Origin of the sequence: Desulfosporosinus sp. SYSU MS00001 (assembly GCF_049943955.1) — a bacterium.
Taxonomy (GTDB): domain Bacteria; phylum Bacillota; class Desulfitobacteriia; order Desulfitobacteriales; family Desulfitobacteriaceae; genus Desulfosporosinus.
This window is the reverse complement of sequence record NZ_JBNFTW010000010.1, coordinates 57,672-115,342: the sequence shown is the minus strand read 5'-3', so window position 1 is coordinate 115,342 and position 57,671 is coordinate 57,672. Positions and strand designations below refer to the sequence as shown.

Annotated in this window: 56 protein-coding genes, 8 tRNA genes and 3 riboswitches (2 of these 67 cut by a window edge); of the genes, 14 read left to right on the top strand and 50 right to left on the bottom strand. The window is 40.0% G+C overall.

Annotation, left to right across the window (positions count from 1 at the left end; all coding sequences use genetic code 11):
* The 5 genes from ACPUYX_RS16865 to ACPUYX_RS16845 all read right to left on the bottom strand — a co-directional run.
* Window positions 1-193, bottom strand: the 5' portion of a protein-coding gene (locus ACPUYX_RS16865) for a formate--tetrahydrofolate ligase (protein ID WP_426380791.1). It extends 1,478 nt beyond the left edge of the window; only the first 193 of its 1,671 coding nucleotides appear in the window; the start codon lies at window positions 191-193; its stop codon lies beyond the left edge, outside the window.
* Between the two features lie 35 nt (window positions 194-228).
* Window positions 229-783 (bottom strand): DUF2284 domain-containing protein, encoded by a 555-nt coding sequence (locus tag ACPUYX_RS16860; protein WP_426380790.1) that lies wholly within the window; start codon window positions 781-783, stop codon window positions 229-231.
* An 88-nt stretch (window positions 784-871) separates the two neighbouring features.
* Entirely contained in the window at window positions 872-1,849 is a 978-nt protein-coding gene (locus ACPUYX_RS16855) for a uroporphyrinogen decarboxylase family protein (protein ID WP_426380789.1), read from the bottom strand.
* Window positions 1,850-1,878: 29 nt separating this feature from the next.
* Entirely contained in the window at window positions 1,879-2,511 is a 633-nt protein-coding gene (locus tag ACPUYX_RS16850; protein ID WP_426380788.1) for a corrinoid protein, read from the bottom strand.
* A 77-nt stretch (window positions 2,512-2,588) separates the two neighbouring features.
* Window positions 2,589-3,392, bottom strand: coding sequence for a methyltetrahydrofolate cobalamin methyltransferase (locus tag ACPUYX_RS16845; protein ID WP_426380787.1), 804 nt, complete (start codon window positions 3,390-3,392; stop codon window positions 2,589-2,591).
* Window positions 3,393-3,688: 296 nt separating this feature from the next.
* On the opposite strand from ACPUYX_RS16845, the gene ACPUYX_RS16840 reads away from it, so the two are divergent.
* Window positions 3,689-4,849 (top strand): PucR family transcriptional regulator, encoded by a 1,161-nt coding sequence (locus tag ACPUYX_RS16840; protein WP_426380786.1) that lies wholly within the window; start codon window positions 3,689-3,691, stop codon window positions 4,847-4,849.
* 487 nt (window positions 4,850-5,336) lie between these two features.
* Here ACPUYX_RS16840 and ACPUYX_RS16835 read toward each other — a convergent pair whose 3' ends face one another.
* Window positions 5,337-6,617, bottom strand: a complete 1,281-nt coding sequence (locus ACPUYX_RS16835; RefSeq protein ID WP_426380785.1) for a sodium:proton antiporter — start codon at window positions 6,615-6,617, stop codon at window positions 5,337-5,339.
* A 214-nt stretch (window positions 6,618-6,831) separates the two neighbouring features.
* On the bottom strand, window positions 6,832-7,455 hold the full coding sequence (locus tag ACPUYX_RS16830) for a fumarylacetoacetate hydrolase family protein (RefSeq protein ID WP_426380831.1): 624 nt from the start codon (window positions 7,453-7,455) through the stop codon (window positions 6,832-6,834).
* Window positions 7,456-7,599: 144 nt separating this feature from the next.
* Here ACPUYX_RS16830 and ACPUYX_RS16825 point away from each other — a divergent pair, with 144 nt between their 5' ends.
* Entirely contained in the window at window positions 7,600-7,770 is a 171-nt protein-coding gene (locus tag ACPUYX_RS16825; RefSeq protein WP_426380784.1) for a hypothetical protein, read from the top strand.
* Window positions 7,771-7,892: 122 nt separating this feature from the next.
* On the opposite strand, the gene ACPUYX_RS16820 is transcribed toward ACPUYX_RS16825, so the two are convergent.
* The 8 genes from ACPUYX_RS16820 to ACPUYX_RS16785 all read right to left on the bottom strand — a co-directional run bounded on the left by ACPUYX_RS16820 (window position 7,893) and on the right by ACPUYX_RS16785 (window position 17,686).
* Window positions 7,893-9,293 carry an amino acid permease gene (locus tag ACPUYX_RS16820; RefSeq protein WP_426380783.1) on the bottom strand — a complete coding sequence of 467 codons (1,401 nt, stop codon included), beginning with the start codon at window positions 9,291-9,293 and terminating at the stop codon, window positions 7,893-7,895.
* Window positions 9,294-9,734: 441 nt separating this feature from the next.
* Window positions 9,735-10,304, bottom strand: coding sequence for a hypothetical protein (locus tag ACPUYX_RS16815; RefSeq protein WP_426380782.1), 570 nt, complete (start codon window positions 10,302-10,304; stop codon window positions 9,735-9,737).
* A gap of 466 nt (window positions 10,305-10,770) precedes the next feature.
* Window positions 10,771-11,322, bottom strand: coding sequence for a hypothetical protein (locus ACPUYX_RS16810; protein WP_426380781.1), 552 nt, complete (start codon window positions 11,320-11,322; stop codon window positions 10,771-10,773).
* Window positions 11,323-11,617: 295 nt separating this feature from the next.
* Entirely contained in the window at window positions 11,618-13,141 is a 1,524-nt protein-coding gene (locus ACPUYX_RS16805; protein WP_426380780.1) for an FGGY-family carbohydrate kinase, read from the bottom strand.
* A 201-nt stretch (window positions 13,142-13,342) separates the two neighbouring features.
* Window positions 13,343-13,456, bottom strand: a riboswitch (FMN riboswitch).
* A 45-nt stretch (window positions 13,457-13,501) separates the two neighbouring features.
* Window positions 13,502-14,230, bottom strand: a complete 729-nt coding sequence (locus tag ACPUYX_RS16800; protein WP_426380779.1) for a YkgJ family cysteine cluster protein — start codon at window positions 14,228-14,230, stop codon at window positions 13,502-13,504.
* A 67-nt stretch (window positions 14,231-14,297) separates the two neighbouring features.
* Entirely contained in the window at window positions 14,298-14,945 is a 648-nt protein-coding gene (locus tag ACPUYX_RS16795; RefSeq protein ID WP_426380778.1) for a hypothetical protein, read from the bottom strand.
* A gap of 84 nt (window positions 14,946-15,029) precedes the next feature.
* Window positions 15,030-16,307 (bottom strand): NlpC/P60 family protein, encoded by a 1,278-nt coding sequence (locus ACPUYX_RS16790; RefSeq protein WP_426380777.1) that lies wholly within the window; start codon window positions 16,305-16,307, stop codon window positions 15,030-15,032.
* 341 nt (window positions 16,308-16,648) lie between these two features.
* Entirely contained in the window at window positions 16,649-17,686 is a 1,038-nt protein-coding gene (locus ACPUYX_RS16785) for a diguanylate cyclase (protein WP_426380776.1), read from the bottom strand.
* Between the two features lie 183 nt (window positions 17,687-17,869).
* Here ACPUYX_RS16785 and ACPUYX_RS16780 point away from each other — a divergent pair, with 183 nt between their 5' ends.
* The 3 genes from ACPUYX_RS16780 (at window position 17,870) to ACPUYX_RS16770 (ending at window position 20,505) form a co-directional block, all read left to right on the top strand.
* On the top strand, window positions 17,870-18,325 hold the full coding sequence (locus ACPUYX_RS16780) for a GtrA family protein (protein WP_426380775.1): 456 nt from the start codon (window positions 17,870-17,872) through the stop codon (window positions 18,323-18,325).
* Between the two features lie 74 nt (window positions 18,326-18,399).
* Window positions 18,400-19,359, top strand: coding sequence for an NAD-dependent epimerase/dehydratase family protein (locus tag ACPUYX_RS16775; RefSeq protein WP_426380774.1), 960 nt, complete (start codon window positions 18,400-18,402; stop codon window positions 19,357-19,359).
* Between the two features lie 12 nt (window positions 19,360-19,371).
* Window positions 19,372-20,505: a glycosyltransferase family 4 protein gene (locus ACPUYX_RS16770; protein ID WP_426380773.1), complete on the top strand. Its 1,134-nt coding sequence runs from the start codon at window positions 19,372-19,374 to the stop codon at window positions 20,503-20,505.
* On the opposite strand, the gene ACPUYX_RS16765 is transcribed toward ACPUYX_RS16770, so the two are convergent.
* Window positions 20,502-21,182 carry a DUF998 domain-containing protein gene (locus ACPUYX_RS16765; RefSeq protein ID WP_426380772.1) on the bottom strand — a complete coding sequence of 227 codons (681 nt, stop codon included), beginning with the start codon at window positions 21,180-21,182 and terminating at the stop codon, window positions 20,502-20,504. The two genes, ACPUYX_RS16770 and ACPUYX_RS16765, sit on opposite strands and share 4 nt — an antisense overlap.
* Window positions 21,183-21,325: 143 nt before the next feature.
* Window positions 21,326-21,448, bottom strand: coding sequence for a hypothetical protein (locus ACPUYX_RS16760; protein ID WP_426380771.1), 123 nt, complete (start codon window positions 21,446-21,448; stop codon window positions 21,326-21,328).
* Between the two features lie 338 nt (window positions 21,449-21,786).
* Here ACPUYX_RS16760 and ACPUYX_RS16755 point away from each other — a divergent pair, with 338 nt between their 5' ends.
* Window positions 21,787-21,957, top strand: coding sequence for a hypothetical protein (locus ACPUYX_RS16755; RefSeq protein ID WP_426380770.1), 171 nt, complete (start codon window positions 21,787-21,789; stop codon window positions 21,955-21,957).
* 165 nt (window positions 21,958-22,122) lie between these two features.
* Here ACPUYX_RS16755 and ACPUYX_RS16750 read toward each other — a convergent pair whose 3' ends face one another.
* From ACPUYX_RS16750 to ACPUYX_RS16720, 7 genes are all read right to left on the bottom strand, one after another.
* The gene (locus ACPUYX_RS16750; protein WP_088227623.1) at window positions 22,123-22,332 is read right to left on the bottom strand and encodes a DUF1657 domain-containing protein; all 210 of its coding nucleotides are present in this window, start codon (window positions 22,330-22,332) and stop codon (window positions 22,123-22,125) included.
* Window positions 22,333-22,440: 108 nt separating this feature from the next.
* A complete protein-coding gene (locus tag ACPUYX_RS16745; protein WP_426380769.1) occupies window positions 22,441-22,695 on the bottom strand; it encodes an adenylate cyclase in 255 nt (84 codons plus the stop codon).
* A gap of 113 nt (window positions 22,696-22,808) precedes the next feature.
* The gene (locus ACPUYX_RS16740) at window positions 22,809-23,969 is read right to left on the bottom strand and encodes an FprA family A-type flavoprotein (protein ID WP_426380768.1); all 1,161 of its coding nucleotides are present in this window, start codon (window positions 23,967-23,969) and stop codon (window positions 22,809-22,811) included.
* A gap of 426 nt (window positions 23,970-24,395) precedes the next feature.
* Window positions 24,396-25,541 (bottom strand): methyl-accepting chemotaxis protein, encoded by a 1,146-nt coding sequence (locus tag ACPUYX_RS16735; RefSeq protein ID WP_426380767.1) that lies wholly within the window; start codon window positions 25,539-25,541, stop codon window positions 24,396-24,398.
* Between the two features lie 5 nt (window positions 25,542-25,546).
* A complete protein-coding gene (locus ACPUYX_RS16730; protein WP_426380766.1) occupies window positions 25,547-25,999 on the bottom strand; it encodes a chemotaxis protein CheW in 453 nt (150 codons plus the stop codon).
* Between the two features lie 228 nt (window positions 26,000-26,227).
* Entirely contained in the window at window positions 26,228-28,576 is a 2,349-nt protein-coding gene (locus ACPUYX_RS16725; RefSeq protein ID WP_426380765.1) for a PAS domain S-box protein, read from the bottom strand.
* 38 nt (window positions 28,577-28,614) lie between these two features.
* Window positions 28,615-29,307 (bottom strand): MBL fold metallo-hydrolase, encoded by a 693-nt coding sequence (locus ACPUYX_RS16720; protein WP_426380764.1) that lies wholly within the window; start codon window positions 29,305-29,307, stop codon window positions 28,615-28,617.
* A gap of 95 nt (window positions 29,308-29,402) precedes the next feature.
* On the opposite strand from ACPUYX_RS16720, the gene ACPUYX_RS16715 reads away from it, so the two are divergent.
* On the top strand, window positions 29,403-29,771 hold the full coding sequence (locus ACPUYX_RS16715; protein WP_426380763.1) for a VOC family protein: 369 nt from the start codon (window positions 29,403-29,405) through the stop codon (window positions 29,769-29,771).
* A 334-nt stretch (window positions 29,772-30,105) separates the two neighbouring features.
* Here the strand turns inward: ACPUYX_RS16715 and ACPUYX_RS16710 are convergent.
* From ACPUYX_RS16710 to sigI, 10 genes are all read right to left on the bottom strand, one after another.
* Window positions 30,106-30,193, bottom strand: a tRNA-Leu gene (locus ACPUYX_RS16710).
* Between the two features lie 3 nt (window positions 30,194-30,196).
* A tRNA-Cys gene (locus tag ACPUYX_RS16705) sits at window positions 30,197-30,271 on the bottom strand.
* A gap of 11 nt (window positions 30,272-30,282) precedes the next feature.
* Window positions 30,283-30,356, bottom strand: a tRNA-Gly gene (locus ACPUYX_RS16700).
* Between the two features lie 6 nt (window positions 30,357-30,362).
* Window positions 30,363-30,437 (bottom strand) — tRNA-Asn (locus ACPUYX_RS16695).
* Between the two features lie 7 nt (window positions 30,438-30,444).
* Window positions 30,445-30,535, bottom strand: a tRNA-Ser gene (locus ACPUYX_RS16690).
* A gap of 9 nt (window positions 30,536-30,544) precedes the next feature.
* Window positions 30,545-30,629: transfer RNA gene (locus ACPUYX_RS16685), tRNA-Leu, on the bottom strand.
* Window positions 30,630-30,635: 6 nt separating this feature from the next.
* Window positions 30,636-30,711: transfer RNA gene (locus ACPUYX_RS16680), tRNA-Thr, on the bottom strand.
* An 8-nt stretch (window positions 30,712-30,719) separates the two neighbouring features.
* Window positions 30,720-30,808, bottom strand: a tRNA-Ser gene (locus tag ACPUYX_RS16675).
* 401 nt (window positions 30,809-31,209) lie between these two features.
* Complete coding sequence (locus tag ACPUYX_RS16670) at window positions 31,210-32,268, bottom strand: anti-sigma-I factor RsgI family protein (protein ID WP_426380762.1); 1,059 nt, start codon at window positions 32,266-32,268, stop codon at window positions 31,210-31,212.
* Window positions 32,261-32,977, bottom strand: a complete 717-nt coding sequence (gene sigI, locus ACPUYX_RS16665; protein WP_426380761.1) for an RNA polymerase sigma-I factor — start codon at window positions 32,975-32,977, stop codon at window positions 32,261-32,263. Before sigI ends, ACPUYX_RS16670 begins: the two co-directional genes overlap by 8 nt.
* A gap of 424 nt (window positions 32,978-33,401) precedes the next feature.
* On the opposite strand from sigI, the gene ACPUYX_RS16660 reads away from it, so the two are divergent.
* Complete coding sequence (locus tag ACPUYX_RS16660; RefSeq protein ID WP_426380760.1) at window positions 33,402-33,716, top strand: FlxA-like family protein; 315 nt, start codon at window positions 33,402-33,404, stop codon at window positions 33,714-33,716.
* A gap of 260 nt (window positions 33,717-33,976) precedes the next feature.
* A riboswitch (cyclic di-AMP (ydaO/yuaA leader) is annotated at window positions 33,977-34,117 on the top strand.
* Between the two features lie 3 nt (window positions 34,118-34,120).
* Window positions 34,121-34,882: a C40 family peptidase gene (locus tag ACPUYX_RS16655; RefSeq protein ID WP_426380759.1), complete on the top strand. Its 762-nt coding sequence runs from the start codon at window positions 34,121-34,123 to the stop codon at window positions 34,880-34,882.
* 314 nt (window positions 34,883-35,196) lie between these two features.
* Here the strand turns inward: ACPUYX_RS16655 and ACPUYX_RS16650 are convergent, their stop codons facing one another.
* Entirely contained in the window at window positions 35,197-36,828 is a 1,632-nt protein-coding gene (locus tag ACPUYX_RS16650; protein WP_426380758.1) for a cell wall-binding repeat-containing protein, read from the bottom strand.
* 322 nt (window positions 36,829-37,150) lie between these two features.
* Between ACPUYX_RS16650 and ACPUYX_RS16645 the strand changes: the two genes are divergently transcribed.
* A complete protein-coding gene (locus tag ACPUYX_RS16645) occupies window positions 37,151-37,867 on the top strand; it encodes a Bax inhibitor-1/YccA family protein (protein WP_426380757.1) in 717 nt (238 codons plus the stop codon).
* 88 nt (window positions 37,868-37,955) lie between these two features.
* Here the strand turns inward: ACPUYX_RS16645 and galU are convergent, their stop codons facing one another.
* The 5 genes from galU to ACPUYX_RS16620 all read right to left on the bottom strand — a co-directional run bounded on the left by galU (window position 37,956) and on the right by ACPUYX_RS16620 (window position 42,908).
* Complete coding sequence (gene galU / locus ACPUYX_RS16640; protein ID WP_426380756.1) at window positions 37,956-38,873, bottom strand: UTP--glucose-1-phosphate uridylyltransferase GalU; 918 nt, start codon at window positions 38,871-38,873, stop codon at window positions 37,956-37,958.
* A complete protein-coding gene (locus ACPUYX_RS16635) occupies window positions 38,870-39,313 on the bottom strand; it encodes a GtrA family protein (RefSeq protein WP_426380755.1) in 444 nt (147 codons plus the stop codon). Before ACPUYX_RS16635 ends, galU begins: the two co-directional genes overlap by 4 nt.
* Complete coding sequence (locus tag ACPUYX_RS16630; RefSeq protein WP_426380830.1) at window positions 39,306-40,274, bottom strand: glycosyltransferase family 2 protein; 969 nt, start codon at window positions 40,272-40,274, stop codon at window positions 39,306-39,308. The genes ACPUYX_RS16635 and ACPUYX_RS16630 overlap by 8 nt, the downstream gene beginning before the upstream one ends.
* A 20-nt stretch (window positions 40,275-40,294) precedes the next feature.
* Window positions 40,295-42,385, bottom strand: coding sequence for a glycosyltransferase family 39 protein (locus tag ACPUYX_RS16625; RefSeq protein WP_426380754.1), 2,091 nt, complete (start codon window positions 42,383-42,385; stop codon window positions 40,295-40,297).
* 115 nt (window positions 42,386-42,500) lie between these two features.
* Window positions 42,501-42,908 carry a response regulator gene (locus tag ACPUYX_RS16620; RefSeq protein ID WP_426380753.1) on the bottom strand — a complete coding sequence of 136 codons (408 nt, stop codon included), beginning with the start codon at window positions 42,906-42,908 and terminating at the stop codon, window positions 42,501-42,503.
* Window positions 42,909-43,218: 310 nt separating this feature from the next.
* Here ACPUYX_RS16620 and ACPUYX_RS16615 point away from each other — a divergent pair, with 310 nt between their 5' ends.
* A complete protein-coding gene (locus tag ACPUYX_RS16615) occupies window positions 43,219-44,037 on the top strand; it encodes a divergent polysaccharide deacetylase family protein (RefSeq protein WP_426380752.1) in 819 nt (272 codons plus the stop codon).
* Window positions 44,038-44,179: 142 nt separating this feature from the next.
* Entirely contained in the window at window positions 44,180-45,289 is a 1,110-nt protein-coding gene (locus ACPUYX_RS16610) for a GerAB/ArcD/ProY family transporter (protein WP_426380751.1), read from the top strand.
* On the opposite strand, the gene ACPUYX_RS16605 is transcribed toward ACPUYX_RS16610, so the two are convergent.
* Window positions 45,245-46,342, bottom strand: a complete 1,098-nt coding sequence (locus ACPUYX_RS16605) for an HD-GYP domain-containing protein (RefSeq protein ID WP_426380750.1) — start codon at window positions 46,340-46,342, stop codon at window positions 45,245-45,247. The genes ACPUYX_RS16610 and ACPUYX_RS16605 overlap by 45 nt on opposite strands.
* Window positions 46,343-46,430: 88 nt before the next feature.
* Window positions 46,431-46,514: riboswitch (cyclic di-GMP riboswitch) on the bottom strand.
* Window positions 46,515-46,847: 333 nt separating this feature from the next.
* On the opposite strand from ACPUYX_RS16605, the gene ACPUYX_RS16600 reads away from it, so the two are divergent.
* A complete protein-coding gene (locus ACPUYX_RS16600; RefSeq protein WP_426380749.1) occupies window positions 46,848-48,083 on the top strand; it encodes a D-alanyl-D-alanine carboxypeptidase family protein in 1,236 nt (411 codons plus the stop codon).
* A gap of 189 nt (window positions 48,084-48,272) precedes the next feature.
* Here ACPUYX_RS16600 and ACPUYX_RS16595 read toward each other — a convergent pair whose 3' ends face one another.
* The 9 genes from ACPUYX_RS16595 to ACPUYX_RS16555 all read right to left on the bottom strand — a co-directional run bounded on the left by ACPUYX_RS16595 (window position 48,273) and on the right by ACPUYX_RS16555 (window position 56,744).
* Window positions 48,273-48,734, bottom strand: a complete 462-nt coding sequence (locus ACPUYX_RS16595; protein WP_426380748.1) for a CBS domain-containing protein — start codon at window positions 48,732-48,734, stop codon at window positions 48,273-48,275.
* A 65-nt stretch (window positions 48,735-48,799) separates the two neighbouring features.
* Window positions 48,800-50,461, bottom strand: a complete 1,662-nt coding sequence (locus tag ACPUYX_RS16590; protein ID WP_426380747.1) for an MFS transporter — start codon at window positions 50,459-50,461, stop codon at window positions 48,800-48,802.
* A 78-nt stretch (window positions 50,462-50,539) separates the two neighbouring features.
* The gene (locus ACPUYX_RS16585) at window positions 50,540-50,701 is read right to left on the bottom strand and encodes a hypothetical protein (protein WP_426380746.1); all 162 of its coding nucleotides are present in this window, start codon (window positions 50,699-50,701) and stop codon (window positions 50,540-50,542) included.
* Window positions 50,702-50,920: 219 nt separating this feature from the next.
* Window positions 50,921-51,058, bottom strand: a complete 138-nt coding sequence (locus ACPUYX_RS16580) for a hypothetical protein (RefSeq protein WP_426380745.1) — start codon at window positions 51,056-51,058, stop codon at window positions 50,921-50,923.
* Between the two features lie 245 nt (window positions 51,059-51,303).
* Window positions 51,304-52,398, bottom strand: coding sequence for an NAD(P)-binding protein (locus tag ACPUYX_RS16575; RefSeq protein ID WP_426380744.1), 1,095 nt, complete (start codon window positions 52,396-52,398; stop codon window positions 51,304-51,306).
* A 181-nt stretch (window positions 52,399-52,579) separates the two neighbouring features.
* Window positions 52,580-53,080 carry a HyaD/HybD family hydrogenase maturation endopeptidase gene (locus ACPUYX_RS16570; RefSeq protein ID WP_426380743.1) on the bottom strand — a complete coding sequence of 167 codons (501 nt, stop codon included), beginning with the start codon at window positions 53,078-53,080 and terminating at the stop codon, window positions 52,580-52,582.
* 32 nt (window positions 53,081-53,112) lie between these two features.
* Window positions 53,113-53,853: a Ni/Fe-hydrogenase, b-type cytochrome subunit gene (gene cybH / locus ACPUYX_RS16565; protein WP_426380742.1), complete on the bottom strand. Its 741-nt coding sequence runs from the start codon at window positions 53,851-53,853 to the stop codon at window positions 53,113-53,115.
* A 16-nt stretch (window positions 53,854-53,869) separates the two neighbouring features.
* A complete protein-coding gene (locus ACPUYX_RS16560; protein ID WP_426380741.1) occupies window positions 53,870-55,582 on the bottom strand; it encodes a nickel-dependent hydrogenase large subunit in 1,713 nt (570 codons plus the stop codon).
* 55 nt (window positions 55,583-55,637) lie between these two features.
* Window positions 55,638-56,744: a hydrogenase small subunit gene (locus ACPUYX_RS16555; RefSeq protein ID WP_426380740.1), complete on the bottom strand. Its 1,107-nt coding sequence runs from the start codon at window positions 56,742-56,744 to the stop codon at window positions 55,638-55,640.
* A 320-nt stretch (window positions 56,745-57,064) separates the two neighbouring features.
* Here ACPUYX_RS16555 and ACPUYX_RS16550 point away from each other — a divergent pair, with 320 nt between their 5' ends.
* Window positions 57,065-57,671: the 5' portion of an MBL fold metallo-hydrolase gene (locus tag ACPUYX_RS16550; RefSeq protein WP_426380739.1), read on the top strand. It continues 227 nt past the right edge of the window; 607 of the gene's 834 nt are visible here — the first part of the coding sequence; it begins with the start codon at window positions 57,065-57,067; its stop codon lies beyond the right edge, outside the window.

Genomic DNA, 57,671 nt, shown 5'->3' with positions numbered 1-57,671 from the left:
TAGGATTAATAGCCGTTACTAAAATGAGCTTGCCATCAGGCTTATCCTTAAGACGATTCCAAACATCAAGGCTAACTTTAGCTTTATACTTGCCGTAAGCCTCAATATCGTCCTCTGTCAAATCAAGCTTTTGGGCAATCTCTGTGATTGGTTTCATTTCCGCTGCTTGAGCTATTTCAATATCACTTTTCATGTCTTTTACCCCATTTCTTTAAAGATTAATGAGAATCAAGGTTCAACTAAAATAAGGCTTACGCAGGAGATAGTATTCTCACCATTATTGTAAGGGATTCCATAACTCTTTTCTAAGGCAATAACGTCGATCCCGCTGGCTTCGACCGACGAAACAGATTCTTCTGGGAAACGGCATTCTTGCTTATCTAAAAAAGCGCATCTGCTGCAGTAAGTGCAGGGACCAACATTCAAAGGGAGCAATTTCTTATAAGAAAACGTGCTCCTAAGTTTGTCCAATAGCTCTCGGAATATTCTTGTGTGTTCTGCTGTTCCTTCCTGCATGCCTTCCCAATCAAAGGAACTCTCTAACTGATATACAGTTTGGAAAAGTAAGCCCTGCTTAAACGTTTGAACCTTCTCCTTTAGTTCAGCAATCGAACCGACAGCAGGAGGACACATCCAGTTTTTATTATAGCTTCCACAGACATTTTGCTCACATTGAGTTCTAAAGTCTTCATTAAATTGAACAACCGCAACGTCTATAATTGCCGCGTGAGCTGCTCCAAGGGATTTTGCCAGAAACGTCAATTTTTCCATGTCAGGATTCACAATCAGCCTCTCCCTTCAATTCACCAGCATAACCCAGGTTGAAAAAAGCAGTTGTTTTTCAGCCTGGGTTGATTTGAGGCTAATGGTTTTAGAACATCTCTTTACTCATTTTCTCAATGGCTTCACTGGCACATTCATAGACTCCCGGGAAAGAGCTGAAGTTTAAGCCTTGAGTCAAATTAGGAATAAAGTACAACTTGCCGCAGTTTTTACAAGCTCTCTCCACTTCTCTGGCAACGATTTCAGGTGTCCACCCTGGGAAATCAACAACACCACTGTCAATGTCTCCCATGAAGGTTATCTGCTTACCATAGTTCTTGATAAGCTCAGGCGTATTGTTAGTCGTCATAACTCCTTGCCAAATATCAACTCCCATTTCAATCATAAAAGGAACGAGATTAGCTGCATAGGAATCACTATGATGAACGATTAATTCCACACCATTTTGTTTATAGAATTCATAGACTTTTTTGTAAGCAGGCAGATAGAACTCTTCGAACATAGCCGGAGATATAAAGGAAGATTTTTGACTGCCCCAGTCATCATGATGAAAGAGTGCATCAGGATGGAGACGGTCAATCAGTACTTTGGCATAGTTTAACTCATATTCCGTCAGATAATCAATGAGTTCATGCATAGCCTCCGGTTCTTCATATAAGGCCATTAAAGCATCTTCCATGCTCATAAGATGATGACACATTTCAAAGATCCCCGGTGCCACAAAGGCTGTTACAAATTGGTCCTTACGGTCAACGGAATTGGCATGAGCAACAGCTGCCGCCCAAGCTTCATCCGAATTGTTAATAACAGGGGCTTTAACATAGTTTCTCCACTTAGTAATATCCTTCAATACTTTGTGTTCCTCGTCATGGACAGGAAACTGTCCCAACTGGCCTTCCGGCCATCTGAACGTAATGCCCCAATCATTCTTGAACTCGGTTCCTGGGTCAGTCATAAGCTTCGAGGGAACTTCTAAGATAATCTCCATAAACTCGTATTGATTAACAAATCGATCCGGATTTCCGCCTTTAATCGTTTCCATCAAATTTTGGCGTTTCGTTAACATACGTTATCCCCCTTTTATTTTAGATTGTATTAACCTTTTACTAATTCTTGTGCTTTTACTGCTGCACTTCCTGCATCAGGAGCAAAACCATCCGCGCCAATTTCAGCAGCGTATTCAGCCGTTACAGGCGCACCGCCGACAATAACCTTAAATCCGCTCAAACCGCTGTCTTTAAGTGCTTGAATGGTACTTCTCATAGAGGTCATAGTAGTTGTAAGGAGCCCCGAGCAGGCCACCAGGGTAACATTTTCATTATCTTTGACGGCATCGATAAATTTAGCCGCTGAAACGTCTACGCCAAGGTCAACCATTTTAAAACCGGCACTTTCGAGCATCATTTTGACAAGATTTTTACCGATATCATGGAGATCGCCTTCAACGGTACCAATAACACAGGTACCTAGCGAGGAGGTATTATCGCTTACGAGATGGGGTTTAAGGACTTCAACACCTTTGGACATTGCTTTAGCAGCCATCAACATTTCAGGTACAAAAATATCTCCGGCGGAGAAGCGGTCACCAACAACTCCCATGGAGTCAATCATGGCCTGCAGGATAATTTCCGCTGCATTTCCTTCATCCAAAGCCTCTTGTATTAAACCAGGTACGAGCTTAGCTTTACCTTTCTCTACATTTGCTTTTACTTCTTCAATCTTCGACATTTCGAATTCCTCCCTTATTTTTTATTCAGTTTTTAAGACCACCACTTCTATAAGTGGTAGTGGGTCCTTCGTAAAACTTACTTCTTAACACCAAATTTTCCTTCTCGGTATGCACCGATGTATTCCATGCAATATTCGTCCATACCCAGAAGGGCTTCTGTTGCGTAAAGCATACCCATTAGATCTTTGTTCGTCGGATCAAGGATCGCACTGTCCATGCCGGAACCCATCGATAAGACAATAAAGGCTTGATTAACGAGTTTTCGAACGGGAAGATTAAAGGAAATGTTGCTGGCACCACCCGTAACATGAATATCCGGATATTGCTTCTTAATTTCTTTGATCACATCCATGATCGTAAGAATACCATCTTCTGAAGTGCAAAGCATTTGCACTAATGGATCAATATGCAGTCTTGAAGGAGCAATATTATACTCTCTCGCTTTCTTCATAATCTCTGCAAACACTTCCAGACGTTTTTCGCCCGTCTGGGGAATCCCGGTATCGTCACACAAGAGGGCAGCACACTCCCATTTTGTCTCAGCAATAATTGGGAAGACAAGTTCAATCTTGTCACCTTCCATGGAGACTGAATTTATGAGGCCCGGCTTATTGCAAAATTTGATAGCTTCAGCACAGATCCGTGCATTAGGACTGTCAATAGATATAGGGGTATCTGTAACCTCTTGCACCAAGTCAATAAGCCATTTAATGGTTTCAAGCTCAAGACTGTCTTCAACAGATGCACAAACATCAATGAAATTGGCACCAGCTTCACTCTGAATTTTAGCAAGATTTTTAATAAATTCGGCATCTTTGCTGGCAATGGCCTTGGCCACGGAGGGAATAGCGCCGTTAATTTTTTCACCAATAATTATCAAGATTAATCTACCTCCATTTTTAAATTGTTCTTCAGCGATTTTCTCTTCTCAAAACAGCATTCGCAGTTTGGGTAAATTAAGCACTTCACAATTTCCGAAGTTCATCTAGGAAGCACACCATTTTAGGTATAGAATAGAGATTGCAGAATGCTGTCACCTCCCTAATCCGAAGAATTTGTCTATACATTATAATATTATTATATATTCTATTTTTTAAAAATTCTACCTTTGTGAAATTTAACATATAATTCTGTCTAGATTGTACATTGTGCACTATTTTGACAAAGGAGGGCATTATGGAGGATAATTCGCTTCTTTCCCGCTATTCCCTGGAACTAATAAAAACGTTGAGCAAAGGTTCAGGACTGCAGTCACTGGTTGATCTCGGATACCAAATGTTAGGCAACCCTTTTACCATCACTGATTTAAGTATAAAGCTTCTCACGACGACCGGGGAATCAAAGGTCGAAGATGATCCAGTTTGGAATGAACTCCATAAGAATAAGAATTTTATTTTTCGGACCTACTCCTATTATTTGCATAATAGTTTGTTTGACAAAATAGAAAAAAACGAGGACCCTTTCTACTGGCTTGACCCCTACTGTAAATACCCCAGAATTATCGGCAAAATCTCCATTAATGACAGGAACGTCGGAGTTTTAGTAGTTTGCGCTCATAATCACCCGTTTAATGATTGCGACAAGGAAATCGTCTCCATTCTTTGCGCTGCCTTTTCCATTGAACTGCAAAAAAACAGATATCTTAATTTATCTCCTGGTCTATCACATCAAAGCTTTTTGCTTGATCTTCTCGATGGTAATCTTAGGGACCTTAGGATAATTAATGAGCGGCTGAAGGTACTAGGTATAAAATTCAAAGGCAAGCTGTTTGTCATCTATCTGGAAACACAAAAATTAACCGTATCGAATCTAACGCTTCCCTATTTGCGAGAGGAAGTTGAAAAAAAACTTCTAAATTCTAAAGCAGTTATTTATAACGATAACATCGTTATACTCGCCAGTAGTGAACATGAAATTCATTTTTTAGAAATAGAAACAAAAGGCCTGAAAGAGTTTATTGTCAATAATCATTTGCAAGCCGGAATCAGCCGCACCTTTACTGATTTTACAGAAGTAAGAGAACGATACCTGGAGTCTCTTCAGGCTTTAAGACTGGGCAATCTACTTAATAAAGAGATGCATTTTTTCCGCTACGATGATTATCTGATTTATGATCTTATCTATGTTCACGGTGACAACAATCATTACAAAAAATTTTTACACCGTTCGCTGCTCAAACTTATTGACTACGATCAAGAAAACAACACAAAGTTTGCCCTAAGCCTCTATACTTATCTTTATCATTTCAAAAACGTTAAGGTTTCAGCTGCTGAATTGAGTATTCATCGTAATACCATGTTTCATCGCATCGAAAAAATAGAAAGAATTTTAAATTGATTTAAATGACGGTAATATATTATTTCAGCTTTATCTTTCCTATAAAATATTGGAGTTTTTAAAAATCCCTTTACCCTAAAACAAAAGTTGTTCGCTAAAACTAAAGTTTTGGCAAACAACTTTCTATTTTTCTAGGGAGCATCTTTTAGTGAAGAAATTTTCAGAATCAATTTTAGAGATCTCTTAACTAAATAAGAGTATATTACTAAAATTTTTAAGAAAAAGCAATAACCGAAAATTATTTAGAGGCAAGCTGAAGGAGCTCCTTTACAAGATTCGGCGGATTTTCTCCTTTGAGCCCTGCCACCAAATTTTTTGCAGCCAGCATAGCCATCTCATTCCGGCATGTCATTGTTGCCGATCCGATATGAGGAACTGTCATAACATTCGAAAATTGAAGTAAGGGATTGTCTTCTTTTTAACATTCCATCAATGAAATGTACTGTCTCCAATCAAATCCTTGATCGTCTGTGAACATGTAGAGCCGTTAAAAATAAACAAACAGCAGGTAAACCGTTGAAATCGCAACGGACACAAGCATTAACGGAAATGCGATCTTCATAAATGATAGGAACTTAATTTTCGCACCGTTCTTCTCCGCTAAGCCTGCAACAATAACATTGGCCGATGCACCAATTAAAGTTCCGTTACCGCCCAGACAAGCCCCCAGAGATAAGGACCACCAGAGAGGATGCAAGGCAGCCGGAGACAAATTACCCAAATGGCCCATGTCTTTGATTAAAGGAATCATCGTAGCCACAAAAGGAATATTATCAACAAAAGCCGATGCGACTGCCGACAGCCAGAGGATGAACATGCCTGTCAAGCGAAAGTTCCCTGCCGTGACATTCATTGTCCATTGGGCCAGGCGTCCAATCAGACCAGTTTCGACCAATCCGCCGACAACAATAAACAAGCCCAGGAAAAAGAAGATGGAAGGCCATTCAACGGCTAAGAGAATATCCTCCGGTTCTTCATGAGCGATGAGCATAAGTAGGACAGCCCCCGTAAGGGCGATTGTGGCAGATTCTAAATGTAAGGCATCATGAACAACGAAAGCAGCCATAATCAGTAATAATACAGCGAGGCTTTTCTTTAATAGGAGATAATCAGATATCTCATCTTTGGGATTGACTCGGCAAACAGCCTGTTTGCGTTCCTCGGGAACCTGCATTTTCTTATGGTACAAGAACCAGAAAATGGCCATAATTACGATGTGAATAATGGCTATAACAGGCATTAAATTGACAATGAAGTCCATAAACCCTAACCCTGCCTGGCTGCCAATCATAATGTTCGGGGGATCCCCAATAAGCGTTCCTGTACCACCTATGTTACTGGCCAGAATCTGACAGACTAAGAAAGGGATAGGATCAACGTCAAGTTGATCGGCAATCGAAAAGGTGATAGGGACAATAAGCAAGACCGTGGTCACATTATCTAAAAAAGCGGATACAATAGCCGTTACCGTTGCTAAAGCAATCAGGATGCGAATCGGCTCTCCTTTAGCAATGCGGACAGCCCAAAGCGCCAGATATTGAAAAACACCTGAACGCCGAGTGATTCCGACCACAATCATCATGCCTATTAATAGTCCCAGTGTGTTCCAGTCAATGTAACTGATAGCCTTTTCTTGCGTCAGCACGCCGGCTACAATAAGAATCATACCGCCCAACAAGGCAGCAATCGCCCGGTGCATTTTCTCAGACATGATAAATACGTAAGTTAAGGCAAAAATAATTAGGGCTAATATTGCGTTAGTCTCCATACTTCCCCGCCTCTGCTCCCTTCTGCAGCATTCAATTATGTTCTCCAAAGATTATAAAGGTAACCGGTGGTTTTACACCGGTCACCTTTATAATCTTTGATCCTTACTCTATTTTACAACGTTTTGTCAAGGAATGTAGGTACGATTTAAAATTTGTTTCAAATCATAAAGGGTGCCTTCAGTGTCCCCTTGTATGACGAAACTAAAGTTACTCTTACTTTAAGGTCACTCGAAATTGCCCCATTATCTTCTGATTCCATTTCATAAGCAAACAATCTCTTTCGGCAACGGGGCCAACACCGGCGGGAGTTCCTGTAAATATAATATCATCTTTCCCAAGCCCAAAGTGCTTCGCAATATACTCAAGAAGTGAAGGAACAGTAAAATACATATCGTTAATATTTCCACGCTGTACTTCACGTCCGTTTTTCTCTAACCAAAAATCCGAGCTGCCGAAAGCTTCTACTCCCTCAAAAGGAAGCCAAGGTGTCAGAACAGCAGAATTTGGGAATCCTTTTGCCAGCAGCCAGGGATACCCTTTTTCCTTCAACTGACTCTGAACATCTCTTAACGTAAAATCAATGCCCAAGGCTATTTGATCGATAAGATCATCCGTCGTTAATCCCGGCTCATAACTTCTGCTGATATGAACGACAAATTCAAGTTCGTGGTGAATCTCTCCACAACCTTTAGGCAATATAATTTCACGATCATTTGCTTCTGCCAGAGCATGTGTCGGTTTGGAAAATATCAAAGGCTCGCTGGGAACAGTATTGTTAAGCTCTTGAGCATGTAACGGATAATTGCGTCCTACACAAAAAATATTTTTAATTTCCAATGTCAAAGTCACTCTCCCTTTGTTATGAGTTAAATACCTGCCAGATCCGCTTGAGTGAAACAAGGAGGGACATAAGGCACTCACAAACGTCATATAAGCGAAAAAAATGACACCTAATCGACTTGTCAGAGGAGTTTTCGGGATGTGGCAGTCACGAAACCTGTCGTTACTGCAGCAAGTACCAGAAAAAACATGCGTCGGTTTAGCCAACTATTCCATGCGGCAAATCTCTCGAGCATCGATCTCTACCTTTCTTCATGTAGTCCTGTTAATCAAATCCCAGAAAGTGGTAAATATCATGTCAAGTTATATTAATCATTCCTATAGCCCATATAGCCCTCGCCGAACTTTGATAGGTAACCTTCCACAAAAAAAGGTACCCAATAAGGGTACCTAACCATTAATTATTTAACAGAGTTTTTCTGCCTTGAATTCTCTTAGTCGACATTGGCCTTTGCTTCTTTATTTAAATTACTATGCCTATACCCATAAAAGAAATAGATCAGCAAACCAATGAATAGCCAAACCAAGAAGCGAATCCATGTAGCTCCAGGTAGTTTAAACATAAGGAATAAAGAGAACAGAGCAGCTAATAGTGGAACGACAGGCACTCCCGGGCAGCGGAAAGCGCGCGGCAGATCAGGCTGGGATTTACGTAAAACAATAACAGCGATGGAGACAAAGACAAAAGCTGCCATGGTACCGATATTGACCATTTCTGCAAGGACATCGATTGGGGTTAAGCCTGCTACTATTGCTACAATAATACCTGTTAACCAAGTGCTTTTATTAGGAGTTTTATGAATTGGATGGGTCTCACTAAAGATTTTCGGAAGTAAGCCATCACGAGACATTGCATAGAAAACCCGAGTTTGCCCATAGAGCATAACAAGCAGTACGGTGGTGATACCTCCAAGGGCACCTATGGAAATGATTCCGGCAGCCCAATTCTGATGCATTACCTGCAATGCTAAAGCAATAGGGGCCGAAACATTTAATTTCGTGTAAGAAACAGCACCGGTCAAAATAGCTGTTACAATGATATACAAAACAGTACAAACAATTAAAGAAGCGATAATTCCACGCGGTAAATCCTTTTGAGGATTTTTAACTTCTTCCGCTGCGGTCGAAACAGCATCAAAACCAATATAGGCAAAGAAAACAATAGCGGCACCCCTGAACACTCCATTCCAACCATAAGGCATGAAAGGCTGCCAGTTAGCAGGCTTAACATAAAATATCGCTACAACAATAAAGACTAAGACGGCAAATAGTTTGACAGCAACGATAATATTGTTAACTCTGGTGCTTTCTTTAACTCCGAGGGATAAAAGCCAAGTAATCAAAAGAGCGATTGCTAATGCAGGTATGTTGACTAGTCCTCCTGAACCCGCTGACAAAGTACCCCAGGCAGGCAAATTGACGCCTAAGCCTTGCAGCAGCTTAACAAAATACCCTGACCAGCCAATGGCTACAGTACTACAAGCTAATGCATATTCCAGCATAAGATCCCATCCGATGATCCAAGCAAAAAACTCACCAAGAGCAGCATAACTGTAAGTATACGCGCTCCCGGCCACAGGAACCATTGAAGCGAATTCAGCGTAAACCAGAGCTGCGAAAGCACAGGCAATTCCAGAAATAACGAACGATAAAACCAATGCTGGCCCGGCATACTCAGCTGCTGCTACACCTGTTAAAACAAAAATTCCGGTTCCAATAATAGCACCAATACCCAAAGCAGTGAGATCCAGTGCGCCTAAAGCTTTCTTGAGACCACTTTTTTGCTGTGATTCCAAGATAAGCTTGTTAATAGATTTTTTCCTCAATAAATTCATTAACTAAGTAGCTCCTTTCTTTATGACAATCGTTAGTAAGAAATTATCTCTTTGATTATTGGTGCCTATAACTGGGATTCAAGCCCTCCTTTCTTTGTTATAAGTTTACTCTATTTATTTTTAAAAATAAATATCATTTAATTTAATTTTTATATAAAAAAATTTTTTTCTTGCAATTTTTCTATATAAGTTCTATAAAATTCTTATATAATATTTATATAAATTTACCATTATTATATAAAAGAATTAAAAACCATTATATATAAATTCATTATCATGTAAATACAGGTAATTAATAACAGAGGTTTATTTTTAAACCTCTGCTCTATAATTATTTAGTTCAAATTGGGACCTTATTTACGCAAAATGACTGGTAACCCTCTGTGATCCATTTATTATGCTGTTATATAGCATTTACCTTTTTTGAACTAATAATTCCTATTAAATTTTTATATTTTCATCTGAAGCTTCGAAGTTATTGACTTTCCAAGTACCCTTCTCTTTTTTCACGAACAGAGTGTAGACAGTACAGAAAGAAGTGCCTCTATTAATTCTGTTTTTCTTATTGTTCTTTTTATTTAATTCTTTAAAGTATTTGTCCTCAGCACTAATTACGCATGTTTTTACATTATAAACCACCTCTGCTTCCTCTTGATCCTCGCTCAAGGTGATAGAAAGAAACTCACAATCTTCGTATTTAGATTTAATCTTATTGTCAGTTAGGATTTTGATCGTGTTTTGTTCATCATTGTTCTTAATCAATTTGATCAGATGATCTACTGTATAGAGATGATATTCGGCCCTTCCATCTAAGGATTCATAATCGCGTGCGGTTAAGGCTTTAGCGAAATTTTGGCATAATCTCTTAATTGCCTGCATCTCCTCGGTATCCTCAATGTTAGCAACCCCATGATCTTCATCCTCCTCGGGATTATTATCAATGGTCTTATCCTGAGCAATTAGAGATCCCATAATGTCGGTCAAGACCTTTTTTAAAACTTCCGTCTTCATTTGATCTCCCTCTTTCACGATCCTCATAAACTCACACTTAACGTATTTTATGTGCCATGAAAGATTTCGGATACTCACAAGAACTTGCCTATTGGCCAATGCTCTTTCAGCAGATATTAAGTATTTTCCAGGGAAACATTCAGTTATTCCTCAGCCTATCTTTATCTTTCTCAGGTATATTACATTTAAAACATTAAAGAACGGAATTAATTTGAGGTGTAACTTATGTTGAATTTTTTTAAAACTAACAAAGACTTTATAATAAACTCTTTATCTACTTTAATTACGATCAGCGCAAACTTGTTCTTAAATATTGACATTAGCCCTTACATAGATCACTGTAAGTTATTAATTCATAATTTCAGTTATGATATACGTTTCAATACAAGAAGGCTATCGCACTCCTACATAAGCGAAAATAGCCTTAATGCTTCATAAAATTAATGAGTTGCCATAAAATCATTCATTATTTCTTTTTAGAAAAAAGATTACTGATAAATGCTTTGATTCCGCCCTTTTTGGGGCTTTCCCAGGCAGGCTGAACAGGCATTTGCCCTCCGTACCCTTGATTAATCATCTGATTTGGATATCCCTGATTTGGATAACCTTGGGGCTGATACCCTTGTGGTTGATACCCTTGGGCTTGCGGCATCATTGGTTGCTGCAGCATCTGATTTTGCTGAAAACCCTGAATACCTTGCGGCGGATAACCGGGAGCAGCATACCCCTGGCCACCAGCTTGTGGACCAGGACCCCAGTTTGCATTTCCGCCCATCATCCCGCCGGGCATCGTTCCTGCCTGACCGCCTCCAAAGTTATTTATCGGCTGAGAAAATCCCGGTGGCATAAGCAAACCACCCGGAAGCCCGAACTTAGGTGCGAATCTTTGCAGTCCTCGGCCTAATAATGGTGACTGGTTAAATTGCCCTGAAACATTCGGCATCTGATAGCCTTGAGTTCCTTGAGGCATCATTTGAACTTGTTGATTCCCAAGTATATTCATTTTACCTAACGGCATTGTGCTTCACCCTCATTCCATTCTTGTAGTATGGTAAATTATGGTACAATACAAGATATTCAAGTTATAACCGTTTGTCACCAAGTTAGATAACTTTAGAAGCCAGAAACTATAAAGTCAGGAGATTACTGCATAATCTCCTGACTTTTATTTTCCCTGAGTGCCGAAGCCCCGAGGCCACAGACGGCAGGCATTTTAATTAGGGAAGCAAATTACCTCTCTTTAACTATAAAGAGAGGTAATATCGAGTGTTCTAATTATTTTCCGCTATGAAGGATTGTCTTGGACTCTCTTATCAACTATTAGATAACTTTCTTAAGATATCTCTTTGTTGTCTATACTGGTTTCGATAGATTGTTGAATTGCTGCTATTAGGGCTATAATAATTAGATATTTTAGTGTTCTTTTCAAGTGTCGCTGGCAAATCGTCGATCGCTCCTGTCGCATAGGCTGCAATTAGACAATTTGTCAGTACTGCACCACCAGAAATTTCTAACGTAATAGCTTCACTTTGCATGACATCAGCCTTAATCTGATTCCACAGATTATCTCTGCTCCCGCCCTCAGTAATAGTAATTCTGTTAATATCAATTCCGGCATTTCTGTAAGTATCTGTGATTTCCATATAATCGTAGGCAATTGCCTCTAAGACTGCTCGCCATAAAACAAATTGATTCGTATCTAAACTCATGTTTAAGAAACAACCTTTAATATTAGCCCATTCACCGTACCCACCAGTTAAGTATGGTAAAAACATGACCTCATTGCACCCAGGCGGTACTTTTTCCGCTTTTTGGCTAAGCCATTGATAATATTTATCATCATCAGCCTTTTGACAAATATTATCCTTAAACCAACGCAGAGCTAAACCTCCGGTTCTAACAAATCCCCAATAAAAATAGGTATCTTTCAATGTTCCACTATTAAAAATTAAACCGCTCCCCTTTTTACTTAATTCAGGGATTATTCCAGAAGTAGAAACACAGAACATAGCACATGTTCCTGCCACATCAACAGCCTTATTCGTTTCAATAATTCCGCTTCCTAACATGGACTGCATTGTATCTCCGGCACCGGCACAAATCGGGATACCCGCTGGACATCCGGTTTCTTGTGCTGCTTCGTCCGATAAGGTACCAATAATATCCCAAGGTTTAACAATCTTCGGCAGATATGTTTTATCAATCTTTAAGATAGCTAGTTGTTCATCGGACCATTGTTTTTCATAAATGCGGTAACCAAGACCCCAGCCCGACATTGTTCCCCAATCAATAAAAGCGTCTCGACCGTCTAAACCGGCCAAGTTCATAAGAATGTAAGGAGCATTGTGGACAAATTTTTGACCTCGTTCTTGAAACGCTTTATTATTGGCTAACAACCACCTGGCATGCAAAGCGGGAAACATGCAAGATGGTTCAGCATTGCCTGTCTCATGACCCCAAATATCCAGATCCAATTGATTTAAAGTTTCCACATCGTTTTGGGTCCTGGAATCCAAATAATTAATGTAAGGAGTAATCGCCTTTCCTCTCTCGTCAATCCCAACAATTCCACAAATAATTCCGTCACCCATAATGGCTCTGATTAAACTGGGGTCAATACCCTTGGTATGCAATTGCTCAATACACTGTTTAATTCCCAATTTTGTCAAAGATAAATATTCATCAGCATCCATATCCACCCATCCTGGATGGGGGTAGTTCATCGTTGTCTGATTGGATGTATTAGCAACACAGTGCATCGTTTTATTATAAACAGCCACTTTTACGCTTTGAGATCCCGCATCAAAACTAAGATAGTAGCTTTCCAAAGTATCCATCTCCTTTAATAATTATGACCCCTAGTGAACTCGTTCAGCTAAAGCTGAACATCGGGGCTTCAGATACAATAATGTCCAGTGGACATTATTGCCGAACAAGAAGTGGGGGGCTTAGAAATTGGAAAAAAAATTCTCTTAAGCAAGCTTAAGAGAATTTGACAGTACAAACTTAATACATAATATCACTACTATGTATGTGAACATCACCTTCTCTCATCCAGACTATACTGTCGGCTTCGGAATTCAACCGAATCTGCTTTACGGCTCGCGGGCTATACCGCCGATAGGGAATTTCACCCAACCCTGAAGGATAATTATTAACTTAATTATAAAGTAACACCATTGATTCTCTTTGTCAATTTAAACCAATTCCCTAGATATCAGATCTTTCAAGTGCTCAGTACCTAAAGAAAGCAGTTGAAAACCAAAATTCATTAACTGAACGTCATCATGCCTTATCTCTTCAAATCGTTCCACGGTTACATCCATTTTTTCAGCCAAGGAAGTATTATGCATTAAATAGCTTCTAAAGTTGTCCAAATCGTAACAAGCTAAGAAGAATAGCTTTATCAGCTTATCATCAATTTCCTGATCACCGGTAAGTTTTAAGTAACCGGGGATTTCACTAAACCCTTGTTCCATTTCTTCGTAAATTTCTAGCCCCTGGTCAGAAATCCACTCTTTAATAGTTTGGCTTTTTTTCTCATTTAACCCATGACAACGGGAAGATTCAAAAATAAAGGAGTATTTCCCCCCGCCCAACATGTCCACCGGGGCAATGCGGCAAGACCAGGGTCGTTCTTTATAAACCCGACACCCTTTTGAGGTAATAAAGGGACATGTTAAATTATCCTCCTCGGACATCTTAATCTGAACTATAGAAAAGCCAGTTGGCAATTGCACGTTTAGAGTGTATTTATCCAGAAATTCTCCTGAAGACATGCCAAGCAAATTTTTCATTCTGAGGACATCATAAGGTGTGAGATAAATATTAATATCCCGGCAGCACTTTTTAAAACAATCGAGACCGTCATGACAAAGAAAATTAAACTCACTGTCCTCATTCAAAACTAACTTCCGCTGATCCATAACTAACTATGTCTCCTTCCACTCCTTGTCGTTGTCTATAATCCGCAATCCTCTCTTAAGGCAGTATTCAGTTCTCATCAACATAATCAAAACTTACAAACCCGCCGCCTAATGCAGTTGTCTGAAACCATTGCCCTAAATCAATTTCTTTTATATGCCCTCCATCCAAAATTCTTAGGATCGCTCTGCTATCTTCTGCTGCGTATACCATCGCAATGATGGTGACCCAGTGCCAAGAATCCAATCGCTTTTCTTCTCCATTATCTAAATTTAGAAAGGCTACAGGTCTGTTATTGTGTAGCGCTTGCTCCAAAAACGTCAACAGTTGTTGAAATAAGGGACGAGATTTTCGGTATTTAGGTACATCTAAAATTTCAAGTTGTATATTTCGTTTCATTGCTTCCGCATATTTCAGGACGTCATCGCCGAAAAGCTTTGTTGTAGGAATTCCGCGCATTGTTGGTTTTACATATTGATAAACTTCTTCCATCAATAATAGTGCCCCGCGCTTTGTCCATAACCCCTTGTCTGATCTTGGACCCTTTCGCGTACAGTTGAGATAATACACAATATTCGTTGCAACTGTCGGTCCGCATCCGGCTCGACGCTGCCACATCGTAGTATACCACTCTTGATTGCAGCCATAAAACGTATTTTGAGTATCTTCGTCCTCTATTTTAAAAATGTCTTCGTTAGCAATTGATCGATTTATCATAGGTTCCTCCAGAAAATAAAATTTGGTGAGGAGATGGTCACTGTACTAATTATACCGTAAAGATCATCCGTTTTAATAGCTGCATTATAGTTTTTCCAGGAAAGCCACACGCCTGGCACCCAAATAGCGTGAGGCCCAGTAAGAATTCGTTATATTATCAAAACAAACGCCATAAGCCTCAGAATCAAGCATAATATTGTTTCCAATATAAATCCCTACATGAGATGCTCCAGCTTCATAAGTGCTGAAGAAAAGAAGATCACCGGGTTTTAAATCCGTTTCGGGAATTCCTATGCCCTCCTTAAACTGGTCCTGAGATACACGATTTAGTTTAACTCCAAAATGCCCGTATACATACTGAACGAATCCTGAACAATCAAAACCGGGACTTGGAGTAGTTCCGCCCCAAACATAAGGCGTTCCTAAATATTGCTCAGCGTAAGTTAAGATAGACTGAAAATTATAGGGAATAGATACTAACTGATTGTTGTTGCTACTTAAAAGATCAGCGCCTGCAGCATCACTTGGGTTTATGCCGTCTTTACGTCCAGCTGCAGCTAATGAGGTTTCTAAGGATTGTTCTTGAGTTAATTCTTCAATATTTGATTGTACATTTAATGACGAAAGTATTGTTGCTTTCTCTTGGGAATTGACTTGAGCAAGAAGATTTTGTTGGGTAGATAATAGCTGTTGTTGTGTCTGTTGTAATTTCTCTTTATCTTCAAGCGAGGCCTTAACAGAAGCCATTTTTCCGTTAATTAACGACTGCTGTTTAGTAATATTGGTATTGGCAATTGAAATCTCCTGATTCAACTCTCCAAAGTCATCCATAATATAAGAGACATATTCCCAGCGATCAAGAAAGTCTGACATACTCGTCGAATGAAACAACACTTTCATATAAGGAAGAAAACCAACTTCCTCATTTCCACTTTGATAAAACGTATTTAGTATATCTCCCAATTTGTCACTATCATCTTGATGTTGCTTTTGAAGCTGAATTTCCTGCGTTTGCAAATCTTTAAGTTGTTTTTGTTGCCTCTCTAAAGTAGATTGATCGTTGGTAATACCCTCATTTATGGTTTGCAGAGATTGCTGCAATGATAAAATTTTCATATCAAGGGCAAGCTCCTGTTCTGTCTGATTACTAAACTGGCTATTTAATTTTAATTCTTGTTCTGCGAATTGCTGCAATTCATTAGCGGCGTTATTGTTTGGGGTTTCTTTTGCAGAATTACTCTGAGTCTGAGAACTAGTTAATTGTGAACTTGTCAGAGCATCTGTTTGTGCTTGAACCTGTAAAGGGAGACAAAAAACGCAAACCAGACAAAGAAAAATAGATATTTTAAATTTGTTTTTCATTATTATTCCTCTTGTTGAATATTTATTATGTCTTAACTACTATTCGCTAAAACAATTTGATATCCTTTGTTTTTAATGTTAAGTTTTTGTCAGTATCTGCTTCTTCCTTAATTTTAGTTGATCTAAACCATAAAAAGCTAAAAGACATCTCTTATAAGAGAAATCCTTTAGCTTTTTAATAATAACGTTTAGCCAATTGTGAGACTCCCACCTAAGCCCTGATGTTCAACTTAAGCTGAATGAGTTCACTCCGCGCTGTCACTGCGGCATAACTAGTAAAAAATGGTACGCGACTTTCACCACTCGGTAATCTTTTGAGTGAGGAGAAGATCCACTATGCTTTATGCTTCGACCCGATTTCTCCCCTTATGTTTTGCCAAATAAAGATTGTTATCAGCACATTCAATTAATTTTTCGGCATTAATCCTTGGGGCACGTGAGGAAGGTTTGATACTGCAAACACCTAAACTCGCTGTAATTTTAATCGTATATTCTCCATATGCTATTTCACTGCTTTCAACAGAACTTCTCATATACTCAGCCATTTCAACTGCCCTTTTAAGGCCGGCACCAGGTAGACAGATTAAGAATTCCTCACCTCCATACCTTGAAATCCAATCACTTTCCCGTTGAATACATCTTGAAAGAATACCTGCAAAGGCTTTTAATGTATGGTCCCCTGCGACATGACCATAGGTATCATTAACATTTTTAAAAAAATCAATATCTGCAATAATAATTGATAAACTTTGGTCTGAAAGTGAGGTACTAATAATATCTACCGGCAGTTTCTGATCGATATAACGTCTGTTGTAAGTCCCGGTCAAAGTATCTTTAAAAGCTAAATTACTCATCTTATCTACTAACTTATAGATTTCAGGACAGTTCCCATTTTCAAATGTTATAGTCTCCGTTGTATTCTTCAGTAATTCAAAAACAGTGTTAAATTCTCCATTCGCGGCCTGATCAACTGATGTACTTAATACTCTAACCTGGTTTCGGATAAAGTCCTTTAATTCTTCATCTCGCAACATCATAATAATCATACCGGCAGCTATTCTCGCTACCGGAGGAACAATTTCCAAAGGGCCGGCAATTCCAAAGGTACCAATTTTGGCACCTTCTGCTTCAATAGCAATACTAACCCCTTCTTTAACTCGACCTTTTGACGTTTTAGCCTCCTGGGCTGTAATAACAGCCGAATCTTTGTCCGAGGTTAATATTTGATAACTTCCTTTATGCTTTTGACCAATCCTTACTTGCTCTGAATCAGCAATGATTGTCCCGGTATTATCACAGACTATGACATCGAATCCGCTTTGTTTATGAATTAATTCGACAATCTTTTGGGCAACAGCATCACTGAGCTTAATAACCATTAAAATTTAAACTCTCCTTTTTCTTTTCAGCAGATCCTTCACAAACACTTGCAATTTAGAGAGATTACAAGCATTGGTTAATAACTATTCATCATTACATTTTTTGATATTATTCTTCCTATATCGACTATTTCCTTCTTTTTATTCAAATAATTTTAACTATTATCATTATGTTAAACCCTTATGAATTTACACATCCATTTTGCTTTTTCCAACACTCTGAAAGTGACACAATCGGAAACGTCTGCCGCGAATATCATTAAGATATTTAGATTGAAAAAAATTGCTAATAACCCCACTTTACTCATAATCTTTAATACAGCAGCCTATCTTTTAGCGATTGTGAACAGTTATATATGGAATTCACGTTTTGCTTTCCGAAATCATGCCCAAAAAAATCTACGTGAGAAGATCTATTTTTGTCTTCAAGCAGGTGTAAGTCTGATCATTAGTAATTTCGTATTTTTAGAAGGCATTCATTTTTTGACTCTTTGCCGATTCTCCTTGTGGTTTATTCAAAGCATCTCTAAAATACTGGCGATGGTAACACCTTCTATAGTGAGTTTTCTATTCATGAAATATTTCGTATTTAGGAGAAATGAACGGCTTAGCAGCCCTGAAAGACTGACAAATTCATAATTTACACATTTATCATTTGTCAGTTTCTTCAAACCTTGGAGGGTAAAGATTAAATAAAGAAATGAGGTACCAACTTGAAAGTAATCATTGCTGGAGGAGACGGCTTTTGCGGCTGGCCAACTGCACTCTATTTATCAAACCAAGGACATGAAGTCATTATCGTCGATAGTTTAGTGCGCCGCAAATGGGACCAAGAACTCCATTCAAATTCACTGACCCCTATCGCCGGCCTTAAAGAACGCATTGCATGTTGGCAAGCACTGACGGGTAAAATAATTAAAGCGTTTATTGGAGACTTAAACCATTATGATTTTTTACGGGAGATTTTAATTCAGACAAAACCTGAAGCCTTTGTTCATTTTGCTGAACAGCGCTCTGCTCCCTATTCAATGATAGACCGTGACCATGCGGTCTTTACACAGGTTAATAATGTAGTGGGTACCCTAAACGTTCTCTACGGAATCCGAGAGGTGGTCCCAAATTGTCATCTCATCAATCTAGGCTCCATGGGAGAATATGGAACCCCAAATATTGATATTGAGGAAGGATATCTTACTATAACCCATAAAGGCCGAGAAGATCGTCTGCCGTTTACAGTATTAAATCGTTTTCTTGCCCAAGCCGCAACCGGACAAGACCTGACAGTCTACGGGAAAGGCGGTCAAACACGTGGCTTTCTCAATATTGTAGATACAATACGATGTATTGAAATCGCTATGATAAATCCGGATGAGCAAGGAGAATTTCGTGTCTTCAACCAATTTACAGAAGAATTTTCTATTTTGGATCTTGCCCATAAAGTTCAAGAGGTTGCAAAAGCAAATGGCTTTGACACCCATATCTCTCATTTAGAAAATCCACGCATTGAAAACGAAGACCATTATTATCAAGCAGCCCATAGCAAATTGCAAGACCTTGGCTTAGAACCGCACTTACTTACGAATGATGTTCTCAATAATATTTTTTGTTCAGTTCTTGAACACAAGAACCGGCTAAGCAAAGATAATATCTTACCGAAAATCCAATGGGCCTAATTGGAGATAGTCATGAAAATTGCTATTATTACTGAAACATTTTTACCGTCAACTGATGGCGTTGTAACCCGTCTTTGTGCTACTATTCAGTGGCTCCAAAAAAACGGACACGAAGTACTTATTATTGCTCCGGATTTAGGCACTCGCAAATTCGAGAACGCTATGATTCGAGGGGTCCCTGCACATACGTTGTTCTTTTATCGAGATCGAAAATTTTCTCTGCCCACATTGAGCGTGAAAAAGTACTTACAGGAATTTAGCCCCAATGTTGTTCACGTTGTCAACCCAGCACTATTAGGATTATCTGGGGTCTATTATTGTCGACGTCTGGGGTTACCGCTTGTTGCCTCCTATCATACTAACATCCCTCAATATGCCAATTATTACCATTTACCTTTTCTCCTGCCGCTATTGTGGCAGTATTTTCGAGCCTTACATAATCAAGCGGATATAAACCTATGCACTTCGGAAGCTGTCAGACATGAATTAGCAAGCCGGGGATTTAAAAATCTCTATGTATGGAAACGCGGTGTTGAGATCCATCAATTCAGCCCCCAAAATTATGATCAGGAAATGAGAGAATTTTTAACAAAAGGACAAGCTCGGAAAACGCTCCTTTTATATGTTGGAAGGCTGGCAACGGAAAAGGGAATTGAAAAAATCAGGACCATTTTGGAATCATCTTCAGATTTTTGTCTTGCTCTTGTCGGTGATGGACCACATAGAGAACGTTTACAAGACTACTTCAAAGAGAGCCAGTGCCTTTTTACGGGTTTTCTACATGGTAAGGAACTGGCAAAAGCCTATGCTTCGGCGGATATTTTCGTCTTTCCCTCCATTACAGAAACTTTGGGATTAGTTATTTTAGAGGCAATGGCTTCAGGACTCCCGATAGTCGCAGCCCGAACCGGACCAAGCTCTGAACAAATCGCTGACGGCATAAATGGATTGCTTTATTCTCCTGATGATCCCCAAAGCCTCTTGGACGCAGTCTCAAAATTAAAGGAAAAATCTTTACACCAGGAAATTGCCAATAATGCTTACAAGGAAGCTAGTAAGCTTGCATGGGACAAGTCTTCACAACAACTCTTAGAGTTTTATAAGCAAGCCTGTAAGGAAACGGAAAGCAAGGCCCCTGGAACTTAGAAGTTGATAAGCCAAAATGCCGTTCGAATTAGCCAGTAAACGGAACAAATCAGTATTGATCGCTCAACGAGACCGGTATAGTTAAGAAACACGAAGCAGATGCGAGGCATTTTTATGTACAATTTATATGATAAGTCCCCTAGATAACCTAAGAATAGGATCGATCCTAAACTAAATTCTAAAATTGCTATAGTTTTACTCATCCCAGAAAGGTAAAGATTACTTGCATCATTATGACTAGTACTATTATATAAAGTGCAAGAAAAGCACATTAAACATAATATCGACGCGATTAAGCCAATCGTTGTAGAAATTGTATGGATAGCACCCTTTAACGAAAAAGGTTTACATTTCAAATCCACTTTGAAGAAGCCACTTACTAGGCCACAGATACCCCAAACGGCCATGAGAATAAGTCCTATCTCACTAATTCCATCCCTGTTTACCAAAATTCGACACAGACTTAAGCTTATCCCTAAAATGGATAAGCCATAAATTATAAAACTGCTTGCAGCAATTTTTCCGTATTTTCCAACTGCATATTCGCTGATATAACGGTTGACTGGATTATAGTCTGGACGTAATTTATGCAAACTTATAATAACAGCTATAAAGTATACTAAACCAAGTTCTGAAACTACAGAAATCGCTTTAACATTTCCTAGAAAAAATGTCACCTTTAGCTCTCCCTCATGTATACTTCTATTTATACTCTAAATTATTGACGATTTCAGCTTCAAGTCGATGAACAAATAACTAGACTGCTATGACAGCAGTCTAGTTTTATTCATAAGAGATTATGCGTATTTTCCCCAAGCAACTAGAAAATTACACCCAAGGCGATCAGAATTAGAATGGCAATCGCAATAATTCCCGCTCCTACACAGTTTCCGCCGCCACAAGCGCCATAGCCTCCGTAGCCTACGCCTCCATAACCGTACATACTTTCAATCTCCTTTCTTTGTTAAGTTAGAATACAATTCCCATAGCGATTAATAATAAGATAATAACGACAACAATTCCGATTCCTGCTCCCCAACCTGCTCCGCCAGCAACAGCTGCTCCTCCAAAAGCCATATTTATTTCCCCCTTTCTTACAAGCCTAAACCAATATATGTAGTAATGACAATTTTTTCCACATGTTTCACAATAATTTACCTGTATTTTGGTTCTTTCTGCATCCATTGAATTTTTGCTCCAATGGTTAAAGGGATTTAAGTTTGGATATTCCTATATTAGATTTGATTATTTAATTCACTGTTACAGGAAGGAGTGATAGGTATGGACTTTGCAACTTGTTCAAAATGTCTGTACGGGCAAACGGCTATTTGTGATGCATTTATGCTTCACCAGTTTCAAAGCGGCAATGGCGTTACGGATATAACTTGGCAGGGCGGCGGGTGCCCTTTTTATAGTATTCTTGATGCAAAGGATAGTCTAAAGCAAGAATAAGTTAAAAACTGACTTCATGAAAAGACTAAAACGTCGCCCTTGCTGTGGGGCGACGTTTTATGTGTCTTGATGTTTATCCAGTTTTTAAGACCCCACTTCTATAAGTGGGGGTGTGGCCCTTCGTTAACGAGTTCATTTTTATTCACTCATAGGACTCCCACTCCACTAACTCAAAGGTTTATTCATACTGTTATTCTGGGTTACATAAGCCAACCTACCCCTAAGCAGAGCAACATGACGCTCCATGTCGGAAGACATTTCCTTAAACATTTGTTTCGCCGTTTCATCCAGGGTCGACGCTGAAAAAGTTTCATAAGTTCCAAGAGCTGACTGAGCAGCGGCTACTGCTTTTTCCAAATCTGCTTGAACTGTCAAATTAATCCCTCCTAAGTGTTTAAACTTAGTATGTGCATAATTCCTAATCCTAATCAGCTACAGTTTACCCCTTGTGAACAAAGAAACGATTCCCTCAAATCGAGTACCTCAACTACCAGAAATTACCGTTATTGCTTCATCGAGAGCACGAAGATATGCTAAAGGCAAGTCAGGAATTGTTGCTCTGATTTCCTTAAAAGCGATCAGATGGGCTTCTAAAGATTGTGCATTTTGTGGGTAACAAGAATCTGCCAATTGATTGAGATACTTTGCCTCAGAAGTATAGCCATTTTGACTGAGATAATCATAAAGAAGCAGAGCCAATTTGAAGACGTCACTTTGAGTTCTTATAGATAATGCCATTTACAAGCCCCCCATTCTGCAAATTATCATTAATGGTTGTTCCCTTATATAAAAAGGACTGGAGTATATCACCATCCAGTCCCAAAACGGAAACGAATTTCCGATTAAGCTGCTTAAAGAGTCATTTCAATCTTTTTAGTGATCTCGGTTAACTGCTCAGGATCAGGAATATACTGGATTCTTATTTGCTCCAAGAGGCCAAAATTCATACTCTTCAATACCTCTTCGACCATGCCAACACTTTGGCCTCCCCAGCCATAAGAACCAAAAGCTAAACCAACCCGTTTTTTAGGAGCTAAACCTTTTAAATACGTTAAAAAAGCAGCTACAGTTGGAAGCATATTATTATTCAGGGTAGGTGAGCCTACACATATATATTTAGCAGTAAGAACATCTGTCATAATATCAGAGATATGATTCGTTCTTAAATTCCTCATTTTCGTGCTGATACCTTTCTTCTCCATAGCGTCCTGTATCGCATAAGCTATCATCTCTGTTGAATTCCACATTGTATCATAGACTATTACTGCCTTATTATCGGTCTGATCTGTAGACCATTTACGATATTCACTTAGGATATCCTTTATTTTCGAACGCCATATTACTCCATGACTTGGAGCAATGGTATTAATCTCTAAATCAGAAACCAATTCTAAAGCTTTTTGAACTTGATTGCCATAAGGCAGTACAATATTGGCATAGTATTTTGCAGCTTCTTCCATAACAATATCCCCCGGAAGCTGATCGTCAAAGCGTTCTGACGTTGCAATATGCTGCCCAAAGGCATCGTTGGAAAACAATAGTTTGTCCTCCGGTAAATAGCAAACCATGTTGTCCGGCCAATGAACCATGGGAGTATTGATAAAGGTCAGACTTCGTTTTCCCAAACTTAGGGTTGTTCCGGTTTTCATAACATTATAATTCCAGTTACCTTTATAGTGGGCTTTTAGACCTTTCTCTCCGTTTAATGAGGTATAAATTTGAGCTTGCGGAGCAGCTTCCATTAAACGAGGGAGTCCACCGGAATGATCCATCTCCACATGATTAGATACTATATAATCAATTTTAGAAGGATCAACAACTTCGGAGATTCGTGCTAACATTTCATCATATAAATAATGCTTAACCGTATCGATGAGTGTTACTTTTTCATCAATGATCAGGTATGCATTATATGTAGTACCCCTTGGAATTAAATATCCGTGAAAATTTCGAATATCCCAGTCGATTCCCCCAACCCAATAGATGTTTTCTGCGATTTGGACAGGTTTCATTTTAAGCACCCCATTCTAAAATTTAAATTAGTTTAATTCAGAAAAACTTGACAAGTAATAATGCTAACGTAATACGCTTTAAAATCGAAGCATGTAATTCCAGGAACTGTTATATTGAAAGTTTAAGAGCAGTAAGACTATTTATAATAATTATTATATCATATTGGATTTACAGTTCAAGAGGTGTTATTATGATTATTTGATTTTATTACTATTTTCAATTTCAGTCTATTTCATCCCCCAAAGTTATTAATTAAATTGCACCTACAAAATATCACAATAATAATTAGAAAACTGCAATTCAGCGAAACAAAAAAAGGCCGGATTTCAATCCGACCTTAACGTCACTACCGTCATTATTTGGTCAACATTTCAGTTATAGAGTTCAATCTTTTAGTTATAACTCTGCCTTTGCTTACCTACAAGCTATAGAGTCTTTGCTATATTGCTCAATTCCGTTGACATTGATGTTATTTCCTCAATACTTGCAGTAATTTCTTCTGAAGCTGCCGCTTGTCCCTGACTGGCATCCAGGGATTGATTGCTTTTATGACGGGCTTCCTCGACTTTGGTCTTAATCGTTTCTGTCAGTTGCTTAATTTTCGGTACAGTACTCTTGGATTGTGCCGAAAGCTTCCTGATCTCTTCAGCAACCACTCCGAAACCTCGCCCCGCGTCACCCGCCCTTGCGGCCTCGATAGCAGCGTTTAAACCTAACATTTTTGTTTCATCTGCTATTTCCTTGATAAAATCAGACACTTCATTGATTTTTTCCGATATATCGATAATCTCTTTAATGTGAGAATTTAGATCTTCTTCATTAGAATGAATTTGGGTTGCTGATGCTGATAACTCCTCAATAGCCGCTGCAATCCCTGTCAGACTGCTTTCAAGATTACTGGACATTTCACGAAGTGTAAAGGCCGTTTTCTTTGGTGTGACAATCCCAATCGTTGCCACAAGGTCCCCCTCATCATCAGTAAGTGGAAAATTCGCAATATGGAGCGGCATGCCAAATCGCGAAGCATCGATTTCATCAATAATAGGTTGTTTTGTTTTTATCACGTGATAAGCTATGTCATCATCCGATAAATCATTACCAACTTTAACAGATGGCAGATCAAATTTTTTCGAAGATTGGGCATAAGCAATTTTTGTCAAATCAGACATGTATAAAAAAGCCCCTTCAAGAAACATTTCAGCTAAAATTGGAGCGAAATCATCAAAGGCGGCAGCAACAGGATGTAATTTGGGAACGATTATGGAAAATGCACCTACTGCATCGCCATTGTTATCAAGTACAGGGATGGAAATAATGGAGACTCTTTTCCCATAGACTGTTCGCGGAATATTTTGGATTAAAACTTCTTTTTGGCGGACCGCCTGCATAGTTGTTGAACTGTCGTTTAATTTGTTGCCGACCTTAATGGCCTCAATTGAAAACGATGATGATGCTTTCACCCATACAAAGGTGTCTCTTTCCACGATACTGAATATAACCCCGCCCGGGATAAAATTCACTAACAGCTCAGCTAATACCTTACACGATTCTAATTCTGATAATGCAATCATGCCCTTCACTCCTCATCATGCCATTTCGTGACTAATTCTTCTTTGAGTTTAGTGCTGTTTAGTATAAGAACTATGCGGTCATCAATTCGAGCTATGGCTTCAACGCTGTTACTAGCCAGAGAAAAGATATGAGTACTTAGTTTTTCAACAGCTTGTTCTTCGAGCTTAATAACTTCTGATACGTCATCAACCATGATTCCCAATAAAATTCCCTCCAGGTCAAGGACAAGCAAACGGCTATCAAGGCCTCGTTCAGTCTGCTGAAAACCGAATCTCTTTTTTAAATCAAGAATGGGAATTACTTTTCCTCGCAAATCGATAACGCCTTCCATGAATGGTGGCATATCAGGCATTCTTTTGATGTTCTCTGGTATACGGATAATTTCCTGGGCGTAAGCAATCTCAACACCATACTCGTCTTCTCCCAAGGTAAAAACAACCAATTCTAAAGAGCTCATATCAAAACCTCCTTTCTTTCACTTAACTCTATGGGTTTATGGTAAAGAGCATTTATTTGAGTAGAGATATCGAAAAATTCCATCTATAAAGAGAATTGGACTAACTCTAAATAAATATTAAGGTATCTAGAAGCAACACACAATTACCCAGATTGTCTATTTTTTTGACAAAAAAATTACAGTTTATTATCCAGTATGGCTAATAAACTGTTTCTTCATGTCGAATAATTATACAATCATATTCAACTTATAAATCATAATTGCTGCTGAAAGAGCTAAACGTATTTGATAATTATCTAATGAAACTGATAATATCTTTTCAATACGCTGCTTGCGAAACATTAGGGTTTTCCTGTGAATAAATAATTCCTCAGCTGCTCGTCTGAGATTGTTACTTTTTAAGATCTTTTCAAGAGTGTTCAATAAGTCCGTTCCTCTATGCTGATCGTAGGTGATAAGAGGCCCAATATTTTTCTCAACAAACTCTTTCTTATCATCCTTCTTGTCTATTGCTGCCAGAATTTGAAAAAGGCCTATGTCACGAAAATAAAAAACTCCACCTTCTTCTTCTGTTAAGCATTTTGATGCCAGAAGTGTATTCCATGCCTCCTGGTAGCTTTTTTCAACACTGCCCACTTTACAGTGAATATCGCTGATAGCAATAGTTAGAGTAAGGTAAGGGACATAATTATTAATAATTTGTTTGATTTGTAAGGCAATTTGCTGAGTTTTTTCCCACCCATTTCCTCGTTCATTATGTTGACAAAGCAGACAAATATTATTTCGATTTTCCCAGACCGTAACATTCATCTGCTCGGTGATTTGCTGCACAATTTCAACCTTAAGATCCCCATTGGGACTCAATTCACTTCCTTGAGACATTAAATCAATATCCTGTATTTGGATTAAACAGCAACAGAGGGGTTGTTTAAGGTCAATTCCCCACTCTTTAACGAGGGCCCAGGTTTTATCATCATAGGCTGTATAACCATTTATTAGATCATTGATAAAATCGCTTCGTCGCCTTAGTTCATAGGTAAAGCGGAGAGTCTGCTCAATACGGATCCGTTTGGTAATGTCAGATACTAAGAGAACTGCCGTTTTTTTATCGTTCACTTTATAATCCATGGGAGCAGTCCGGCCTTCAAAATAGCGTTTTTCTGTTCCCATATTCAGTTCCCGCAACATATGGCTTACTTCCCCGTTTGTTATAGCCTTGCGAACATGATTAAGCATAGTTTGGGCTAAATCCAGAGGAAATAGCTCATAAACAGTGTGTCCTCTCATCGTTTCCGGCGGGTAGAGAAACTGGTTATCATGACCAAAGACCTCTAGATAACGTCCGTCTTCGTCAATAATGGCAGTAAGTTCCGGGATAGCTTGGGCAAAATCCTTTAGGCGTTTTTCGCTTTCGCTGATTAATTCTTCAAGTTTTTTGCGTCGAGTAATATCAAGGATTAAGCCTAAATAACGAATCGGACGCCGTTGCTGATCATAAATTATCGAACACGTGGAATAAACCCAGCGATAAGTACCATCTTTATGAAGCAAACGGTATTCCAATGCATATTTGTGGGACTTTTTGTCATTACAACTTTGAATTGCCTGGTCAACTCGGTCAACATCCTCAGGATGAATTAAGCTATGCCAGTCATCGATCATTTCATTAGCGTTATAGCCGACAATTGCTTTCCAGCGTGAATCTTGAAGGGCTGTCTTCTCAACAAGGTCAACCTCCCAAGTTCCTGCCCTTGCTCCATCAAGAATAAGTGATAAACGTTCGTTGTTTTCTTTTAGCTTATTCTCGCTTTGCATTTTTTCCGTAACATCAAAAATAATTGAATTGATTAATAGTTTATCAAGGGATTGAAAAGGACAGGCAAAAACTTCAACGTTACGAATTTCACCATTCATCAGTCGATGTTCAGTGTAAAAGGATTTTCCATCACTTTTGATAATCTCCTGCAACAATTCATCAACTCGTAATCTATCATCCTTCTCAATATTATAAATTGTCATTTTATCTAATTGTTCCGCTGTATAGCCGTAATAATTAGCAGCTGCTTGATTAGTTTTGACAATTTTACCGGTTTTAGAATCAACAACCATCATTACTGCAGGACTGTTCATATAGAGGTAATGATATTCCATTTGTTTTTGACGTAGTCGGTTTTGGGACTCAATATGTTTGGTTAAATCTTTAAACAGATAAAGATGCCCGATCCTTTCCCCCTTATCATCGAGCATGAGTGATGCATGTCGTCTGATCGTCCGGCCATCTTTTAAAAAAAGCAAATCTTCCTTAGTCCGTTCAGATTCTTCGAGTAGATGTTCATATCCCGCCCTAAAACTCGAAACATCTTGAACCAAAGTTGAGCAAAAATCAATAAAATCTGTATGCTTATAAATACCCTTCAGAAGATCATTCTGCGCATGTTCTAAGTGCCATAACGTTGTAAACTCCTGATTACTAAAAATAATCTGGTTATTCTCATCATTAACTGCACAACAGGCTAAGGGAATAGCACGCACCATGGCCCAAAGAGAACTACACTCACTACGCTGCGTCTTATCCATTATGAAATAACCTCCTTGGAGTGCTGTCCGTACTCTCGTTAAAGAATTAACTCTTGTCCCTTGTGAGAAAATTTGAGGATTCTGCAGGAGGAATTTCTCATTTCATTTCCAAAATACTCCAGGATTTCAGGGCTATCTGTAAAGTGCATTGGAATTAGATATTTAGGATTAAGTTCTTGAATAAAATACTTCGCTCCTGCCAGATAATTCTTTTCAAGTCTTGGATCTACCGGAAAGAAAGCAAAATCGATGTCTTCACCTTTGATTCTTTGAATTTCATCCTTATACTCTTTCTCGGCCTTGGCCATTTCATCCTTAGTATCAATCCAATACCACCAGTTTAAATCTCCGGCATGAAAAAGACGGGTTCCTTCATCCTCGACCAGAAAAGAAACACCTATATCTGTAGAATTATAGGCTTTAATTTTTAAACTGCCCAATTCGATTTTTTCGTATGGGGCAAGTACATTCAGGTTATTGATGGTTGGAGAAACGGAAATATCGTTACTTAAGATATAGTGAATATCCGATCTTTCTTTTTGCCATTCTAGGATTACGGGATTAAAATGATCAGGATGGCTATGGGAAACAAAGACATAAATATTTTTAGGACTTTTCTTTAAATCCCCGATACTACCTTGATAGTAATCAAAAATGAGTACATTGTTTTGAGTTTCGACTGCAAAACCACTATGATACAAATATTTTATTTTAAGATGTGCCTTTTCCATTGTTATCACCTCATAATGATTATACAATAAATTTGAAGAATTCAAGAGCTTGCTGCTCAAGGCAACTTAACAAAATTTAAGAAAGAAGGTTTACTATGAAATTTCGATTTAATCATAATAACTTTAACATTCTTGACCTGGAAAAAAGCCTAAAATTCTATCAAGAAGCCTTGGGATTGGTAGAAGTCAAACGATTTGAACCGCCAAACGGTGAATTTATCCTTCTTTATCTTGGAGACGGAGCTACTGAACATAGTTTGGAACTTACATGGTTAAAAGAGCGAACAAAACCCTATGATTTAGGAGAAAACGAATTTCATGTAGCTTTTATGGTTGACGATTTCGAAGCAGCTTATGAACATCACAAGAAAATGGGATGCATTTGTTATGAAAATAAAGAAATGGGAATCTATTTTATTAACGACCCAGACAATTACTGGTTGGAAATTATACCCAGAAAATAACTGGACCCACATAACTATTAAACTTTATCACATCGTTTCGAGATTCGCTCACTCTACTTTACGGAACTGTTAATTTTGGCACGATATTTCACTGGGAAATTTTAGGAATACGAGAAAAAATGCCTCTAAAGAAATGTTCTTTAGGGCATTTTTTCTTGACGATATGAGTTTTAACAGTTAAAGAACTACACAAACATTATGAAGGATTATTTTAACCTTGAATAAAATGACAAAACCCGAGAATGCCAAAATACGTTGGTCAATTTCGTTCACCAACGTATTTTTACAACAGAAATAAAGATTACTCTATGATATTTTCCAGCTTATTATGTAATGGTGCCGATGACCGGAATCGAACCGGTACGGGCTATTAACCCGCGGGATTTTAAGTCCCGTGCGTCTGCCAGTTCCGCCACATCGGCAATTGGAGGCGGCACCCTGATTCGAACGAGGGGATCGAGGTTTTGCGGACCTCTGCCTTACCACTTGGCTATGCCGCCATAAGTATTACTGGAGCGGGTGATGAGAATCGAACTCACGTAGCTAGCTTGGAAGGCTAGTGCTCTACCATTGAGCTACACCCGCAATGAATGGCTCCCCGAGTAGGACTCGAACCTACAACCTACCGGTTAACAGCCGGTTGCTCCACCATTGAGCTATCGAGGAATGTGTCTGGCGGAGAAGGAGGGATTTGAACCCTCGCGGCAGTTACCCACCCTAACGGTTTAGCAAACCGTCCTCTTCAGCCACTTGAGTACTTCTCCAAGTATATTTGGTGCGGAAGACGGGACTTGAACCCGTACGGAGTTACCCACACGCCCCTCAAACGTGCGCGTCTGCCAATTACGCCACTCCCGCAATAAATGGAGCCATTGACCGGGATTGAACCGGTGACCTTATCCTTACCAAGGATACGCTCTACCGACTGAGCTACAATGGCATGTATAATGGCGGAGGGGGTGGGATTCGAACCCACGGCCCCTTGCGGAGTCACTGGTTTTCAAGACCAGCTCCTTAAACCACTCGGACACCCCTCCAAAAATAACAATACTTTTAATTGATGGGCAGGTGTTCTCAATAGAAAGAAAGTGATCCAGCTAGTTAAGGCCGGAACTGTATAGTAACACTTTAAATCAACCTTGTCAAGACGCAAAAATTAATAACCTTAAAGTCACCAAAAGGATATTAAATTTCTATTACCCTTGACCGAATTCAAATATTACCATTAACAGAGTAAATTGTCAATAGCCAAACGCACTATATGCGTTTTATAGTTTTCCATCTGCTATCCCGTTGATGCAACGTTTATTTAGATCTGAGCAGCAAAAATTATTGGTACAATACGCCGAAAATCACCTTCAAATCTTTTCCAGCTCAACTGCTGCTTATTTGAAGATGTTTAATTTAAGTTTATTCTACAATTGCTGCTAATGCTCCCCTATCTTTTTGAACTCTCGTTGGGGGTGCCCCTCTCCGCTTTTTTCTTTGACTCCTCTGGAAAACGATTTGAGCCTTTATTCATCTGGGGCACCGCATGTCTGTTATTCCGAGAATCATTGTTCTTCTGTTGTTTTGGCTCCATATTACTACCATTACCTGGCATTTTAGCTGAGGAGGGCGGCAGCTTATCAGGCTTTAGTTTCCCTTTTGTTTCTTTATCGGATTGATCAGTCGGTCCGGAATCAGACCTTACATCTCCGTTCATTTGAGGCGCATTTAATTCCATCCCACGCCTACCAGTCTTGATCTGCTCTTGAACCTGAGGATTTTCAAGTAATCGAACCCGTTCTGAATTATCTTTAAGTTTCTGAGCTTGCGTCTCAACCCCAGCCTTTTGAGCCGCTTGCCAAAGCGCATACTCTCCAAGGGTCAGTTCTCCTTGTTGCGCTAGTTCACGCTCTTGAGAAGTCAGAGGAAAAACTGCTACCTGTGGTTTTAAACCATTTTTTTCAATTGCTCCCGTGACCCATAAGGCGATTTGCTGATTGTTAAGTTCCTTAGGCATTTGATCAGAGGTTCTATCCGACATTGGAGAATATCCCACCACAACCCAGTGCTGTTGGGAATTTAGAAATTTATGATCATAGGATTGACTGATGATTTGTTCTAAGGCCTTATCCAGCGGCTGTCCTTTAAGATTCAACTGACTCAGCATGCTTTTGGCGTCATCATTTTCACTCTGGAACTTTAATAAGTGTCCTTGGGAGTCAATCGTAAATTGTAAACTTGGGTTAATGTCTACCGAGAGTAACGCAACTGCAGTTGGCGCTTGATAGAGGTTCCATCCCAAACAAGCCATCAAGACTAAAAGGAATAATGCGGCTACTCCTGCCCCGATACGTAGGTTGTTTACATTCATTATACCTGCCCAAACTTCGATTTCCTCGCCTACACCAATGTTCTGTCGCCTATAAACATGGCGAAAGGTGCCGTCATTTCCTAAAACAGTATAACGAAGCCCAGATTTTTCTAACACCACAGCTTTCAACTTACTCATTTTCTCCCCCCTTTTCCCGCGAGATGACATATTCTCTTAAATATATATAGTCATGTTGATTGGCAATAAGCAAAGCTACGGCTAAGATATATTTCCGTCCCCTTTCCAATACTTTAGGATGAATCTGAGTTTTCAGTGCTAAAGCTTGCATAGGAACTTTTCCTGTGCGTTCAACATGAGCCCATAGTTCTTTGTCAAATGCCAGCTCTCTTGCCGCCCTGAGCAATGTCTCACGAGAATCTCGATGTTTGGGGGAAGCTGCAACTAAATCCTGAAAGGTAAGGTTTACTGCCGCCAAAGCTTGTGTGAACTGTTGAATTTCGGCCGCCCTCTCCCGGTTTTGTTCTTTCTCTTTGAATTCATTTAAACTAAGATGAATTTCAATGTCTCGTCCAATATCATCTTGGTCGAGAGAATTTGTCAGTTGTGACCGCTGTTTCCGATGATAATCAATAAGGCGCCTTTTGATTAAAAGTCTGGCAAATGCTAAAAAGGGCACGCCTTTATCAGCTATAAACAAATCGATGGCTTCGTTAAAAGCGATCAAAGCCTCTGATAATTCCTCATCTCTGCCCCATTCCAGAAAATGAAAACACGCCTGACTAGCCACATGACAAATAAACATTTGAGATTTGGCCAAAAAATCCTCTCGGGCTTTCGAATCCTCTTTCAAACGCTGCCACGTCGATTGGTCTTCCCATTCCGGCATGCTTTCTTCCTCCTACCCTTTTATACGATAGGGCTTCTACTTTTTATGGGGGCTCGCCCCAAATTTTCTTCAAATTCTTCTACAAAAACAAAAATAATGACATCTAAATATCCAACTTTAACTATTCGACACCTCGTTAAGCATTTCCTCTCAAATTAACCAAGCCCTCTTCGATCCTTATGGTAATTATTCAGTGAACTGTTCGGCTAAAGAAACATAACTAAAAGATTCGGTCAAAGAATTCTCGAAAAATTCAAGAGTTACTTCTGTGCTATTTTCAGCTAAAATTCAGTTAATTTTCAGCTAAGATTCAATTACCTGTAGTAACTTGTTTTTATTGGCTTTGTTTTTGGATTAGATCATTATCAATTTTAAAGGTGTTTTTCAGAAGTTCAACTATTTAATTTAGAAAGGAAATTTTTCTATGGACGTTTCAGCAGTATCGTTTGGATCTAATAACGATTATTCTTCATCAACTAATAATAGTCAAATTAAACAAATTCAAAACCAAATACTAAAACTCCAACAAGAATTGAAAACTGAGAATCAGAGTAATGATGACGCTCAAACGAAACAAATGAAAACGCAGCAAGTGCAAGCTCAAATTGAGCTGCTGCAAGCCCAGTTAACGCAGCTTGAATTAAAGAATCAAAACAAAAATTCCGCTCAACAAAGCACGAGCAATAAAGACACACAAAACCTCAAAAATAATTTACATATGATTGATATTCAGGCTTAAAAGTAATTTAGTATGCCATAAAATTCTCTGAGTTTGCTATATAATCTACCGGGATATCTCCTAACTGCAAACTGTAAAAACGCCAAATCGATCATGATTTGGCGTTTTTACAGTTTGTTCTGGACTCTACTTATGTGAAACATATCACAATCTATATTAATGCGATTTGTATAAAAATGGTTCCCTGCCAAATATTACACATTTCATTTTAGAGGATATTAACGAATTCTGTCGAATTCTTGTTTATGAAAATATGGACGAGAAAAATAAAGCTGAATCTGGAAATTATTCTAGAACGGGGGATTTTATTTCTAAACGGGGTGAATCGCCGATATGGCGTAGGGCTGTTACCTTTTGTCCGAATCCGACAACTAACCTCGTAAGCTATGAAAGGTGAAAAGGTAATGAAATTGTCTCCAGCCCTGTCTCAACTATCAGGTGTCATTCTATCCGGGATGCTCTTGGTAGGGAATGTTCTAGTCCCATTAACGTCACAAAGCTTGAGTTTCAATTCTTTCATGAATTCTAGTATCTCAACATCCTCTTCAACGTCAGCCATTGTTCCACAATTTATTCACCAACAGTTACCTGCACAGAAAACTGATCCAATCTTTGATCCAACAATACCTACCGTGATGACAGCAATACCAAACGAGAATCAAATTCAGACGAAAACTACGCAAACAGCAGAAATCTCTCCGCCTGAAAGTACGTCATCCGTACATATGATTCAAGTTGCTCAGGCCGCGTCAAATAATTCTATGAAAGATGATGATGCCAATGTATCTCGCGGCAGCAGTAACCATTCTGACATCATCGATCATGCTGTAAGTTTAGTAGGAAAGCCCTATGTTTTTGGCGGGACATCGTTAAAAGGATTTGATTGTTCCGGATTTACTCAGTATGTTTTCGCTGGATCCGGTATTTCTCTTCCGCGAACGTCTTATGCTCAATATGCAACAGGCGGTTCCGTCAGTAAGAGTAATCTCCAACCGGGAGACTTAGTTTTCTTTTCAACGTATTCTAAGGGAGCGTCTCACGTAGGTATTTATATCGGCGGCGGAAAATTCGTGCATGCTGATAACCCTAAAAAAGGGGTAACTATTACCAGCCTGAGCGACAACTTTTACGTTAAAAATTATCTTGGAGCTCGAAGGTATAAATAATTCGCTTTAGCGTTTTATATGGTAGTTACCAAACAAGCTTTAATAAGAGCATTTAATTCAGATTGTTTTTTATTGTATAATTACGATATTTGCAGCTTATTATACGTATTATACGCCAACTGCGGACTCTTCGGGGCCCGCAGTTTTATTTTGAAACGTAAAAAGGGGTGTTACTCTACGAACTACTCATGTTCGTAGAGTAACACCCTTATTTCCATCGCTTAATCCCGCTCTAACTCATTCAGAGGGATTAAAATATGAATAATTGATTTAGTATAAAGTTTAGATTAAGTATTATTTCTCGACTTGCTACATCAGCTAATCTTTGTAAAAATGAAATTTACGGGACTACTAGAAGGGGGAAAACTGATAGGATGATTAAGATAACCTGAATAAGCCGAATCACCTGTAATTATGTTATTACCTAATATGTGTGGAACACCCATATTATAAATTTCAAGATACTTGTCAATTAATATAAAATTGTCTTCTTCAGACCAGCTAGAATTTTTAATTCTAATTATTGTAGGATTAGGGAACGAATAACTTGCTTTATAGTTTGTGGTATATCCTGTACTAACTTGGGTGACTTCTAACGTTCCATCACTATCAAATGTCAAAGTGATTTTTCCATCAGACGTTGTCCATGTACCCAAAATATCTTGCTGCACTTGGTCAATTGTTAAAGACGGAATTGGATTCTCGGGTTTAACCTCAATAGTAGCTATAGGCTTAACAGCCGTAGACTCGGCTATATTACCTATTACGCAAAAACTTCCCTCGACTGCATATTTGTTTGATTCTATAACTGGCCATGTAACATCAACTGTTTTAGTTGTCCCATCCATCATAGTAGCTGTTATCGTTGAAGGCAGGGTCGGGGCAGTTCCGATTGAAGTTGTTACACTAACTGTACTTAAATGACTTACTCCAGCTTTACCCTGTCCTAACCCTGATATAACACTATCGGGAATAATAACTGTTCCACCAAACACATCGACGGTAGGGGGGAAATTAGTACTACTCTTTGAGCCATTGGCAATTCTATCTTGATAATAACTTCTTGTCACATCTGCCAGAGAATCATTGATTAAAATGATAGGAGCAGCAATTTTTGAGGCTAGAGCACTTCCGCTTAGGGCATCCGGAAATTGTTCACCGGAAGCTACAGTTGTAATTTTAGTGCCGAAAACACTGGCAAATTGATTGTTAACAGCAATATTTGTACTGTAACTGTTATCACCTGAAATCCTTTCATAATCTGGAAACTGATTAGTAACATTATCACTAATGTTATCGGAATTACCGATTACATAAGTCTTGACAATACCTTTATTTGCAGAAATATAGTTTTTAACAGAATCAGGAATACTGTCTTGAGATACAAGAATGATTGGATCTTGTTTTATCGCTGCAACGGGTGAAATCGAAAGAGCATCGGTAAAATCGTCAGAAGTACAAACGAATAGCGTCGATGGGGACGAGGTCACTTGCTTAGCTACTGCAATTGCGGTTTCATATTTATCGTACCCATAAACCCTATTGGTTGTTATCCCCATTGATTGTAGTTCAGAATCTATAGCAGCAGAAATTACTCCAGTACCACCTATAATTGTAACATTTTTGGTTTTTAAATCAGTTAATGTTTTCTGGGTGATTGCTGGCAGCGTTGTGCTCTCGGTAAGTAATATGGGGGCATCATATTTTTTAGCCAGGGGTACGGCAGCAAGACTATCCGTGAAATTGCCTCCAAAGGCTAAGATACAATTTGTTGAACCATTGGGCCAACCTTGTTCAGCAATTCTGCTGGATGTTTCATAACGATCTTGACCTGCCATTCTATTGATGATTGGTGAAATGGTTGACGTATCCGTCGCAGCCAATACCGGGAGAACTGACGAAAATGAAAATAACACGGTTAGAATCAAAGTCGGTAATTTCCTCATAGAATCATTTCCCTACTTTCAGGTTTCATAAATTCATAGTCCGGCCTTTTTTAAGTTACAACTCAAAAAAACCAGAGTCGAGACACTTAGTTAATTACTGAAGCCTTAGAAATTAAATTTCGTATATGTATACATCAACTCCTTAGGGCTAAAAACATAGTTCAGGTAGTTTGTATTATAGGCGAATTTATCAGGAATTTGGTAAAGAACTTTTTAAGGTTTTGTGAAATTTTAGAGATTTGTTAGTAAAGTAAAGAATGTCGTGATACTATAAGGCTAAAGCTACTATTCTAAAAGAACTAACGAAAGAGGTGTAACGCTGATGTCACCATTTGAAAATTCATCCCATTATTATCAAAATCCCTATGTTATTGACATTAAAAAGGTCAAGACTGTTTCATTATCCCAGGTCATGGGCCTTTTATCCTTTATGTTCTTAGCAATGGCTGCCGGAGCTTTACTAGTTCCCCCGCAATATTTTATGCCTGCTGCTATTTTGGAATTTTTGTTGCTCTTTATTATTCCGATCGTTAGCCGACGAGCTGTCGTACGAGGAGATGATCCTGCCGCCGGTTTAACTGCAGGACTGGCTCTGCTCTTTGCAGCATGCGCGGGAGCTGTTCTTGGCCCAATCGTCCAAGCTTTAACCGCAACGACTGAAGGACTTTTAGTACTTGGGCAAGCGGCTTTAGTAACCTTTATTGTCTTTGCCGCTTTTGGTGCCTATGGGCTCATGACAAAGCGTAATTTAAGCAGTATGGCAAAAGCGCTCTTTATTGGCTTGTTAGTCCTGCTGGGAGTTACAATTCTTTCAACGATTTTCAGTAGCTTTTTCAGTCCTTTCGGCTTGCTGATCGGTTTAGGAGGCGCTATTCTTTTTTCCCTGATGACGGCCTTAGATTTTCAACGAGCAAAATATAGCCTTGCTGACAATGCTGTTTTAGTCACCCTAAGCATCTTTTTAGATTTCATCAATTTGTTTACATTTATTTTAGATATTTTTCTGATCTTTGGCGGCGGCGGAATTCGCAAACGTTAATAGGGATAAGCAAACGTTATCCATAATAAGTGAATCACAGAACGACGAGGCCCACGATACTCTATCAAAGAGGATCGTGGGCTTTTTTCTAGAAGCTGGAGCACATAGGTTTTCTCTCTGACCTCTCTCTTTCCCTCAGTTTTCTGCCAATAACCTGCTGCAAGTAATCCATAAGCAGAGGCTCTAATTCTTCCCTCTGCAGCCCCATTTCCACAATGGCCTGTAAATAGCCAAACTTATCACCGATGTCGTAGCGTTCTCCCTCTAATCTCCAGGCTAACAATCCTTCGTGGAAGCAAACCTGCCTTAAAGCATCCGTCAACTGATATTCATTGCCCGCTCCCCGTTCCAAGGTATGAAGAATTGAGAAAATTGAAGGTTTAAGAATATACCTTCCCATGATAGCCAAATTTGAAGGCGCTTGAAACGGCGTAGGTTTTTCAATTAAATCCTTAACCTGATAAGTTTGACCTTTAGTATCTTGAGGAGCAATAATTCCATATTTTCGAACATCATCATTAGGGACCGGCTGTACACCAACTACGGTGGCATCATACCTTTCATAAACCTCCATTAGCTGCTGCAGTCCGGGCTTGTCCGAAACCATGATGTCATCCCCTAACAAGACTGCAAAGGGTTCATTCCCGATGAATTGCTCGGCACAAAGGACGGCATGACCTAATCCCAACGGTTCTTTCTGGCGAATGTAATGAATATTAGCCAATTCATTAATACGCTGCAGTTCATTTAGCACATCTGTTTTCCCTTTATCTTTTAAAGTCTGTTCCAGTTCGACGGACTTGTCAAAATGATCTTCGATGGATTTCTTATTGCGTCCGGTAACAATAAGAATACTTTCAATACCGGACTGTACGGCTTCTTCAACAATATATTGAATTGCCGGTTTATCAACAATCGGCAGCATTTCTTTAGGTTGTGCCTTGGTTGCCGGCAAGAATCTTGTGCCTAAACCGGCTGCCGGAATCACGGCTTTCTTAATCTTCATACCATTTCACTCCTTAATCTAGGCTGCCGAAATACCCATAAACGGCTGCCCATAAAATTGATGGCTAAACTTGCACCTACAGCAATCAATCTGCTCGCCAACATCGGCCATCCCCAGTTGTCATGAACCCATACTAAAAGGCCATAGGTCAAGGCCAGAGTAACGATATTTAAAGATATGAACTGGATCATTTGTCTCATTGAGCGGCCAGAGGTTAATTCGTCCTGACTCGCTCCACCGTCTTTGGCTTTAAAGGTCCATTTCCGATTCAGCCAAAAACTGTTTAATATCCCGCAGCTGTAAGAAAAAGTGTGGGCGGGGAGTAAAGGAACTCCCCAGGCAAACAATACGGCAAAAACCCCAAAATCAATCCCGGTATTTATTCCTCCCACGGCACAAAATCTCAGAAATTCAAGCTGACGTTTTGTTATCCTAGCCAATCTTCATCACGTTCCGTTCTTTCTCTTCCTGATGGTAAGATTCCCCGACGACATAAAGAGGGCGGTTTCTTGTTTCATCATAAATACGACCGATATATTCCCCCATGATCCCCATCATTAACAGCAGAAAACCTGTCAAAACCATTTCACCAACCAACACTAGATTCCATCCACCTATAGCTGAAGAACCTACGATTTTAAACAACAGCAAGAAAACCAAATATACAAACCCCAGGGCTATAAGCCCTGCCCCTGAATAACTGGCCAGTTTGATCGGCTTAAAGGAAAAGGAGGTCAAACCATCAAGACATAATTTAATCATCTTTTTAAGGGGATATTTGCTTTCACCGGCTAACCGAGGGTCTCTGTCATATTCAACGGCCGTTTGCTTAAAGCCCACCCAACTCACTAAGCCCCGAACATAGCGGTTTTTTTCCGGTAATTGCTTCAAGATATCACATACCTTTCGGTCTATAAGGCGAAAATCGCCGGTATCAACAGGTATGTCAATATCTGTTGAGGCGTTCAAAAAGCGATAGAACAGATGAGCTGTTTGTTTCTTGAAAAATGTTTCGCCCTTGCGCTGTTTGCGTTGAGCATAAACAACCTCATAGCCTGCCTTCCATTTGTCAATCATTTCTAAAATAAGCTCAGGAGGGTCTTGAAGATCGGCATCAATAACCACAACTGCCGCCCCTCTTGAATAATCCATTCCGGCAGTAATTGCTACTTGATGGCCAAAATTACGTGAGAAGGATAGAAGTTTTACGGAAGGATCACGATCACATAATCCTTTAATCAGATCAACTGAGTCGTCACAGCTTCCATCATTGACAAAAATTAATTCATAAGCTTCTCCTGTCGAGGCCATCACTTGTTTTAAGCGCCGATATGTCTGCTCGAGAACTGCGTCTTCATTGTAAACCGGAATCACCACGGAATAGCGAATGTTATTGTTCATAGTCATACCTTTGCCTCCTTTTAAGGATTGACTTCATATAACGTACCGGCGCCGTTCATACCCATGATTCCGCCGGTATTACTGCTCGAATTAGCTTGCCATTCAGACTGGGGTATTTCCGTACCATTCTGCTGAATCCAGGTTTGAATATCTGAACTGCCTCCACCAAGGGCGACTCCGGAGAGCAGAAAATACTTTATTTCTTTATTAGCGACCATTTGTTTCAATTTGTCGACAGTAAGAATTGGGTCAGAACCAGAAAACCCTCCCATTGCCATCACCGCTTGACCGGTTTGAATTATATAGGCTTCTGCAGTACCTGCATTGGTCGTTGCAAAAAGGTATTTTTCCCCGGTATTATGAGCTTTTAAATAAGCTAACAGCTGAGTATTAATGGTATCCTGTCTCTGTCCAGGGCCTTGGCTTCTGTTAGTGGCAGAAGATTGGCTCTGAATTGGGGACTGTGCTTGATTTCTATTTTGCCATTGTCCAAAAGTAAAGGTTTGCTGCGGTCCGGCAGCCGGCATCATGGCATTATCCCCATAGATGAGCGGTGTTGCCGCCCAATAGAGAGGAGCCGCCAACAAAACGAAGATCCCGCCAATCGCGGCCGCCTTAGTGTAGAGCACACGTGCCCTGCTTGCTGACTGATTTGCCTCTGCGCCTTTTCCTCTGGACAAAGGCAGAAGGAAGTAGATAGTTATGATGCTGCCCAGGATTCCGAGGGAGATCGGCAAACTCCATCCGATTGTCTCTTTATAAGGCAAGAGGATATAGAGTTGAAAGACTGTTGTCCCCAGTATTCCTATGGGCAGCAGCCATTGTTTCCACCCCTCTCGGCTGCGATTCAAACCTAATAACTCAACCCATCCTGTGCCTGTTAAAGCAGCAATAGCCGGTGCCAACATGACTAAATAATATTGGTGAAAAAAGCCTGCGACACTGAAAAATCCCATCATCGGTATTAACCAAGCCAGCCAAAAAAGACTTTCCTTTTGCTTAACCGTCAATGGCTGTTTCCTGCGTATTCCAATGAACAAACCAAGTGCCGATAAGAGGGCAAACGGGAGCATCCAGCTGATTTGTCCTGATAATTCTGATTGAAACAAACGGAGTGGGCCTGCCGTACCAGTATTAAACATGCCTCCCCCGCCCCGATTACCTCCAGGCCCTCCATTTGCCAGACCACCTGGCGGATTGATGCCATCCGGAATTCCTCCATGACCATCTTGTGCTGAACGATCACCTTGCTTCAAGTTTTGCGTCCATTGGCCGTGTGTTTGGCTATCAGCAAAGCTTCTTTGGTTCCCTCCGCCAGGACCGCCTTGACCGGTCAGCCGGGAAACACCGTTATACCCAAACGCCAGTTCTAGAACAGAGTTCGTCTGACTGCTGCCGATATAGGGACGATCTGCCTGAGGAATACTGTCGACAATCAGGGCCCAAGAGAAGGATAAGGCGAGCATAACTGCAGTAGAAGCGGCTAAAACTTTTAGTTTCTTCTTCCAATTCACCTTAAAGGCCAGCCAAGAGAGGAGATAAAATGCAGGAAGAACCATATAAGCTTGAAGCATTTTAATATTAAAAGCGACACCAATAAGAGCAAAAGCTCCCAGGAAAAGTATGGTTTTGCTCTTGCGAACGGCTTTAAATAACAACGCCGTTGCCAACAAGAGGGTAAAGACCAGCATACTATCGACATTATTTGAACGGCTAACCGCTGCAGCAATCGGCGTACAGGCCATCACTAAAGCTGAAATTCTTGCTGCAGCCCGTCCGAAACTTGGTTTAATCAAGAAATATAGTAGTAATACCGAACCGACCCCTGCCAAAGCCTGAGGCAAAACTACGCTCCAACCATGAACTCCGAGGAGGGAAGCAAAAAGGGTCTGGATCCAAAAAGCTACTGGCGGCTTATCCACTGTAACAAATCCACCTGGATCGAAGGATGCAAAGAAGAAATTATGAAAGCTTTGGAGCATACTTGTTACTGCAGCCGTATAGTAAGCATTGGCGTATTGGTCTTTCCAAATGCCGTATATATTGAGAAACGCCGCAAGCAAGGCGGTCCCGATAAGAATCGTATCGATTCGTTTTCCCTTTAATTTCATGATTCTTACTCCTTTATAAATTTCTGATGCTGTTTACGTTTACTGTACCTACTATAACCTGTGTTTCTGAATTGCCTCTAAATGCAGGCTGAAAGTTTACTGAAATTTGGTCTATTTAAACAATCTCTTGAGTATCACTCCCATCCAATAAATGAGGAAATTGTTCATTAATTCTGCAATTGATTCTTGCCAATAAGTCTTCAAAACTAAATGGTTTTCCCAGATAATCATCAGCCTCCAGCAAACTATTTACCGAATCCTCATTCTTCTCTGTCAAGAAAATAATAGCTGTTTCACCTATTCTTTTTAGGGATGAACTTAGGTTTGAATCACCAACTTTTAATCCTACGAGGTCTATAAGGGCAACATGGGGCTGAAAAGACTTGGCAATTTTCAAAGCTTTCTTCTCATTCTGAGCAATACGAACAGTAAATCCTTCATATTTAAAACCCATCTCTAAAAACTCCAGAATATTTGGCTCGTCCGCAACTAATAAAATTTTAATATCTTCGGCTCTGTGCATTTTTGTCAACCTCCTTGAAGTTTAGAGAACTTTCTTCAATTATTAAGCGTTAAGCTGAATCTATAATGAATGTAAGCTGAAAGTTCAATGAAAATTGAATAGCAAATAATTCAAAAAAACTAAGCAGCCCTGTTCCGTTCAATCCCGAAACGAGGCTGCTTAGTTTTTCTGTTGGAATACCTTTCGGATTTTCTTACCTATGAATAAAACAAGAGCCATCTGAAGAATTCACTCTTTTTTCAAAGTTTATGTCTTACTCCGGGTATTAATCAATATATTCAAATAAGAAGCGAAACAGAGGTGTAAGGCTATGAATCACCGTAACATAATCTTAATCCCTCGACGTCCTATCGTATCACTTTCAATCTTAATTATTACAATCATGACAATTATAGGATTTATACGACATGCGGCTTCTTCAAATCGTCCCATATCAGTAGAGCCTGTCAGCGGTGAAATAGCTATTGTCATCGATGACTTCGGCATTGATAATCCTGGCACAAAACAGATGTTAGAATTAAACATTCCAATTACTGCTGCAATTATGCCTAATCTGCTCTATAGTAAAAAGGAAACAGAATTAATCCATGATCTTGGTTACGAAATTATTATTCACATGCCCATTGAAGCAAAGAACGGGCGTCGGGAATGGCTTGGACCTGGGGCTCTAACAACAAATTTGTCACCGCAAGAACTTCGAACACGCCTTGAAGAGAGTTATAAGCAAATTTCCTATGCAGTTGGGATAAGTAATCATATGGGATCAAAGGGCACAGAAAACCTTCAAGTTGTATCGGCAATAGTAGCGATGGCAAAAGAACATAGATTAGTAGTCTTGGACAGCAAGACAACTGAGTCGACCATTTTAGCTCGAGAAGCAAAAAATGCCGGTTTAGCAGCAGGTACTCGGGATATTTTCTTGGATAATTCTGCGGATCTGAATTCAATTAAAAAACAAATTAAACTTCTCATTTCCAAAGCAAAGATTTCCGGTAAAGCAATAGGTATCGGTCATGTCGGCCCTCAAGGGCCTAATACGGCACGGGCGATTAAGGAGATGCTTCCGGAAATTAAAGCTCAGGGAATTAAAATCGTCCCTTTAACAAAATTGCTTAAATCGCAGACCTGAATCGTTACGGGTACCGGCGAAGCCCTCTTAAATTAAGGATAATTGAAGGATTGACGGGTAAAACTATTGGATACCATGTTTGTTTTCAAAATTTGACACAACTGGTAAAGCAAACGTGAGAAGGTTCAAACGGGAAGGGACTATGGAAAGAATTTCAGCACACCAATTCATGACCTTAGGAGCATCTGTACTCATGGGCGGAACGTTCCTTCTCATTGCCACTTTTGTTACCGAAGCAGGCGGACGGGACGGTTGGATGTCTATTATGCCTGCCTTTGCATTAACAATTCCTTACGGTATTATGATACTTTCATTATCAGCCCGATACCCCGAAAAAAATTTGTTGGATATTTCGGGAATTATCTTTGGGAAATGGACTGAAAAAATTATAGGTTCTCTCTATATTGTAATATCCGGTTACTATGGCGGGTTACTCTTAGCTTTTATCGGAATTATTTACGAACAATCCATAATGCCCTTAGTGCCTCGTTGGGTCCTTTACCTTGGTGGTCTGCTGCTAGTATTCTATTTAGCATCTACTGGAATTGAAGTCTTTGCTCGCTTTTCTGAAGTCCTCCTGCCCGTCATCGTTGTGGCCTTAGTTTTTAACATTGTCCTAACATTTCCGCGCATTGAACAAAATGAACTTCTTCCTTTCTTTGAAAACGGAGTTAAACCCCTTTTATGGGGCGCTCTTAAAGTAATACCTTTTCCCATGGTCTATTCCATGTTCTTAGCAGGAATCATTACATTTCTGCCCCAGAACAATCAGCAAGAAATAAGCCAATTTAAGACGGGGATTTGGCGAGCAGCTTTTCTTGTAGGAATTTTAAATACCATCGTAGTTTTAAGTCAAATTCTTGTCTTTGGACCAAGAGAAACAATTCGTCTATCCTTTGGCATTCTTGAATTAGGTAAAATGGTAGAAATAAGCAGGACCGTGGCTGGTGTAGAATCCTTATTTATGGGAGTTTGGCTCGGTGCCTTAGTGATAAAATGTTGCGCTTTTTTTTACATGACCACTTGGGGATTAGAAACAGTTCTAAATTTAAAAGGAATAAAATGGCGGCTCCTATTAGGTGCTACATTTCTTGGAATCGCTTTCGGAGTTAAAAAGGGATTCTATTTAAGTACAAAACTTTCTTTTGTTGAAAGTTATCTTATTTTCCCTTTCGTTTTTGTTTGGATTCCCATCCTCTGGATAACCTCACATTGGAAGGTTAAACTCAACACGCCCAATAAAACGAGTTAAATCTTGCATTAAATCTACATATTGTGCCTTATTGAGAAACCGTCCTTTGTTATCTCTTAACAGACGAATCAAAGGCCGTGTAGGCATTTGCACGGGAACAGCCGCAACGACTCCTATTTCACCGGTATTGAGTGTTACAACTGCATTTTCCGGATATAAGATAAGGCTTTCACGAAAAGCTTTAACAACTGTAGGATTATAACCTTTTCCCGCCCCAGCAATGATCATCTCCAAAGCATAGTAAGGCGGCAAACCTTTTCGATAGGGTCTGTCAGCAGTTAATGCTTCGAATACATCGGTAACAGCTACAATTTGGGCATCGAGATGAATATCATCCTTTTTATACCCGCAAGGATAGCCAGTGCCATTCCAGCGTTCATGATGTTTAACGACTGTCTCTAATACACTTGGCAATACCCGAGAGTTTTTCAACATATCCGCGCCAAACTGTGGATGCTGCTTCATAAGAAGCAGCTCTTTCGCCGTCAAAGTTCCAGGTTTATTCAAAACTTCTTTAGGAATATTCAATTTACCCAAATCATGCAAAAGTGCTCCCAGAGTTAAATGCCTAAGTTTCTTCTCGCTATACCTCAAACGCCTGGCTGTCAACGTTGCTAAAATTGCTACGTTCAGACTATGCGCAAAAGTCCCATAATCATGATGTTTAAATTGTTCAACATCAAGTCGGACCAAATTCAAATTTAAATATACATTAATAGGTCTTAATTGTTTGATAATTGTTTCCACTAGATTAATTGTATGTTCTATCTGTTCTTGACTAATAAGTTTTGCCTCATGATAAATACTCCATAAAGAACCAACTAATTTAACATAGACATCCTTAGGAAAAGCTTTAACAACATTTGACGAACGATTTTCATCTTCTTTTCTCTCCCAAATAAAAACCTCCCTATTTTCAAGAAGATCTCGGATACCTTCTGTGATTGGTTGTCCTTTATGTAATAACAATACACCCACTTTATCAAATAAATCGGCATTCGCTGTCCTGCTCACTGCTAAATTCGTATGGACTTGCTTTAACAACCAATTCAAGAATTCTCCCTCCTCTTTATCTCCCTTAACCCTTCCTTATTATAAATAAAAAACGCCGAACTCAATGAACGGCGACACAGTTTCTTTGTTTGGTAACCCGGCTGTCTATCATCCTTTAGCTAGACCCGTGGCTTTGCGTCCTCAGCTCTCACTGAGTTTGCCTTTATCACTGAATGTTAAATTATCGATTATCTCCTTACATCATTAAACAGTTTTGTATCACTGAAAGGTAGTATATTATAAGATATGATAAAGTACAACATCATTTAACCATTATAACGTATTTTTATCATATTATTACATTATTTCTAAATTTGTGACAAACATCAAATTTAATTTGACATAATCTAAGTTTATGTGACCCATTTCACTTCCGTGGATATACTAATTACCTATTATAAACTTATGTCTAAAATAACTATTTTGCAAAGAAACCATTTGTCGAAACCGAACTCTTCCTGTAAAATTAAACTGTTCCTATTAATCTATTTAAGGAGGTTTTTTTATGTCTGGGACTCCGTCCACTTCCCCATCTCACAAGGTTTCGATGGTTCCCATCAAAGGAATTTTGGTTTTGCTCATTGTAATCTTAATTTGTGCTCTGGCTGTTGGTCGTTATAATGGCCCTCTGCCGGGTGTAGAAGCGAAACTAGCTACAACGTCCTCTTCATTGCCCGGTCATTTTTCGGTCACATTTCCCGAACAGGGTGAATCAGCTGTTGGCACAGAAAATTTAGGGGTCATAACGTCAACGCCAAACCAAACATCCGTACCAATTGCCAGCGTTACAAAAATTATGACTGCTTATTTAGTCTTAAAAGCTCATCCTTTACAACCTGGTCAAGACGGTCCCGCTTTAACTATGAGTGCTCAAGATTTCGCTGGTTATCAAAACGCTTTAAGCAACGGCTATTCATATTTAAAGATTGAAGAAGGGGAAACCCTCACTGAAAGGCAACTCCTGGAAGGTTTATTACTCCCTTCGGGAGACAATGTTGCCGATACCCTTGGCCGCTGGGTAGCCGGATCTGATGAAGCTTTTGTTGCTAAAATGAACGAAACCGCAAAATTGCTTGGCATGACTAAAACACACTATGCAGATGCCAGCGGTGTCAGCGAAACGACAGTCAGCACCGCTGTAGATCAAATAAAAATTGCCCAAGCAGCCATGCAAGACCCTGTTTTTCGTCAAATTGTTGCCATGCCGCAAGCGACTCTTCCTGTTGCCGGAACAGTCTACAATGTCAATAGTATGGTAGGAAAACATGGCATTACAGGCATTAAAACAGGATCCACAACAGCGGCAGGCGGTTGTTTTGTATCGGCAGCGCCCGTTGTAGTTGGCGATGAAACCCATTACATTATTGGTGCGGTCTTAGGGCAAATTACTCAGCAATCTCTCCAAAGTGCGCTCCAAGCAAATGTTGACATAATGGATCAAGTTCGCTCTCAATTCAAACTCTATACCTTAGACCAACCTGCCTCTGGTTATGGCGAACTTACAACAGCTTGGGACAGCAACAGTCCGTTAAAAGCGTCTAAGCCTGTAAAAATCTTCGGATATCCTGGAATGAAAGTCAACTATTCCATAGATATCCAAACTACTAAATTACCAATCACAGCCAACAGTAATAGCGCCGCTTTGAAAATCAAATCCGGTGAAGAAGTCCAATCTATTCCGCTTCAAAATTTACAACCCATAAATTCGCCCGGATTTTTATGGCGACTTATTCGTTTCTAATAAGGGAGTAATTGTCTTCCCTTTAAAGCTGCTTGAAATAAGTGTTTTCTGCAAAATCGTATTAAACCTTGGGTAGCTCCCTAGTTCGATAAAAGTTAATGTGCAACGACAAAAGCCCCCTACTTGGAACTGATAAGGACCAGTTTCAGGTTGGGGGCTCTATTATGTGAATGCTTTCTCGGGCTAATCTTATTTAATAAAGTTATTTACGATATAACGCACAATGTCTCCACGACTAATAATACCTACAAGTTTCCCCTGGGAAACAACAGGGACCTTCTTTATTTTCTTGTTACCTAAGACTTTGGCCACTTGATCCAGATCCTCTTCTGCTTCCACAGTTATGACCCGTTTAGTGGCGATTTCCATAACATTGCAATTCATGAGATTTTTAATTTTATCATCAAAGGTTTCCGTATCCACCCACGAAGCTGAATTAAAAGCGTCGATAAAGAATATCTTTGGATCCTGATAGCCAATATTTTTCATGATATCACCATCGCTGATAAAACCGATCGGTTCATTCTTAGCATTGATGACAGGAACGCCGCTGATCCGATGTTCCACAAAAGCCTGAAGGACCGTTTTTACTGAATCATAATTACTTACCGATACGACCTGCTTTACCATAGTTTCAAATGCTTTTGCCATAATTACCCCACCCCTTTAAAGTAATTGTTAATTTTATCGTAGTATTTATAAAAAAATTTCATTGACTATTGAAGAGGCTGAGTCGTTTTTCCTCGCATATAGGAAGCTACCGCCCCAATAACCGATAATACTGCAGAAATGTAAAAAGCAATTCGCAAACTTGACATGACTGCAGGAGCAATTAGTTTAGGAAAGAAGACCGTACCAAGAATCAGCTGTTGACTCGCCTGAGGCAAATTATGGAGAACAGCCGAAGGTAACAATTGGGCCATCGGATTATAACCTAAAAAGGCAGCAAACAAAGCTCCCGTCGGCGGCAGGCTGGCAACTGTTTGGGCGGCCGCTGCCGGAACTCCGGCACTGATAAGTCCTTGGTACATGGTGGCAGGCAAATGATGAGCTAAGCCAATGATCAAGATGCTGAAATACAATGTCATACTTAAAGCCGAGCCTGTATTTTGTAATGTAGCACGCATCCCGGAAGAAGCTCCCCGATGCTCGGGAGGAACAGTATTCATGATAGCCGTTGTATTAGGAGCAGCAAACATCCCCATTCCTATACCGGCAATCAGCAATATAATAACAAAGGGCAAATAACTGAAATTGGCCGGCAAAAGAGTTAATAATATAAAAGCAAGCGTTGATAATAGCATGCCAATTGTGGCAAAACCGCGAGCGCCGAAACGGTCCGAAAGAAAGCCGCTTATAGGTCCCATGACAAAAAAGCCTAACATCATAGGCAGCATATAAATCCCCGCCCACAAGGGTGTTTGCTCAAAACTATAGCCGTGGAGAGGAAGCCAAATTCCCTGGAGCCAGATGATCAGCATGAACTGTAATCCGCCTCGAGCTACTGATGATAAAAACAAACTAAGATTACCGGCTGCAAAAGCTCTGATTTTAAATAATTCTAAGCGAAACATAGGTGTCTCGGTAACAAGTTCGATATAAATAAAGCCTGCTAAAAGGACAACTCCAAGAATAATGCCGCCAATAACCCAAGGATTGCCCCAACCCATTTTCGATGCTCCATAGGGCATAATACCATAAGTCAACGCTAAGAGAAGGGCCGTTAAGCCAACGGCAAAGGTACCATTTCCTAACCAGTCGATCTTCTCTTTCCTCAACAATAAACCTGTATCCTTTAATTTAAGATAGGCCCATATTGTACCCGTAAGGCCGACAGGAACACTGACTAGAAAAACTAAACGCCATTGGATATCGGCTAAAAGGCCACCCAAGATTAACCCTACTAAGGAACCACCGATGCCAAGGATTTGATTCAGACCCATTGCCATTCCCCTTTGATTAGGAGGAAAGGCATCTGTAAGAATCGCAGTGCTGTTGGAGAACAGGAATCCTGAACCAACCCCTTGCAAAAGTCGAAAGAGAATTAATTCGGTTGCCCCGATGCTTCCCTTTCCCGGGGTTAGAGCGAGCAAGATTGAAGCTGCAGTAAAAATAGCGAAACCTAGATTATATAAGCGGGCACGGCCATATATATCGGATATTCTGCCAAAGGAAACAAGCAATGTAGCTGTCACCACTGTATACCCCATCAACAACCAGAGCAAATAAGCGGTGCTTGCAGGGGCCATGGGATTTATTTGGATTCCTCTAAAAATAGCCGGAAGCGAAATTAATACAATATTTCCGTTGAGCATCGCCATAAATACTCCAAGGGTTGTATTTGACAATGCAATCCATTTATAACGTGTGCTTTGCATAAACTGTGATCCTTCCCTAATAATATTCGCCGAGATTATCAGAAGCTTTTACTGATGGCGACCATCCGTTAAAGCTTACTAATCTTCAAGATTCATAACTGTCTTATTTTGTGCCTTTTTAAGCGTTGTCATTCTGTAAATATCAATCTTTTGAGCATTAGCAATAGTTGTCGTTTTCGTTTTCGTTTTCGTTTTCGTTTTCCTTTCTCTTTTCTCTTCAAAATAGCTTCCTCTCAACATTCTTCCGCTTGAAACAATTACGAAATTAATTGAGCTAGAGCTTTTGGCTACAAACCATTTATTTATAGTTTACGTCAACGTTATTTATTTTACAAATTATATTTTTTTGCTCTTGTGCCTATGGAAACCTAATTACATTACAAATAATTAGGGCCTAAAATCAATGCAGACTGCAAGCATTGCCAGCAGTCTGCAATATTTTAGATTTAAAACTCCGATTTAAAAGATTACTCCAAGTGCAATCAAAATAAGAACAGCAATGGCAATAATCCCTGCTCCGATGCAGCCGCCGCCATAACCATAGCCGCCGTAACCGCCATAACCGCCGAAGCCTCCAAAGCCTCCATATCCGTACATAATTTATCTCCTCTTTCTTTTTTTATTTTTTTAGAATACGATGCCCATAGCAATTAAAAGTAAGATAATTACCACAACAATTCCAATACCTGCTCCCCAACCAAAACCTGCTCCACCGCCAGCTGCTCCAAATGCCATTCTCTTTTCCTCCTTTCTTGAAACTTAATACACAATATGCCGTAATTCCATATTTTTCCACAATACTTTAAAATTCCTTTCCATCAAATCCGACTATCATTACGTACCTAAACTTCTTTCATTATTTGATAAGGCCGTAAGGCAAAACCTAATAGTTTCATGAGATTAATGTACGGATTTGTGATTAAGTTATTGGCTAATTCAGTATCAATAAGTCGTACTAGTCTATCCAACTTATTATTATCTAGTTTCTCTACCGCTCGGCGCAAAGCTAACGAATACTTATAGCTTTGCTTTAGGGGCTTAATTAACTCTCTGTAATTACCCAGGCCACATAAATCTTTCGCAGCATAGATGCCTGTCAGAATAGCAGGAAGTTGACCAAAGCCGTAAGCAGGCATTATGGCGCCAAAACAATTACCGGTAAAAAAGGTATTACCCAAGCGGGGACTGGAACAAATCCCAATAATATATCGAGTAACCTCAAAGTTATCGGTTACTCGCAGGTCTTGCTGCAAATCTCTGCACACTCGTTGATAATATTTCTCCCATAAACTCTTTAGGTCAAATTTTTGATTATGAGGATAATCGGGATATCCAAGGGTAATTGTCGCTTCTTTTTCAGAAAAAGGAAGTAAATAGCCATACCCTTGTGGAGCAAAATTGTTATTAAGCCACACCCCGACATGATGTTTATCAAAACTCCCCTCAACCGTCGCTCCCTTAAGAGTAACAGTGAGGTCTTGTCGAAAATCCTGTATTTTGGCAGTATAGGCTGCGTCACCCGTTGCAAGTACAATATGGGTAAAATTTTGCAGGAGATTTTCATAGGTATATTGAGAATTGAAAATGATCTCTGATTTTACCTGTTTAGAGAGTTGAAATTCTAAAGAATCCCTGTCTCTTCCTCTGACATTTAAAAAACCCAATTGTCCATGTAATGTGGCTTGAGCATTTTCTGAAGAGACAGTTATTCGTCGGATATTGCTTAAAGGCTGTATGTAGATATTATGTTTTTCTGACAAATAAGCATAACAATCCGCAATAGGCCGATTCAAGGCCGGCAAAAAGGCTTCGCCATTAACAAAACGGTCTCCTACTTGGGACCTTTTCTCAAAAATTGTCGGGGTTACACCCATTTTTTCTAAAGTAATCGCGCATGCCAATCCAGACAATCCCGCGCCCATTATTGCAACGTTCATCTGTCCCATCTCCAATTCCTAAGACATTTTCGCTGAAACAAAGGCCCTACATTGCTTTGGAATTTTCCTAAGCCGCGTGTCATAAGTTCTTAGGCCATTTTAACTATTTTAAGTATTTGCCAGAAAACATATGCACCGCTGCCCATCCCTAACTGCTGAGAAAATTAAAAAAGCCCCAGCCTCAATGGCCAGCAGCTTTCATAACACTCCATTCTTCCAGGCAGGCATTCACTTGATTAAGGGCTTCCGGAATACTTCTCTGCAGCGTCTCCGTTAATTCAGTACCCCAGTCCAGATTCTCAGGCTGAACGCCAATAACAACAATTTCATTCGGTGAACGTCCTTGGAATCCGGCCCAGTACAAAACTTCTGCAAAACTCATTTGATGCACAGAAAGTTTATTACTTGTATACTTCGGCACGTCATCTCCACGCCACACGACTACCTCTCCAGGCTTTTTCCCCGCCTCAACAGCATCCAAAACGATCAGACGTTTCGTATTCTCAACGAATTCTAATAACCTCAAGCCATCCGTTCCTCCATCAAGAAGGACAATTTCCGATGGCAGATCATTGCGGAGCCGTTCTAAAAGGTGAATACCGACCCCTTCGTCCTGGCGAATCGAATTTCCAAGTCCCAGTATCCCGATTTCAATTTGGTCTTCCCTATTAACCTTATTCAAGAATATGCCCTCCCGATCAATGCTCTGTATCCTTATATGGAGTTATTTTGCGAGCTGGCAGCTTCCAAAGCCCCTGCTGAAATTGTCTCTGGAGAAAAGTCCAAATCAGGCGAGACGTAACTATTGGTCTCAACAAATTTACAGCCGGTTATAATGGAGGAGACGGTTCCGTCTTTGTCCAAAATGTCCTGACGAAATAACATATAGAGATGGCCGATTAGGAAGAGGGGATACCCCCAGGCCAGCAGATGATGCCAGATCCTGACGTTATATTCTCCACCTAAAACCGGAATTATCCAGCCAAATAGAGCAAACCATGTTCCATTCGGGTCACTGCCGCTTTTCATCGCCAACCCGGTGATGATCATCATACAACCAGCCACCCAGATGAAACAAAGATAGAATAAACTGGCCAGGGAATTATGACCTACATGAGGCGACGACTTTTGCGAAAGAAACAGATAATACTTTAGGGTTTTAAAGGTATCTTGCCAAAATGATTTTCTCCAGAAGCGGAGTTTGGCGTAGTCATTGCCCGCCCAAAACCAATAGAGGCGGAACAACATATTAGCTGTAAAAATCAATGCCGTTACTACATGAACATAACGAAAGGTACCCATAAGAAAATGACCGGCAGCCTCACCGCTGACAATAAACGCCGGATAACCGATATACATTCCGGTTGTGAAAAGAATCGTAATGCAAAAGGCGTTGATCCAGTGAAATAAACGGATGGGAATCTGCCAGACATAAACTTGTTCTTTCTGAGACATCAACTCTCCTCCCCCCTTAACGTGATCTTACTCTTAGCATTTCCTGCCCGTTCTTGTCGAGAATGTGCGTGGAACAAGCCAGACAGGGATCAAAGGAATGAATGGTTCTTAATATCTCGAGGGGCTGATTTTCTAAAGCCATGGGGGTATCAAGGAGGGATGCTTCATAAGCCCCTTTTTGCCCCTTAAGGTCACGCGGAGAAGCATTCCAGGTTGTGGGGACCACTGCTTGATAATTGCTGACCTTACCATCTTTTATACGTACCCAGTGACCAAGAGCTCCTCTGGGGGCCTCAGAAAAACCAATTCCCTGAGCTTCCTTAGGCCAAGTCTGAGGTTCCCATTTTTCCGAGTTAAAGGTCACAGAGTCACCAGCCTTAATATTGGCAATAAGCTCATTGTAAAACCCAGCCAGATGATCCGCACAATATTTGGCTTCAAGAGCACGAGCCAAGGTGCGGCCAAGAGTGGAGAATAAAGCGGTAATTGGCAAGTCGAGTTTGCGTAATGCACTATCAACCAGACCTTTCATCTCCTGGTTTCCTTTGGCATAGCCTATAGCAAATCGGGCTAAGGGACCAACTTCCATGGCTTGTCCTTTCCAGCGGGGAGCCTTAATCCAACTATAGGATTTAGTTTCATCAAGGTTGTCATAGGGAGGTTTAGGGCCATCATACGAAGGGTTTGTTTCACCATTCCAAGGATGGAGCCCGCTGATTTTGTCATCATACTTATACCAAGAGTGAGATACAAATTCTTGGATTTGGTTGGGATCTTTAAGGTCAACATCATAGACTTTGCTAAGATCACGATTCAAAATAACGCCCCGCGGAAAGAGAAAGTGATCCGGGTCATTGATATCAGTCCCGGGAAGCCCGCCATAAGCCAAATAATTACTCACTCCGCCTCCCCAAAGCTCGTTTTTATAAAAACCGGCTATAGCCAGAATGTCCGGTATAAGGACTTGATCTACAAAGGTCTGAGCTTCATCAATCTTAGATTTAACAAGATTCAATCGTTCCATGTTTATAACGTCATTGTCATTTAAGTTAATAGCGCAAGCCATCCCGCCAACGGCATAGTTTGGATGAGGATTCTTTCCGCCGAAAATAGTATGAATTTTGACAATTTCCTTTTGCCATTCTAATGCCTGGAGATAGTGCGCAACCCCCATTAAGTTGGCTTCAGACGGAAGCTTGTATGCCGGATGTCCCCAATAAGCATTAGCAAATATCCCAAGTTGACCGCTTTCAACAAAGGTTTTAATTTTTTGTTGAACATCCTTAAAGTATCCCGGAGAGGACAAGGGCCAACTGGAGATTGAAGCAGCAAGAGCCGATGTTTGTGCCGGATCGGCTTTAAGGGCGCTGACAACGTCAATCCAATCAAAACCGTGGAGATGATAAAAGTGTACAATATGATCATGTAAGTGAAGAGCGGCAGTCATTATGTTGCGGATAAGGTTTGCATTTTTGGGTATTTCGATATTTAAAGCATCCTCTACTGCCCGAAGGGATGTCAGAGCATGAATATGCGTACATACACCGCAAATTCTTTGAACGAAAGCCCAGACATCACGAGGATCACGATTTACGACTATTTTCTCAATCCCACGAAAAATTGTCCCAGAGCTTAAGGCATCTGTGATTTTTGTACCGTCAAGATTGACTTCGATTCGCAAATGTCCTTCAATACGTGTAATAGGGTCAATGACGATTCTTTTGGTCATATACAATCCCTCTCTAAATCAATTTTTCCTTCAATAGATTTCGAGTTAATAAACCTTAATTGGCAGATTCATCTTTTGAAGAATTAGGTGCAGAAGTTTTGCCTGCCTTGCCGACTGCTGTAGCCAAAGCATGGGCAGCAGCTGCAGTACCGGCTATCCCCAGGCCAATAAGACCTATTTGATCCGGATTTTTTCCAATCACATGATTGGGTACATCCGCAAGATGAGTGTAGAAAGGTCCCTTATCAAAGAAATGATCTTCTGAACAGCCCAAACACGGATGGCCTGATTTAATGGGATAGCTAAGGCCCTCATTCCATTGGGTAATCGCACAGGCATTATAAGTTGTGGGACCTTTACAGCCCATTTTATAGAGACACCAACCTTGCTTAGCCCCTTCATCACCAAAGGATTCAACAAATTGACCTGCGTCAAAAAAAGCCCGACGGTTGCAATTATCATGGATGCGATGTTGATAAAAGGCTTTGGGACGCCCTTGGTTGGTCAGTTCAGGCAGAGTGCCGAAGGTTAAATAATGAACAATCGTACCTGTAATGACTTCGGCGATTGGCGGACAACCGGGAACATTAATCACCGGCTTACTGGTAATTATTTCTTTCACGGGAACAGCATTAGTCGGATTGGGTGCTGACCCCTGAACACAGGCATTTACGGCGCAGGAGCCATAGGCTATGACTGCAAGAGCGCCTTCAGCAGCTTCCTCTAAAACGCTCTGGGTCGTTTTTCCCCCAATGGTGCAGTAGACTCCTTCATCACCGGTGGCCACACTGCCTTCGACAACGAGCAAGTATTTGCCAAAGAAATCTTTCATAGTTTTTTTCTTAGCTGCCTCGGCTTGATCCCCTGCAGCAGCTTGGAGAACTTCCATATAATCAAGAGAAATCATGTTCAGAATAAGATCTGCCACTAAGGGATGTCCGGAACGAATAAATGATTCCGAGCAGCAAGTGCATTCTTGTAAATTAAGGTAAATGACCGGAATACGCGGTTTAGACTCCATGGCATTGACAATCTTTGGTAGAGCCGATGCCTCTAAGCCTAACATTGCCCCCATTGCTGTGCAAAACTTGAGAAAATTACGGCGTGATATTCCTTTCTTCAGTGCCCATTGATAATAGCTTTCTTGCTCTTCCAAGCTCATCGCCCCCTCTTTGCATTACATACCATTTTAATGATAACTGTCACTTTCCTTGTTCTCTTTCCCACTATCTGGCTGCATCTGGAATCCTAGTTGTAAGTCAACATTCACTTTCTTTATTCCACTTGTTTTTTCAACATTCGCCAAAAAGAGATAAATTCCTTTATTGAATTTAAAATAATTTTAACCAAATATATTAAAAAACCTCCATCCACAATTTGGAAGGAGGTTTTTGTTGTTCATCCTATGAGAAAACTTAGCATCAATAGGAATTATTGTCTCTGAACATAATAACCCAGAGAACGTTTTAGGGAGGTATTTTGATGGGAAATAAACTTATTGAGGTTCTTTCCGGCTTAACAACACACTCACAGGAAGTAACCCCAGGGATAGTTCTGCTGGAATTTACGATTGTCAATGCATGTCTAATACAAATAAACAATTCGAGTACCGGCAACTGGGTGCTTGTTGATACTGGCCTTGAAAATTCTGCTGACTATATAATACAAACAGCAGAAAAATATTTTGGTAAAGATAATCCTCCAAAGGCCATCTTCTTAACTCATGGCCATTTCGACCATGTAGGTTCAGTAAAAAAACTTGCTGCATTATGGGATGTGCCGGTTTATATTCACTCGTTAGAACTGCCCTACATTACGGGAAAAAAAGATTACCCAATGGGAGATCCTACAGTCGACGAGGGTTTAGTAGCCAAAATGTCACCTGGTTTTCCGCACTCTGGAATTGATATAACCTCACACGCCGCCGCTCTTCCTTCCGGAGGCAAATTGCCTTTTGTGCCTGATTGGATCTGGATACCTACCCCCGGTCATACAGAAGGTCATGTTTCCCTTTTTCGAAAAAAGGACGGCATAATGATTGTTGGTGATGCTTTTACAACATTGAGACAAGAATCTCTTCTCTCAATGT

What these genes read in the sequence shown, in the direction of transcription:
- ACPUYX_RS16855 (WP_426380789.1), bottom strand. Translation starts at nt 1,849, where the DNA reads ATGTTAACGAAACGCCAAAATTTGATGGAAACGATTAAAGGCGGAAAT.
- ACPUYX_RS16850 (WP_426380788.1), bottom strand. Translation starts at nt 2,511, where the DNA reads ATGTCGAAGATTGAAGAAGTAAAAGCAAATGTAGAGAAAGGTAAAGCT.
- ACPUYX_RS16840 (WP_426380786.1), top strand. Translation starts at nt 3,689, where the DNA reads ATGGAGGATAATTCGCTTCTTTCCCGCTATTCCCTGGAACTAATAAAA.
- ACPUYX_RS16835 (WP_426380785.1), bottom strand. Translation starts at nt 6,617, where the DNA reads ATGGAGACTAACGCAATATTAGCCCTAATTATTTTTGCCTTAACTTAC.
- ACPUYX_RS16820 (WP_426380783.1), bottom strand. Translation starts at nt 9,293, where the DNA reads ATGAATTTATTGAGGAAAAAATCTATTAACAAGCTTATCTTGGAATCA.
- ACPUYX_RS16815 (WP_426380782.1), bottom strand. Translation starts at nt 10,304, where the DNA reads ATGAAGACGGAAGTTTTAAAAAAGGTCTTGACCGACATTATGGGATCT.
- ACPUYX_RS16810 (WP_426380781.1), bottom strand. Translation starts at nt 11,322, where the DNA reads ATGCCGTTAGGTAAAATGAATATACTTGGGAATCAACAAGTTCAAATG.
- ACPUYX_RS16805 (WP_426380780.1), bottom strand. Translation starts at nt 13,141, where the DNA reads ATGGATACTTTGGAAAGCTACTATCTTAGTTTTGATGCGGGATCTCAA.
- ACPUYX_RS16800 (WP_426380779.1), bottom strand. Translation starts at nt 14,230, where the DNA reads ATGGATCAGCGGAAGTTAGTTTTGAATGAGGACAGTGAGTTTAATTTT.
- ACPUYX_RS16795 (WP_426380778.1), bottom strand. Translation starts at nt 14,945, where the DNA reads ATGATAAATCGATCAATTGCTAACGAAGACATTTTTAAAATAGAGGAC.
- ACPUYX_RS16790 (WP_426380777.1), bottom strand. Translation starts at nt 16,307, where the DNA reads ATGAAAAACAAATTTAAAATATCTATTTTTCTTTGTCTGGTTTGCGTT.
- ACPUYX_RS16785 (WP_426380776.1), bottom strand. Translation starts at nt 17,686, where the DNA reads ATGGTTATTAAGCTCAGTGATGCTGTTGCCCAAAAGATTGTCGAATTA.
- ACPUYX_RS16780 (WP_426380775.1), top strand. Translation starts at nt 17,870, where the DNA reads ATGAATTTACACATCCATTTTGCTTTTTCCAACACTCTGAAAGTGACA.
- ACPUYX_RS16770 (WP_426380773.1), top strand. Translation starts at nt 19,372, where the DNA reads ATGAAAATTGCTATTATTACTGAAACATTTTTACCGTCAACTGATGGC.
- ACPUYX_RS16760 (WP_426380771.1), bottom strand. Translation starts at nt 21,448, where the DNA reads ATGTACGGTTATGGAGGCGTAGGCTACGGAGGCTATGGCGCTTGTGGC.
- ACPUYX_RS16755 (WP_426380770.1), top strand. Translation starts at nt 21,787, where the DNA reads ATGGACTTTGCAACTTGTTCAAAATGTCTGTACGGGCAAACGGCTATT.
- ACPUYX_RS16745 (WP_426380769.1), bottom strand. Translation starts at nt 22,695, where the DNA reads ATGGCATTATCTATAAGAACTCAAAGTGACGTCTTCAAATTGGCTCTG.
- ACPUYX_RS16740 (WP_426380768.1), bottom strand. Translation starts at nt 23,969, where the DNA reads ATGAAACCTGTCCAAATCGCAGAAAACATCTATTGGGTTGGGGGAATC.
- ACPUYX_RS16735 (WP_426380767.1), bottom strand. Translation starts at nt 25,541, where the DNA reads ATGATTGCATTATCAGAATTAGAATCGTGTAAGGTATTAGCTGAGCTG.
- ACPUYX_RS16730 (WP_426380766.1), bottom strand. Translation starts at nt 25,999, where the DNA reads ATGAGCTCTTTAGAATTGGTTGTTTTTACCTTGGGAGAAGACGAGTAT.
- ACPUYX_RS16725 (WP_426380765.1), bottom strand. Translation starts at nt 28,576, where the DNA reads ATGGATAAGACGCAGCGTAGTGAGTGTAGTTCTCTTTGGGCCATGGTG.
- ACPUYX_RS16720 (WP_426380764.1), bottom strand. Translation starts at nt 29,307, where the DNA reads ATGGAAAAGGCACATCTTAAAATAAAATATTTGTATCATAGTGGTTTT.
- ACPUYX_RS16715 (WP_426380763.1), top strand. Translation starts at nt 29,403, where the DNA reads ATGAAATTTCGATTTAATCATAATAACTTTAACATTCTTGACCTGGAA.
- ACPUYX_RS16670 (WP_426380762.1), bottom strand. Translation starts at nt 32,268, where the DNA reads ATGAGTAAGTTGAAAGCTGTGGTGTTAGAAAAATCTGGGCTTCGTTAT.
- sigI (WP_426380761.1), bottom strand. Translation starts at nt 32,977, where the DNA reads ATGCCGGAATGGGAAGACCAATCGACGTGGCAGCGTTTGAAAGAGGAT.
- ACPUYX_RS16660 (WP_426380760.1), top strand. Translation starts at nt 33,402, where the DNA reads ATGGACGTTTCAGCAGTATCGTTTGGATCTAATAACGATTATTCTTCA.
- ACPUYX_RS16655 (WP_426380759.1), top strand. Translation starts at nt 34,121, where the DNA reads ATGAAATTGTCTCCAGCCCTGTCTCAACTATCAGGTGTCATTCTATCC.
- ACPUYX_RS16650 (WP_426380758.1), bottom strand. Translation starts at nt 36,828, where the DNA reads ATGAGGAAATTACCGACTTTGATTCTAACCGTGTTATTTTCATTTTCG.
- ACPUYX_RS16645 (WP_426380757.1), top strand. Translation starts at nt 37,151, where the DNA reads ATGTCACCATTTGAAAATTCATCCCATTATTATCAAAATCCCTATGTT.
- galU (WP_426380756.1), bottom strand. Translation starts at nt 38,873, where the DNA reads ATGAAGATTAAGAAAGCCGTGATTCCGGCAGCCGGTTTAGGCACAAGA.
- ACPUYX_RS16630 (WP_426380830.1), bottom strand. Translation starts at nt 40,274, where the DNA reads ATGAACAATAACATTCGCTATTCCGTGGTGATTCCGGTTTACAATGAA.
- ACPUYX_RS16625 (WP_426380754.1), bottom strand. Translation starts at nt 42,385, where the DNA reads ATGAAATTAAAGGGAAAACGAATCGATACGATTCTTATCGGGACCGCC.
- ACPUYX_RS16620 (WP_426380753.1), bottom strand. Translation starts at nt 42,908, where the DNA reads ATGCACAGAGCCGAAGATATTAAAATTTTATTAGTTGCGGACGAGCCA.
- ACPUYX_RS16615 (WP_426380752.1), top strand. Translation starts at nt 43,219, where the DNA reads ATGAATCACCGTAACATAATCTTAATCCCTCGACGTCCTATCGTATCA.
- ACPUYX_RS16610 (WP_426380751.1), top strand. Translation starts at nt 44,180, where the DNA reads ATGGAAAGAATTTCAGCACACCAATTCATGACCTTAGGAGCATCTGTA.
- ACPUYX_RS16600 (WP_426380749.1), top strand. Translation starts at nt 46,848, where the DNA reads ATGTCTGGGACTCCGTCCACTTCCCCATCTCACAAGGTTTCGATGGTT.
- ACPUYX_RS16595 (WP_426380748.1), bottom strand. Translation starts at nt 48,734, where the DNA reads ATGGCAAAAGCATTTGAAACTATGGTAAAGCAGGTCGTATCGGTAAGT.
- ACPUYX_RS16590 (WP_426380747.1), bottom strand. Translation starts at nt 50,461, where the DNA reads ATGCAAAGCACACGTTATAAATGGATTGCATTGTCAAATACAACCCTT.
- ACPUYX_RS16585 (WP_426380746.1), bottom strand. Translation starts at nt 50,701, where the DNA reads ATGTTGAGAGGAAGCTATTTTGAAGAGAAAAGAGAAAGGAAAACGAAA.
- ACPUYX_RS16580 (WP_426380745.1), bottom strand. Translation starts at nt 51,058, where the DNA reads ATGTACGGATATGGAGGCTTTGGAGGCTTCGGCGGTTATGGCGGTTAC.
- ACPUYX_RS16575 (WP_426380744.1), bottom strand. Translation starts at nt 52,398, where the DNA reads ATGAACGTTGCAATAATGGGCGCGGGATTGTCTGGATTGGCATGCGCG.
- cybH (WP_426380742.1), bottom strand. Translation starts at nt 53,853, where the DNA reads ATGTCTCAGAAAGAACAAGTTTATGTCTGGCAGATTCCCATCCGTTTA.
- ACPUYX_RS16560 (WP_426380741.1), bottom strand. Translation starts at nt 55,582, where the DNA reads ATGACCAAAAGAATCGTCATTGACCCTATTACACGTATTGAAGGACAT.
- ACPUYX_RS16555 (WP_426380740.1), bottom strand. Translation starts at nt 56,744, where the DNA reads ATGAGCTTGGAAGAGCAAGAAAGCTATTATCAATGGGCACTGAAGAAA.